The sequence below is a fragment of the Chryseobacterium sp. MYb264 genome (assembly GCF_035974275.1).
GTDB lineage: Bacteria > Bacteroidota > Bacteroidia > Flavobacteriales > Weeksellaceae > Chryseobacterium.
The window spans coordinates 403,701-461,371 of record NZ_CP142422.1; the positions used below are offsets into that span (position 1 = coordinate 403,701).

Sequence of the window (57,671 nt, forward strand, 5' to 3'; positions counted from 1 at the left end):
CTGATCAATGAATTTCTTGATGAATTGGAAAGAAAAGGTAAAAATCTGAAATCCGTGAATGCCATTCTGATTGTTTCAAAATGGGATAAATCAGGAAGAATGGATGTGGAAAGTCCGGAAGAACTGGATGGCTTTGTATCTGAGCGGTTACCCATGACCGCGCAACGGATTGATACGTATGGATTAAGCAAAACCTATTATACCATCGGAAGTGTGCAGAATGCGGTGGGACAGGAGAAGGTCAGTTTATTGAATCTTTCGACTGCTGAAGTTTTGTCGAAATGGCTTTACCGAAGCATCGTAGGCTATGATCTGGATTATGAAGGAACTTTTTGGGAACGTTTAAAATTTAGTTTTACCAGTTGATGAGCAGTTCATATTTTTTTTGTGCGTTTGGAACTTTTGGAAATCCAAACGGCTTCAGGCAATCTTTGCTGGGAGGAAATGCAGAGTTATCAAAACAGATCAAAACATTTGATCTCAAAACAGATGCGATCAAATTATTTCCCAAAACAAAATTATACGGAATCCGAAAGGAATCTGCGGCGGGACAGAACATTATTTCATATTCCCTGTATACTTTTGCGAAAGAGCAACACTCTGAAAGGGGAGGAACCTTCATCGGATCGAGTTTAATCTTTCTGAATACCTCGGCCAATGAAAATCTTATTATTAGTGTCCTGAATGAGTTTCATCAAAATCTGGAAGAAAAAAATGTTCAGGATGATACCTTTACGGTAAATCATTCCAAAGATTTTTTGGCCTCCAAACCCAAGGATTTTGATAAGATCAGGCTCAATGAAAAGCCTTTGGAAGATCTTAATTTTTCAGGAGGTACAGGAAATTATCTTGTTGTCTATTGCAAAACAGAACCTGCCCAACTGCAGGAGCTTTTTAAGAGGACAACAGGACTTCTGAATGGATATGATATGGTTTATTTTACGGATGCTAAAGAGATTGCAGAGTTCGTTAATCAGAAAGGGATTTTTAAAATCGTTGAAATTCAGGGCTTGAATCACGAAATAAAAAGAATGGAGGATGAACAAAAGAGTTTACTTGAAAAGACCATTCATTCCTATGAAAATGAAAAGGGTAAATTAAACGAAGAAAAGAAATTATTGATCGGCGAGCTTGAAAATAAAATTCACCAAAATGAAAAAAAGCATTCAGAGAATGCTTTTAAAATAGAAGAATCCAAGGAAAAAGTTAAGGCCGTTACCAAGACTTTTGAAGAATATGAACTGACACTCGATGAAACCATCCGTCGTCTGAAGTCAGGAGAGAAAATGGATCCCGTAAAGCAGTCTCATCACGAAAATAAAAAACGGTTCACCGAAAAAATCAATCAAAATAAAGGCATTGAAAGTCTATCCTCTTTATCCTCTTCACCCTCGGTCTTCAGACAAAGATCTCCATCCCTGGTCGTGGGGTCGTCTTCTGATGAGGAATTTTCCGGGTTTAGCCAACGTTCTCGCAAAAGTAAAGAAGCCTCACCGGTCTTCATCATCATGTCTTTGATATTAGGACTGTGTGTAATCGGTATGTTGGTGTTTTATTTTATGTTCTCTAAAGAAGGTAAGTCTCTGATATCTTCTTCTGCTGAAGAAAATAATGCCGGAGCTCCTGTTGAGGACTTTAACAAGCTGAAAGTTATGGAGCCGCAAGCTGAAGAGTTCACAGAAATGACCCCGCTTACATCCGATTCCGAATGATATTCTGAGGGAAAATGATGCCGACTTAACGAGGAGAAAACTGAATAATGAAATATCTATCGACAGTGTTATGAAGCTTATTTATAATGAAAACCCTTCGACAGTCTGGCATTTTTATAAGCATCAAAAAAGAATTATTCCGAATATTTATTTAATCAAAATCGTGATAATTTTGAAATTTGAAATGAAAAAGATACGGTATTGGTTAATACAAAGCTTTCTATTCCCAATTATAATCAGTAACCGGAGTACGGAGTGAGAAATGGACTGGAGGCAGGAAGTTGATGATATGATACCGTTTTCTTTTTGAATTTACCTTAATAAACCCTGAACGGGGTAAATAATGTAAAGGAAATTTCAAAGATAAAACGGTAGTATCATTGTATTGTGCTGATAGCGTCAAAAAAGAGCGGGATACTGTCTTTTGGCATAACCAGCCTCCAGCCTCTATCTTTCTTCACCTATTGATAATGAACCTAGATGACAAACCACATTTCAAAGCAACTTCCTTCCTCCAGATTTTGATAATTAAGATATCCTTTGTGAGCTTCCATAATACTTTTTGAAAGCGTTAAACCAATTCCGGAACCGCTATTTCGGGTGGTAAAAAAAGGAAGAAATATTTTATCCTTTATTTCATCGGTTATTCCGCAACCATTGTCGGAAATACTCAGTATCAAACGATTGTTTTTTAATTGAATATCAGTTCTGATTATTTTTTCCTCTTTTCCGTTCACTGCATAAATAGCGTTAAGGAAAAGATTTATAAGGCAACGTTCAATCATTTTCTGATCTGCATACACAAATTGTTCTTCTAAATCAGCAATAACCGTAATGGTATTTTTATCAAATTCCTGTTTAAGAAAAGCAATGGCGGTCTCCGTTATTTTTTTTAGAGAAACATTGGCCATTAAGGGCTTGGGAAGCTCTGCAACCTGTCGGTAGTTGTCTACAAAATTCAGAAGTTGCCTCGATTTTGAATTTATGATGGCCAGACTTTCCTTCATTTCCTGCTGATCCTCTTTATCCACCACCTCCTGATTGCTGATATATTCCAAATTCTGAATCAGGCTGTTGACGGGAGTCAGGGTATTGAGTAATTCATGGGAAATTACTTTCATCAGGTTGTTCCACGCCAATTTTTCCTTTTGCTCGATGATTTTTTGAACCGATTCTAATGTAATAATATAAAAGCTATCCTGAACATTTTGAACCTGTTTCGTTCTTAAGGAGAAAGACTGTTTGGCATTATGACGAATAGAAATATCAAAAAACTCCTGAGAACTTTCATACTGAGTCTGCTCTATAATATTAAAAAATTCAGGAATTTTATTCGCGTACAAATTCCATGAATTGTATTTCGGAACCTGTAAAATATTTAGAAATACAGGGTTTACATAGAATACTTCCCAATCAGATTCTTTTTTAGATAAGATCATTAATCCAATATCCAGCCTGTCTAAAATACTTTCATAAAGCAGTTTATAGGAAGATAATGAGAAATGTTCATTTTTGCTTTGATAATAGAGCCTTACGCTGCTATCCGTTAATTCTGTCCCATCTTCTGAGGGAAATAATGAAAAATCTTTCCTTACAATAGAAAGTATAATTTTCTCCGCTGCTGCAGTCTGACTCAATAGTGAAGCGTTGACGAGAGAGAGCAGCACAACGATAACCAAGGCAAACAGGATCACATTGATCCATTTTCCTTCAAGAAAAAAATGATAACAAAACATTCCGCTCACAATGGAAAGCACAATATAAATCAGTCGGATATAATTTTTTTTATTCATTTCACTTCAAAGTTTAAGCTCGGCTATAAACCGAATTTTTCCATTCTTCGATACAGAGCAGCCCTCGAAAGTCCCAGATCTTCAGCGGCTAAAGAAATGTTTCCTCGATGCTTTTTCAACGCTTTCTTAATTAAAACTTCCTCCATTTCTTCAATATTTAAATTTATGATTGTACTTTCCTGTTCTTCAGGTTGTGGCATAAGTAATTGAAGATAAGTTTGATTTGATAGGATCACACTTCTTTCTAAACAATGGTCAAGCTCACGGATATTTCCCGGCCATGGATATTTTTTTAGCAGGGTTAATAAGTTTTCGTCTAATTTTAAATCAGGTTTATGGTATTTTTGTCTGTACCGGTCTAAAAAATACTGAGAAAGGAGATCAATATCTTCCGTTCTCTCTCTTAACGCAGGAATCTGAATTTCAACCGTATTGATCCTGTAATATAAATCCTGTCGAAAACGGTTTTCTCCCACTGCTTTCTTTAAATTTTCATTGGTCGCAAAAATAAACCGTACATCCAGTTGCCGCTCTTTCGTTTCTCCGATTCTCGAAAGCTTTTTATTCTGAATTAAGCTTAAAAGTTTAGTCTGAAGCTGAAGGGGAAGGTTTCCTATTTCATCCAGAAATACCGTTCCGTTCTGTGCATTTTCAATTTTTCCGGCATAATCCTGATGAGCATCGGTGAATGCCCCTTTTTTATATCCAAACAGCTCGGCTTCGAAAAGATTTTCCGAAATACTTCCTAAATCAATATGTACAAAAGGCTCATTTTTTCTTTCCGATTGCTCGTGAATAGATTCTGCCATCACATATTTTCCGGTGCCGTTTTCACCCAAAAGAAGCACATTGGCATCCGTAGGAGAGACTTTTTGAAGTCGCTCCAGGACTTCCTTCATTTTCGCAGATTGTGTTTCCAGCTTATACTGATTGGTTTTTTGATGAATATTTTCCCACTGACTCAGCTTTTTATTTTTTCGAGAAATGTCAACCGCCAAATTAACAGAAGCGTATAATTTTTCGTTATTCCAAGGTTTTAAGATAAAATCTGAAGCTCCGTTTTTTAAAGCTTCTACGGCTAGTTCTACCTCGCCATAAGCGGTCATCAAAATGATAGGAAGCTGTGGTTCAATGGTTTTTATTTCATTCATCCAATACAGTCCGTCTTGTCCGTTTTCGAATCCTTTCCGGAAATTCATATCCAGAACAACGGCATCGATCTGGTTTTCAGAAAGAAATTTGAGAATTTTTGAGGGCTGACTGAGACAGCTGATCTGAGAGAAGAATTTTTTTAACCAGACTCTGGCGGAAAATAAAATATCTTCATCATCATCCACTATTAAAATATGGGCTTCCTTTTTACGCATTCGTTATTTTTATTTATAATTAAATTAAACTCAATCAAAAATTAAGGCTAAAATGTCCGTTTTCGTACAGAAAGTGTCCGGAAATGAACAGTTTTAAAATAAATTAAAATGCCTTAATTCAGATTTTCAACTACTTACAGCTTAATATTTCTTTGGTCTTGGTATTGTGTAATTAATTGTAAGCAAACGAGTTATCTTTAATATGGATACGAAAATAGTAAAAAAGAAATCTAAATTAAAATTTGTTTTAGGAGGAACTGTTCTTGTGGCAGGATTATCTCTTTTCAGTATATATTTTGCTCAGCAGAAAAAAACGTACAATGTTTCGGTGGAAGATATTCAGACTGATGAAGTTACGCAAGGGAAGTTTGAAGATATGCTGATGGTGACAGCACAAACGCAGTCATTACATTCTTCGCTGGTCAATGTTCTGGAGGGCGGAGCCATCAAAGAACTTTTTGCGGAAGACGGACAAATACTAACAAAGGGACAGCCTATCGCACAGGTTTATAATCCGAATACAGAATTTAATTATTTGAATCAGGAAACCGGTATTATGCAGCAAATCAGCCAGATGAGAAACTCTCTTTTGGAATTGAAAAATCAGGAATTTGCCCAGGATAAAGAATTGTTACAGACTCAGAATGATTATAATACTGCTTTACAAACCTTTAATCTGCAAAAACGCCTTTATGAAGCCGAAATAGGTAAAAAGACAGATTATGATATAAGCCTCCAAAATCTTAATTATCAAAAGCAAAGAAAATTAATTGTTGAAAATGGTGCTGCCAACGAAAAAAAATCCAGAGCTTCTCAGGTGTCAGCGATCAATTCTTCTATTGCTCAAATGGAAAAAAGCAGAGATATACTGCGTTCCAATAAAAATAATTTCCTGATTATGGCACCTGCTTCGGGAAGACTTTCTTCTTTTAATGTTTCGATTGGCGAAAATCTTACAACCGGACAAAGCATAGGAAAAATTGATTTGATGAATGGATACAAACTGGTTGCAAAAGTAGATGAGTATTATATTAATAAGCTTCAAAACGGAATTAAAGGCAGTTTGGAAAATAACGGAAAACAGTATGATGTGATTGTGACCAAGATTCTTCCGGAAGTGAAAGACGGACAGTTTTCGGTAGAACTGAACTTCACCGATGCAAAAGCTGACAATCTGAAAATAGGGATGACCTTCGGCGTAAAGCTGAAACTATCGGCTGATACTCAGAGTCTGATGGTTTCTAAAGGAAATTTTTATAAAGATACGGGAGGAAAGTGGATCTTTGTGGTAAAAGGAAACAAAGCAGAAAAAAGAACAGTCGCGCTCGGAAGGGAAAACCCGCTGTCATATGAGGTGGTCTCCGGATTGAAAGCGGGAGAAACAGTGATTACGTCAGATTATTCCGAATTGAAGAAATACGAAATTCTGGATATTAAAAATTAAATAAATCCATAAAAACTCAGAGTATATGATCAAGTATACGAGCCTATTGATTCTGATTCTATTCTTAATGGCGGCGGATATGAAATCGCAGTCGGCACGAGTGGACGTGGAATTCAGTCCCAATATTGCGACGTATTCTATTGTTGAATATCTCGTGGCACGGCATCAGGGAAAGCTTTTTTATATCGACGGCAAAACGGATATAGGCTATCTCCCGCTGGCTGACTGGGCAAATAGGGAGATGGAAAAATATGATAACTCAGGGATTATAAAAGATATGCAGGATTACCTGAAGGTGGCCGGTCAGCAGCAGGATCTCTCTTATCAGACCTTATTGAAGCATCATGTTTTTCCTGACGAAGGCTATGCTTTCGCAATTGAGGAAAGCGATGTTGCTAAAAGGCTTGCCGTAGAAAAGTTTGCCGAGCAGTTAAGGCTGTTTTATATCGAAAGAAACTTGGGGACATTCTTCAGAGATCATCGTGAATTTATAGAAGGAGCAAAAAAGGAGGTCAGAAAAAATATACCTGATGATTATATGATGAAGATGGAGACCTATTATGGTGAAAGATTTCTTGCTTATAAATTTTATATTAATCCTTTTGATGTATTGCCATACAGCGAAGTCTTCTGGCACGGCAACGGCCCGATGTTTAAGTCTGAAAAAGGAAAGATCGCGAATATGATCAGCAGTGCCTATATCCCGTTGAAAAAGAAAAAAAACTCTGATAATTACAGAGAATTTGGGTTCAATCATCCTCAGACGATCCATTTCCTGATCACTCACGAGTTTGGACATTCATTTGTGAATCAGTATTTGGGGGAGTATGAGAGTAAAATAAATAAAACCGACAACCTGATGGCCGAAGCATTGATTGGGAAGATGGATGGACAAGGGTATTCTTACTGGCCTTCCTGTGTGGGAGAGCATATCGTAAGAACAGGTGAAATACGGATCGCTCTTGCAGACGGAAACAAAAAACTGGCCGAGCATATAAGAGAACAGTATGTTAAAGATCTTTCTTTTGTTCTTATTCCTGAATTTGAAGATAAAATAATGGGCTATGAACATAACAGAGAAAAATACAAGACCTTTAAAGATTTTGTTCCTCAATTACTTACAGTGCTGGATGAGACATGTGTTGAAAAAGTACGTGAAAAGCTTAAATTGCCCAACGAAAAATATGACATTACAGTAATGCTTACCGTGCCAGAAAATAGTAGTGATGTTTATATCACAGGCAATCAGTCGGACATCGGAAACTGGGATCCGCAGAAAGTAAAACTCGAGAAAACCGGTAAAACCATGAGGCAGATTACTTTTAAGACATTTCCGGACCTGCGGTTTAAGATTACCGGAGGGAGCTGGCAGACGGAAGCGATAATAGAAGGGGTTGAGGTAGGTAAGGATGTCGTTTTAAATATTCATGAAAATAAAATCTTACACTACCATCTCCAATCGGAGAAATAGTAATAATAAACTAAAAACCGGCAGAGCGTGCAGAAATTACGATTATTAAAAGCCATTATTGTCATTCTTTTTATTTCAGGAAGAGCAAATGGACAGAGCTTTCATTTTAAGTGGGAAAAAGATTCCATCAACGGGAAACTGATTGAAAAAATTGCAATGAGCGTCCCCTTTACGATTGAGAAAAAAACATATCTCTTTCAGTTTGATCTGGGAGCTAATACCACTTTAATATATGACCGCTGTTTTCAGAGCAGTGAATTCATCAAACATAAGAAAACAGACGGAAAGATGGAAGCCGCAGGACATTCTGTTTTTACTGTGGAGGATCAGAATTTCAGTATCGGAAAATTTCATGTAAAAAATTATAAACTTCACGGTCTTTTGAACTTTGATCAGGAAGAAGTTTGCGGCGTGCTAGGGGCGGATGTATTTCAGAATAAATACTTAATTATTGACTTTCCCAATAGGAAAGCGATGGTAAGTGAAGAGCTGAAGTCGGCAGGGGAAATTGATTTTGTAGACATGAAAATTATTAATAACAAACCCGTTATACCGGTGAAGATAGATGGTAAACTCTATCATTTTCAATATGATAACGGAGCAAGCATCTTCCCGGTGGTTTCTTATCGTAAAAATTTTCAGACTCTCATTGATACATCGGTAATGAAGGAAAGTTTTAATATCAGGAATTTTAATAATCCTTTAATCGTAAAAGCGATAGAGGCTCATAAGAAAATTATCATCGGAAAGTCAGTATTTACAACAAAAGAGCTATGGTTTACAGATGATGATTATTTTTCTTTGGAGCAACAGGGTATTGACGGGATTATTGGAAATGTATTTTTCCTGGATAAAACTATTGTCATTGACTTTAAAAATAAAAAATTCGGAATTAAATAGCCTGACAATCAAAATGATGATTTCAAAAATAGACTTATAAATTATTTCAGAAACTTAATATAAAATAAAAATGATCAATATTCAAAATCTTTCGAAAATCTATAAAACAGAAGACGTACAGACCAATGCCTTACACAATGTGAGCCTTCATATAAAAAAAGGTGAATTTGTCGCCATCATGGGACCGTCAGGATGCGGAAAATCCACTTTCCTTAATATTTTGGGATTGCTGGATGATGCTTCCGCAGGCTCTTACAAATTTGCTGATGTAGAAACCCTCAATGTGGGTGAAAAGAAAAAATCGGTGATCAGAAAACAAAATATAGGATTTATATTTCAGAATTTTAACCTGATCGATGAGTTAACGGTCTATGAAAATATAGAATTACCACTAATCTATAACGGAATTTCTTCTTCCGAAAGGAAAAAAAGGGTGGAGGAAATCATGGAACAAATTAACATCAGCCATCGTGCAAAACATTATCCACAACAACTTTCGGGCGGTCAGCAACAGAGAGCAGCTGTAGCAAGAGCTTTGGTCACGAAACCAAAATTAATTCTGGCCGATGAACCTACAGGAAATCTTGACAGTTCCAACGGAAATGAAGTGATGAACCTTCTGGCAGAGCTTCACAGGGAGGGAGCCACAATTGTGATGGTGACCCACTCTTCTTATGATGCCGGTTTTGCTTCCAGAATTGTGAATATGAAAGACGGGGAGATTTTTAATGAAGAGCATGCTACGCATAGAAGAGATGTCTTTGAAAAAGCCGAAATACAGGAGTTTCAAAGCGGAAAAAATTATTAACTAAATTATCGTAAAAACTAATAACCCTGAAAACTCATCTTGTTAAAATATAACCTAAAAACGGGTTAACGGTAAGTTTCATACCTCATACTATTAGAATTATGCTGAATAACTGGCTTAAAATAGCTTTCATTAATTATAAAAAGAACTGGCTTTCCACGGTCATCAATCTGTTCGGTCTTACGATTGGACTTACCGGATTTATGCTGATCCTTATGCATTGGAACGACGAAGAATCCTACGAAAGCTGGAATCCCAAAAAGGATGATATTTATTTTTTTCAGACCCAAAATACGAAAGATAAATCTTATGGGTCGTCTATTTCGTATCCTTTAGCGATTAATGCGAAGGAAAGAATTCCCGAAATAGAAGATTTTGCTTTGCTGACCAATACGGGGATCTCTTTTAAAATGACCACAGAAGTGAAAACAGCCTTTCAGAAAAACGGTTTTTATGTAACAGATCATTTTTTTGAGCTTTTCCCTTTCAGATTAGTTTCAGGAAGCTATAAAAATGCACTTAAAAATGAATCTGATCTTGCAATATCCAGCGAGGCTGCCAAAAATCTTTTCGGAAGAACCAATGTTGCGGGGGAGTCTGTAAAATTTGATAATAAAAATTTTGTCATCACGGCTGTCTACGAATTGCCTAAAGGGAATAGCGATATTAAGCCCGACTTTGTCATCCAACCCGCACAGCAGATTAAAAATGATAAAGAGCAATGGGGAAATTTCAATTACGCCTGTTTTTTTAAATTGAAAAAAGGGGCCGATCCGGATGCTTTCCCTCCTAAATTTTTTGAGATTCTGATGATGAGAGCTAATAGGGATGCTAAAAATGCAGGAATGACCCCAACGGAGTTTATAGATGCTTATGGACCGCAAAGTGCTTTGTTAACACCACTTGATCAAATGAAACTGCATGCAAAATCGACTTGGTTTGGCGGTCCGGATCTTAAAACCATTGTCATATTATTCGCTCTTTCTGTACTTATTGTCGTTTTATCAGCCATTAATTTCATTAACCTGAAAACAGCACAGGCCTCTCAGAGAGCTAAGGAAATAGGGGTCAGAAAAGCGATTGGTAGCACTAGGACCAATTTGGTTTTTCAGTTTTTGCTGGAGACATTTTTAATTTGTATCGCTGCCTATGTTTTGTCTTTAGCTTTAACAGAATTGTTGTTACCAGTTTTCAATAAGTTTTTTGATAAAGAAATTGTGATGAATGACGGGCATATTTACTTCTATTCATTCGCAATGGTTATTGTGGTTACCCTTGTTTCCGGGTTGATTCCGGCTTTATATTTATCAAATTTCAAAGCCATAGAAACATTGAAAGGAAATTTTTCAAGAAGCAGACACGGAATCTGGCTGAGAAACGGGATTTTAACCTTGCAACTTATTATTTCATCCTTTTTCATCATTGGTGGATTAATCATTAATTCCCAGGTGAAATATATGATGAACAAAGATCTTGGTTTTAATGGCAATCAGATTTTCCAAATCACTTTTAATGATCCGGGCAAAAAGCCCTGGATGAAATATGAAAGAGTAAAGGCGGAAATATCCAAAATACAGGGCGTTGAAAGTGTGAGTTATGGAGAGGCTTACCCGGGAACCAGTAATTTCAGCAGTTCTAATTTTGATTATATGAAGCAAAGCCTGAACGCACAACATGGAACGATGGATTATGATTATCTTCAGTTTATTGGCGTTAAGCTGCTTAAAGGGCGGTGGCTGGATCCGAATTTAGCATCCGATACCATTAATACTCTATTGGTAAATGAAGCTCTGGTTAGGAAATTTGGCTGGAAAGATGAGGAAGCTATAGGACGGGAAGTAAGACCCGGATTTGATATTAAATCCTATAAAATAATAGGGGTCGTAAAAGATTTCAATATCAGAAGCTTAAAAAGTGAAGTTGAGCCCGTTATGTTTTTCCATTATAAAGAAACAGAGTGGAAACGATACACGATGAACAATATTCTGATAAAATTAAAGGCAGATGATATCAACGCCACGCTAAAAAGGCTCAAAAATTATTGGATGAAAGAGGTAGAACCGGGTTATCCTTACGAGTCAGTTTTTATTGATAAAAATTTTGCAAAAACCTTTGAAACGTATCAAAAGCAAAAAACGTTGTTCACGATCTTAAATGCCATGGTATTAATGGTTGCCTTACTGGGATTATTCGCATTGTCTTCTTTAATGATCGAACAAAAACTGAAAGATGTGGCGATCAGAAAAACATTGGGAGCTTCTGACGGAATATTAGTTTTAGGATTAACAAAACAATTCCTTTGGATTACATTTATCGCTGTTCTCATCAGCATGCCAATCAGTTATTATCTGATAAATGAATGGCTGAAAGATTTTGCCTACAGAATTGATATGCCAATTTGGCCATTCATGGTAAGTTTATTTGTTTTACTTGTCTTGACATTTGTCGTTGTGAGCGTTAAAGCTTACCAGGCAACAAAGGTAAAACTGATTAAATATTTGAAGTATGAGTAATGAGTTGATGGTTGATTGTTTTTAGTTGATAGAGATATTAACCAAAAACCAACAACCAACAACCAAAAACCAACAACCAAAACCTATGTTAAAAAACTGGTTTAAAATAGCATTGATCAATTACAGAAAAAACTGGCTTTCCACCATTATCAATGTATTGGGATTGAGTGTGGGGCTGTGCATTTTTCTTCTGGTACTGATCCATTGGATGGATGAGCGGTCATACGAAAGTCAAAACCCGCATAAAGACCTTATTTATCTTGTTGAAAATAAAAACTCTTTCGGGTTTATTTCTACCTCCAGTTATCCCGCATTATCGGTTTCAAAAGAAAAGTTCAGTGAAATTGAAGATTTTTCGATTGCCAACTCTTGGGATTTTTATAAAATGAGACTTATTGCTGGAGATCGCTCGGTGTATGCAAGTGCAACCTGGGCAACAGATTCTTATTTTGACTTTTTTCAGATGGAAAGAATGGCCGGAAATCTTAAAAATGCCATTAGTGATCAAAGTAAAATAGCCATCTCGGAAGAAACTGCCAAAGCGCTTTTTGGTGATGAATATAAAGACTGTGTCGGAAAGGTTATTAAAACAGATGGGCAGAACGATAAGCAGTATGTGGTTTCTGCCGTCTATAGATTTCCATCATCCCACACGGTATTTACTCCAGGATTTGTACTCAGAAATAAGGATGTCGACCGGAAGGATCTGCAGTGGACAAATTACAGCTATGTGGGTTATTTTAAATTAAAACCCGGGACCGATGTGAAAGACCTTGAGAAAAAATTGTCGGCTCAGCTCAATGAACAGGAAAAAATATTGATGGTGAAATGGAATGGGAAATATGATGAGAAAGACAGAACCGAGGTTTTTCTTACACCTATCAGCTCTATGAAATTAGAGGCTAAAGGCTTAGGGATCCAAAAAGCAGATAAAAGGTCTATTCTTATTTTATTAGGACTTTCGGGTTTGATTTTACTGCTTTCAGCGATTAATTTAATTAACCTGAAAACAGCTCAGTCATCTCAAAGAGCAAAAGAAGTGGGCGTAAGAAAGGCCATCGGTAGTTCGGCAGGCCAGATCATTATCCAGTTTTTACTGGAAAACCTGATGATCTGTTTTATTTCCTATTTAATTGCATTTGCTTTATTGGAGCTGCTTTTGCCGTCTTACAACAAGTTTTTGAATAAGGAAATGAAAATGAATGATCCGCAGATTTTTCTTTACTCAGGTATTTTACTTATGATATTCGCTTTTATTTCAGGAATTATTCCGGCATGGTATTTATCTCACTTTAAACCTGTTCATACCTTAAAGGGAAATTTTTCCCGAAGCAGAAACGGAATCTGGCTGCGAAACTCCATTTTAACTTTGCAATTAGCCGTTTCTTCGTTCTTCATCATCTGTTCACTGATCATTTATTTTCAGGTGAATTATATGATGAATAAAGATCTTGGTTTTAAAGGGGATCAGGTTGTTCAGATCGATTTTAAAAAGACGGATTGGGAGAATGACTATACCTATAAGAAATACATGAGATTAAAAGCCGAAATTTCTAAAATTCACGGTGTGGAAGCCGTTACAGGATCCATCAATACGATGGGAAATGGTATTGCGAATGCTGCCTCGGTAAAAGATGTGCAGGATACTACAAAATCGGTTAGTGGAACGGCATTAGGTGGTATAGACTATAACTATTTCAGATTTTACAGGATGAAGTTCGTTTCGGGGAGAGATCTCGATGTTCGGAAAGCTTCAGATACGATGTTCGGAGCGGTTGCAAATGAGGCGTTCATCAGGAAAATGGGCTGGAACAAAAAGGAAGCATTGGGCAAAGAAGTGTATCCGGGTTGGGATTCTCATAAAAAATATAAAATTTTAGGCGTTCTCAAAGATTTTAATATGAATGGGGTAGAAGGACCCGTGGAGCCTATATTATTCTTTAATTATGACCGCAGCTGGGCTAAAAATAATATGCAGAATATTCAGATCAGGCTGTCTAAAGAAGATATTGAGCATACCGTTGAAAGAATTAAAGAATTCTGGACCACGAAGGCCGAGCCGGGTTATCCTTTTGACTATGAATTTGTAGATAAAAAATTCGCCAGAACCTTCGAGAAATTCCAGAAACAGCGCACTTTATTTTCTATTCTGAACATCATTGTGTTAATGGTTGCCTTGTTGGGGCTTTTTGCATTATCATCACTGCTTATCGATCAGAAATTAAAAGACGTGGCGATTAAAAAAACGCTGGGCGCTGATGAAAAGACAATCGTCTGGGATTTAACGAAAAAGTTCTTGGTCATTTGTATATTGGCCGTCGTGATAAGCTTTCCGTTTGGATATTACGCAATGAACGAATGGCTGAAAGATTTCGCTTACCGAATTGAAATGCCTTGGTGGCCTTATTTTCTAAGCCTGATTTTGTTATTACTATTAACCTTTTCAGTTGTCAGCATCAAAGCCTATAAAGCCACAAAACTGAACCTTGTCAAACACCTGAAATACGAATAAATGATTTTTTTCATTCTTCATCTGTTTTTAACCATTCTTCAATCTTATTTTTTACGATGAAAAACTTTCTTTTCATACTGATCATGGGAATTTATCCTGCACAGCAATCCTGGAATCTCCAACAGTGCCTGGATTATGCTTCCACCAATCACCCTCTCATCAAGCAGGCAACGGTGAATATTAAAAAAAACGAACACCAGATCTCAGCTTCAAAAGGAATGCTATTGCCCTCTGTGGACGCTGCAGTAAACCACAGTTACAGCTTCGGTTCATCGATCAATCAGTCTAATAACCAGCGGGAAGCGTTGAATACGCAATATGATCAGTTCATTGCGCAGGCGAATTTGGAGCTTTTCAATTGGCGAAATTATCTCAATATTTCTTTTTCAAAGCTAAATAAAGAAACCAATAATTTCAGACTGAAGCAGGCACAAAATGAAGTAAAACTCAATGTTGTTCGAACCTTTTTTGTCTATCAGAACAGTAAAAGCTGGCTGGATGTGCTGGAAACCCAAATTTCAGGAATCGAGGAGCAGATCAAAAGAACGGAAAAAGAAGTGGAGATTGGAAGTCGCTCAAAAAGTGATGTTTATGATATCAGAGCTAACTTAGGAACTTTACAGGAGCAATGGGTTTCTGCTAAAAATCAAAGGGATACTGCGAAAATTAATCTTCTGAACGCATTGGCGCTTACTGAGGAATCTGTTGATTTTGTGATGGATAATGGTGATGTTTTATCTTTAAATAATTTTGACAATTCTGATTTTACAAAGAGTTTATTAGAAAAAAATCCTGCTTATCAAACAGTTATGGCAGAGATTAATGCGCAGGAAAAATCGGTGAATGTGGCGAGGGCGGCTTATTTACCCACACTCAATGCAAGTTATAGTTGGTCAACTTTTTATAACAGATCGTTAGGGAAAAATGACGTTGCCATCAATTTCTCAGATCAGTTTACGCAAAATAAAAATCAGTCTTTATTTTTTGGATTGAATATTCCGATATTTAACAAGTTTCAGGTTAAAAACAATGTAGAAATTGCCAAATTGAATGTTATTTATTCAAATTATGATAAAGAATTAGTGATTAATAATCTCACGCAAAGTATTAATTTCATTAAAGCTCAGTTTTTAAATGCTCAGGAAAAATATCAGCTGTTGGAAGCTAATTTTGAGAATCAAAAACTGTCTTTTCAAAAATCTGAAGAAAAATACAAAGAAGGATTGATGGATGCCTATACTTTTTTTGTTGTTCGAAATAACTGGCTTCAGGCGAATTACAATCTCATCAACAGTAAAAATGAGGTGATTCAGCAAACAGAGCTCTTGAAAATTTTAGAATTAGGGTTGAATTGAAGTAAAAAGTAAGAAGTAAGAAGTAAAAAGTAAAAGAGTAAAGTGAGGGAATTCATCATTATCACTAGATCTTTTCATTTTAAATCAAAAAAAATCGATCAGCAATTTGTAACCATTACCCATATTTCACCGAAAATATGTATTAGAATATGATTTAATTGAATTTTAAATAATTGATTATCAGTACGGTGTTTTTTAATGATAAACGTCATATTATTTATTTTCAATTTGATGTAACAAATATTCGTTTCAGGGTGTCTTATGTATGAAAAACTTCTCATTGAATGAAAACCAAATTAACTTCGATTGCCTTATTAGCAGGCGCTGTTGCTTTTGCACAGACTAAAAGTGACACCATAAAATCGCAGGAAAAAGAAATTGAAGCCGTGACCGTGACTGTGCGGAAACCAACCGTAGAATCTAAAGTCGACAGAACGGTTTTTAACGTGGCCAACAGCTCTATTCTTGCCGGAAATACCACCTGGGATGTATTACGAATGACTCCGCTGGTGAGCATTGACAATAATGACGCAATAAAGGCGGAAGGAGAATCTGTTACCGTGTATATTAATGACAGAAAATCTGTTTTCACAGGCAAGGAGCTGAAGGAATATCTGAAAACGATTCCGGCGGATAATCTGATGAAGGTGGAGGTGATCACAAGCCCGTCTTCAAGATATGAAGCTACAGGATCTGTCATCAATATCGTGTTGAAAAAGCGCGATGATGAAGGACTGAAAGGGAGTGTTACGCTGAATAACCGACAGAATACCAAAAATTCACAATACACCAATTTAAACCTAAATTATCATAAAAAAAGCTTTACCCAAACTTTAATTGGAAGCTATAGCGATAATGTGAATGTTCAGAGAAATTCAAGTGCCTACGCTACTTATGCGAATAATTCTCTGTTGGAAATGAACTCAAGAAGCGAAGGAAGATACAAAAGTCCTTCGGTATCATCCACTTCAGAATACGCTTTGAATGATAAAAATACGGTAGGCCTCATCCTTGAATATTATCAGAGTAATTCCCGTTCTTTTTCGGAGGCAGACGGCGCAAATTATCGTAATAATGAAAAGATAAGCAGCATTCAGCAAAACCAGACAGCAACAGGGCTGAATCGTAATTTAGGAACTAATCTTTTCTATAAATATTACGATAAAGAAAAAAACAGGATTTTGGATGTTAACTTAGGTACGAACTATTACGGAGAGGCTGGTGACAGTTATTTTTTAAGAAATATCAGCGGTAATCTGCCTTCTGTGAACGAAATTGGCGTACTTTCTGACATTGAAAACCGAAATTATTATATTAAAATAGATTATACCCAGCCTTTAGGCAAATCGGGGGGCACCTTTGAGGTAGGAGGTAAAATGAATTTTAATAATAATGTAATTCCAAACAGCTTATATGGAAACCAGCTACAGGGACTGAGCCCTAGGGATGCCTTCCATTATGAGGACAATATCAATTCCATCTACGCAAATTATAGTAAAACGTTCTTCAAAAAACTGGAAACCAGAATAGGTTTACGTTATGAAACCACAGACTACAAAATGCGTCAGGAGGTTTCGGGAGCTTCAAGAAAGGATTCATATGGAACTTTCTTACCTAATTTATTGGTGAAATATTCCTTTTCAGATAAATATGATTTAAGTTTAACCTATAACCGTAACATCTGGAGACCGTGGTATTCTGAATTTAACCCATTCATGATTCCCAATGATGATGGAATCTATAGTCGCGGAAATATGGAGTTAAATCCAAATCCTAGTGATAGATTATACATGAAATTCGGGATTTTAAAGAAATATTTTATCTCTGCAAGATATTCGTTTACCGATCAGGATTACTGGACAGATTATATTCCGGGAACCATTATCGATGCCAACGGAAACCCGCAGCAGGTAACGATTACCCAGGAATCTAACTTTAATGGTAAAGTGCATAAATATTACCTGTATGCTAATACCAACCAAACCTTCTTCAAGAATAAATTTACGGTGAACGTGGGATTGGGATGGTATTATATCGATAACAGCGATTTTAATGCTAAAAACCAGATTAATAATAACTTCTACATCAGTTATCTGAGTGGAACAGCGAATCTTTCTTACACAAATCTTTTTAACAAAAACATTAATTTAAGTGCCTGGGTGGAAGTAGGAAATCAAAGCAACGGAAATTCTTATACCAACAAGCCAAACGTATTTCATAATTTTTCGGCAACAAAAATATTCCCGAAAACACAGATGGAGGTCAGCTTACAATTAATGAATATCTTTAAAAGGCCTAATTACGACGCAACCAGCTATAACCAATCCGGATTTACCAGAAGTTCTTCAAAATGGGATTGGTACGGAGCTTCCATTTCATTTGTAAAACGATTTGGAAACCAGAAAGTAAAAGAAAATACCAAAACCGATGTTGAGAAAAGCGGCGGTGGCGGAAAGTAAATTTTTTTAATGTTAAATTTAGAAACGGGCAGTGGAATGATTTCATTGTCCGTTTTTTTACCACAAAAGTCACAAAAGACTTGGACACTTTAAGTTTATCTATTTTTCACATAGAAGAACACCTAAGTTTTTTTAATTGATAATTTTCGGTGGTTGGTGAAAGCGATTTGTTTGGTTTGCTTTTGTCGGTCTTCAGTGTAAAGCTTTTAAATTCCTTTTGCATCTTTTGCGGTAAAAAAACAAACCAACCGTAATTTACATACAACCTTCTTGGTTTTGCATACATCAACTTCATGATTTCTGCTCAATTTTGTATCAATAAAAATAAAAAGTATGAGCGTAGAGCAAATTAAATTAGGAAGTCAGGGATTAGTAATTCCGAAATTAGGATTAGGATGCATGGGTATGACCGGTTTTCAGGACGGAAATATGTATGGAGAAGCCGATGAAAATGAAGCCATTGCCACTATTCATCGTTCGTTTGAATTGGGAGGAAATTTTTTAGATACTGCCGATCTTTACGGTCCGTTAAAAAATGAGCAACTTATTGCAAAAGCAGTCGTAAACAACAGACATCAGTATACGATTGCGACAAAATTCGGTTGGGAAATTGATGATAATGATACGATAACCTGGGCGATCAACGGTAAGAAAGATTATGTAAAAAAAGCAGTTGAAAGATCGCTTAAAAATTTAAAAACAGACTATATCGATCTGTATTATATGCACCGTTTAGACAAAAATACGCCGATTGAGGAAACGGTAGGTGCGATGAGCGATTTGGTAAAAGAAGGTAAAATAAAGTATATCGGTCTTTCTGAGGTATCTTCGGAAACGGTAAAAAGAGCGCACGCGGTGCATCCGATTACAGCAGTTCAGAGCGAATATTCTTTGTTTGAAAGAACAGTGGAAGAAAAAGGTGTTTTAGAAACATTAGAAGAATTGGGAGTTGGTTTTGTAGCATATTCACCGCTGGGAAGAGGGTTTTTATCCGGACAGATTCGTTCGATAAACGATTTACCTGAAAATGATTTCAGAAGAGCAATTCCACGTTTTCAGGAGCAGTATTTCCACAAGAATATCGAATTGGTAGAAGCGGTGGAAAATATGGCAAAAGAAAAAAATGTCACTTCTTCACAATTGGCGCTGGCCTGGATTATGAGCAAAGGAATTGTGCCGATTCCCGGAACAAAACGCAGAAAATATGTAGAACAGAATATTGCATCTGCCGACATTCAACTTTCTGAAAATGAACTTCAAAAACTGGAAAGTATCGTACCATTGGGAACAGATACGGGAGCACCTTATGACGAGTTCAGCATGGGGCTTTTAGATTATTAAAATTATATTTGCATGATGAATACCATTGCGTCTATTTCAGCTTTTCACCGCCTTTTATCACTTCCTCAGCCGAAGCATCCGCTGGTGAGCGTGATTAATTTATCCGAAAGTATTTTCATTGAAGATAACGTTTGGAATGGCTTTACCAATAGATTTTATTGTGTCGCTTTAAAACGTGAAGCCACCGGAAAAATAAGGTATGGGCAGCAGCATTATGATTATGATAAAGGGGTTTTAAGCTTTACCGCGCCCAATCAGATTCAGTATGTAGATGTAAAAACAATAGATTGTGACGGAAAAGGATATTTGTTGATTTTTCATGAAGATTTTCTGTTGAAACATCCTTTGGCGCAAACTATTTCTGGCTTCGGATTCTTCTCGTATGCCGTGAATGAAGCTCTGCATTTATCTGAAGATGAAGAAAATGACTTGCTTGAAATTTTATATAAAATTGATAAAGAATGTCAGCATATCGATCATCATACGCAGGAAATTATTCTTTCTCAAATTGATTTATTGTTAAATTATTCCAACCGGTTTTATGAAAGACAGTTTATCACCAGAAAAAACGGAAATCATCAGTTATTGGCGAAATTTGAGCAATATTTAAATGAATATTTTGATCAGGAACAGTCTGCTCAGAAAGGATTGTTAACCGTGCATCAAATTGCCGAAGCTATGAATTTGTCACCTAATTACTTAAGTGATCTTTTGAAAATTCATACAGGGCAGAATACGCAGCAGCATATTCACGAAAAACTGATTGCCAAAGCCAAAGAAAAGCTTTCTGCCACTCAGTTATCGGTAAGTGAAATAGCCTATATTTTAGGATTTGAACATTCGCAGTCGTTCAGTACATTATTTAAAAAGAAAACGAATATGGCGCCCATGGAATTCAGGGCTAAATTTAAGTTTAATTGATAGGAAAGGAAGATAGGAGAGGGAAGTTGGAGGTTTTTGATGGTTAGAAAATAATAAAAATGATCAACTTCCAGCCTCCCTCTTCCCGGCTTCCTACTTTTTACTGTTTACGGATTCTATATAATCTTCCGCCATCAGTCACTGCGTAGAGCGCGTCATCAAGCCCCTGCGTAATATCTCTGAATCTTTGATTCTCTGCTTCCAAAAGCTTCTCTTCACCCACAACTTTATTATTTTCAATCACCAATCTGGCAATATGCATTCCGCTTAATGAGGCTAAGAAAAGGTTGTTTTGCCATTCCGGAATGGTGTTGCCTTTATAGAATGTAATTCCGCTCGGTGAAATCACGGGATCCCAATAATAGACCGGTTGCTCTAATCCTGCTTTCTGCTGAATACCATCTCCGATAGTTTCTCCCGAATATTCAATGCCATATGTAATCGTTGGCCAGCCATAGTTTTTTCCGGCCTCTACTCTGTTAATTTCATCACCGCCTCTGGGGCCGTGTTCACTTTGCCAAAGGTCTCCCGTGATCGGATGAATAGCCATTCCCTGTGGGTTTCTGTGTCCGATGCTATACAATTCAGGTAAAGCTCCCGAGCCTGTAAATGTAGGATTTCCCGGAGCGGGCTGACCGCTTGTGGTAATTCTTACAATTTTTCCTACAGCGGCTGTTACCGATTGGGCTAATGGTCGAGTCGATAAATCGGAACGTTCGCCTGTGCTTACAAAAAGATTTCCGCTGCCATCGAACAAAATACGGCCTCCGTAATGCAGGTTCCCAACATTTGCAGATGGCGTAGCTCTGTAAATAACGGTTGGGCTCTCTATAGTGGCTTCATCATTGGAAAGTCTTCCTTTTGCCACTGAGGTTATATTTCCCCCTGCCACATTTTCTGAAAATACCCAGTATACCATTCTGTTGGATGCAAACTGAGGGTCTACGCACAATCCCAGTAATCCGCCCTGACCTCCTGAATTTACGGCAGGAAGTCCTGTGATAGGGTTGCTTACCGTTCCCGTAGAACTTACAATACGCATGGTTCCTGTTTTTTGGGTAATCAGTAATCTGCCATCCGGTAAGCTGGTAATGCCCCATGGTGAAGTGAGAGCCGATGTTACCACTTCACTCACATAATGAGTCGTAGTCCTCACTCCGTTCGCCCGGGTCTGCCCGGCGAAGGCCGGCGGATAATTGGTATTTCCCGGATTTGTTTCTACTGGGGGAAGGGGAGAGCCGGGCTGCTCTTCATTATTATCATTGCAACTTGCAAAAAGTAATGATGAAGCAATCATTACGTAATAAGCTTTCATTTTCATAATTAAATATTTTGGTGATTTTGATCATTAAAAACATTTTTTTTGCAACAAAATACTTGCCGTAATTCACTTTTGTGTGTTTTTTAATGAAATTAATTCAATCGATTACATTTATTTTATGAGAAAATTTAATTGAAATAAAAAACAAACCCTTAATAATCAATATCAAGGGTTATAATTAGTCGCTCCTTAAAAAGCTGTTTTTTGACTTTGAAAATTATATTTGCCTAAAAAGATTCGGAGAACAAGTTCGAGCCAAAGAAGAATTTGTTGTTTGATTTGATTCAATCTCATCTTCAAATTGTATCCAATCCCTGCTAATAATGCATTATTAATATCTCCAGCCACTCCTTTCAGGAAGTTTAATCCTAAGGAGTGGTTTCTTTTTAAATGAGAGATACAAGGTTCTATGGCTGCTCTTGCCCGGAATCTTAATCTGGCTACTTGTTGCCCATATTTTGTTTTTTCTTTTTTTGCGGGAAGCAAAATTGCTGTTCCTTCCACTTCTTTGATTCCTTTAAATCCTCTGTCTGTAGTGGCTTTCGTAGGTCTTGTTCCGCCAACGGATTTTCTTACCCTCTCACTCTGTGCCAATGATTCTTCAAGAGTTTTACTATCGTGAGGATTGCCAGAAAATCTCTTTACCGAGCTGATGATCCCTGTTTTCCGACCTCTTACTACTGCTACTTTTGTCCCAAACTCGTATGCTTTTCCCGATTTTCCTTTCGCAATACACGCAACTTGTGGCTCGTGAAGACTGTAAATTTTATCTTTCGTGGTACGTTCTTGGGTGAGTGCTTTAAGGTAAATTTTAAAAACGTCTTCGTAGCCTTTCAAAACATCTTTAGGAAGTTTTCTTTCCAATTCCCGAAGAACTCTTTTACCAATCGTCCTGAGCTTTTTCCTCGCCATTTTTGCCTTCTTCTGTCTTCTGGGATGATGTCCAAAAAAAGCGTCCCGCAATAATTGTTTGCTCACTCTTCTGTAGCTTTGTCTTTGTACAACGCTCTCTTTTTCTGCTATTTTTCTACAATTGTCGATTACTTTTTTTGCTAATTTGGCATCGGTAGGAAAGGTAATGTTCTTCTCCTGAACCGTCGTATCTACCTGAACTTCATCTTCTGTTTTGGCTTTGGGATGGAGAGAAACGCTTTGTCCCAAAAGAAATTCCAAACCCTTATCTCCAATTCTTTTTCTGAAGTGTACAAAATTGCTCGGATCGAAAGGCTGCTCTGTCTGGAAAAAGGTTTCTCCGGTAAAATATTGCCAATACGCATTCTCAATCCATCTCTCTATTACACTTTCATCACTTTCTTTAAACATTTCCTTGAGCAAAAGCATTCCTGCTATTTTACGGATAGCAATAGAAGGTCTTCCGTTTTCTGAAAATAATTTCTCAAACTCTGACTCCATTTTATCCCAGGAAATCTCCCCAGCTAATTTTACCACCGGATGCTCCATATTAATAAGCTCCGTAAGCCTGGTCTTGAATAAATTCTGCTGTAAATCCTCTCTTATTTTGCCTAACATTTTGCCACTTTTTATATCCTAAAAATACAATTTATTGCAATTTTTTACAACGATTTTTTACGAAATATAAGTGCATAAAACTGATAATCAAAATATTACTTGGTTTTTAAGGAATGACTAATTATAAAATAAACTTATTTCAAAAATTCAGATGCTTTGGCCACAAATGCGCTATGATTTTGGAAAAAGGACGCATGACCGGAATCCGGAAAAATAAGTAATTCAGAATGCTCTAGATTATCGTGCATATTATATGCATTTTGAACTGAAACCGGAAGATCATTTTCACCATGAACAATGAGAACAGGACTTTTTATTTCTTTAATTTCTTCGAGAGATGTACTGCTTGGCTGAGCCCAATCTAAAACTGCTGTTAATTGTGAAAGAGAAGTCGCATCATTTAACACTAGATCTCGATCATTAGTACGAAGTTGTATCCTGTTATACGCCGCCTTTCCTGCCACAATGCTTTCTGTAGAATTTGTAAAGCTAAATTTTAAGAAAGCTTCTTCTGGGCCTAATCCTGCTGATCCTGCTATAATATTTGGTAAATTTGCCAATCCTAGTGCTCCTTTTGGGCCGGTTCCTGTTAAAATAACTTTATTGATTAAAGAAGGTTTCGTTAAAACTACTCTTTGTGCGATAAATCCTCCCATTGAAAAGCCCATAATATTGATTTTATTCAGTTGTAAAGCCTCCACAAAATCTATTGCATCATTCGCCATAGATTGAATATTATTCGGTGTTATACCTTTAGAAGCGGCAACACCTTTATTATCGAAAATGATAACTTTGTACTTCTTCGCCAATCCATCGGTAATTGCCGGGTCCCAATCATCCATAGAACCTCCCAAACCTGGTAAAAGTACCAAAGGTATTCCGGCATCATTTCCCAAAATACGATATGCGAACGGAGTACCTTTTACATCAATAAATCTGGTCTTAGCATTTTGATGATTTTCAGCCTGTATCTCCTGAACTGTTATTTCATTTTCCTCTCTGCAAGACATGGATAGTGTAGTGAAAAGTGTAAGACATAATGCACTGGTAACGGAGATTTTTCTAATTGTTTTCATTGTTGTTTATTTTTGTTTGATTATGATGCAAACTTAAAACGGAAAGAAAAGTAAAACATTTAGAAAGACGCTAAAGTAGACAATTTTAAAACTAAGCTAGACGTACAAGAAGTTAAAATAATTAATGAAATGTAATTTTAACTCAAAAAAAAGCAATGATGGCATAAATATTATTGTATTTATATAAAGCACCAAAGATGGAGCGTATCAAAGAAAATAAAGAATTAATCACCAGATACTTTACGTTAAGTGTAAAACATCATTTCGGAGTTAATATGGATTTGAACGGGGAATATACTTTTGCTGAGAATCTGGTTTCAAAAAAAATGATTATTGCAGCTACTTTTACAGAAAAAGTTAAGTCGAACCCCGAAATAAAAATGTTTTTATCATCATTAATCCATGAGCTGAACAATGAGAAATGCAGTATTGATTTTGTAAAAGAAAGACTCGATCATCTTAGAGAATCGGATTCTCAGGAAATGGAAAGGATCGTGTAAAAGTAAAATCCCCACAACAATTGCAGGGATTTTTCTATTTGTAATGAAACGTAGGTTTATACTTTTTCCTGCAGATATTTTGCAACCATATCTTCCAAATCTTCAAGATTGAAAGGTTTTGCCACATAATCATCTGCCTGGGCCTGTTGTGCCAAAGCCACGATATCGTTATTTGCTGTTACATAAATCACCGGAATGTTTTTGAATTCCTCGTGATTCTTCAAAAGCCTCGTTGCTTCTACGCCACCGATTTTCGGAATCCAGTTGTCCATCAGAATAACATCCGGCTGGTATTGAGCCACTTTTTCCAAAATATCATGTGAAGTTTCTGAAATTTCGACCTGATAACCATTCTCTTCAAAAATGATGGTGATCACTTCCAGAATTGTTGTATCATCATCAAAAATCAAAATTTTCTTTTTACTCATTTTAGGTATATTTAACTTCGTTAGGTTTCTTTATTTTTTATAATTGATTGATAAAATTCGCCAGATTTCCTGGTTTAATGATCAAATCATAATCAATCTCATCTATCGCATGTTTCGGCATATAATCTACTTCTGCCGTTTCAGGATCCTGGATCCATACTTTGCCGCTGTTTTTTTTAATATAGCTTAAACCTTCCACACCATCGGCATTGGCACCGGAAAGCAAAACCCCGATCATATTTTCACCATAAATCTCTCCTGCAGATTTAAAAGTGACATCAATCGACGGTCTTGAATAATTCATCTTCTCGGAACTATCCAGCGACATCGTTTTTTTATCTTCAAATAACAAATGATAATCCGCAGGCGTGATATATAATTTATTATTCTGAATCTCCGTTTTATCTTCTATTTCAATAACTTCCATCGCCGAAAATTGCTGAAGCAAGGTCTGTAAAATATTGGTAGAATGCGCCTTGCGATGCACGACCAATACGATCGGGAAATGAAGATTTTCATCTAAATTTTTTATCATTTCCAGGATCACCTGCAGGCTTCCTGCCGAACCTCCGATGATGATTAATTCTATATTTGTGTTTTTTGTTTCCATGGGTAATCATTCTTAGCTATGATCTACTTTCTTCCAGATTTTCTGATCATCTATTTGATTGTAATTTTTATCTAATTTAGAAAATCTTAGTGTTTCTTTCGCTCCTAAAGCTAAAAAACCTAAATTTTCTAAACTATTATCAAATAAATTGAAAACTCTTTCCTGCAAATCACGATCAAAATAGATCAACACATTTCGACAGATAATCAACTGAAAACTGTTGAAAGAACTGTCTGAAACCAGATTATGAGTCGATAAAATTAACTTTTCCTGCAAAGCTTTATCGAATCGTACGCTATCGTAATTCGCTGTATAATAATCTGAAAAATCTTTTTTCCCTCCCGATGCCATATAGTTTTCAGAATACAGTTTCATTTGCTGCAAAGGGAAAACTCCGGCTCTCGCGGTTTCCAAAACAGAAGGGTTCAAATCTGTACCATAGATCAAAGATTTATGATAAAGATTGGCTTCTTTCAGCAAAATCGCCATCGAATAAGCTTCTTCACCGGTAGAACAGCCAGCCACCCAAATTCTAATCAAAGGATAGGTTCCCAACTGCGGTAAAACTTTTTCTCTTAATGCTTTAAAAAAGTGCGGATCACGGAACATTTCTGTCACATTAACCGTAATTTCTTCTATAAACCGTTTTAAATATTCAGGATCATTAAGTATGGTGTATCTTAATTCTGCAAAGCTGGTGAATCTGTCTATCAGACAGATACGGTTTACCCTGCGCTTGAAAGAAGCACGGCTGTATTCGGAAAAATCGTAGCCATACATTTCATAAACATCTTTAATCAAGTATTCTACTTCCTCGTCTTTTACGATACTTGGTTCCAGCATTTACAGTAATTTTTCGATAGCAGTTATCAATATATCCACATCTATCGGTTTTGAAACATAGTCCTGCGCGCCTGCATCCAGACATTTCTGGCGGTCTTCCGGCATTGCCTGAGCGGTAACCGCAATCACAGGAATCTGACTGATAGATGGAGTTTCACTCATAATTTTAATCGCCTGATAGCCGTCCATTTCCGGCATCATCATATCCATCAGCACGACCGTAAAATCATTATTATTTTTCAATACCTCAATGGCTTCCTGAGCCATCGTACAGCTTTCAATCTGAAATCCGCGTGCTTTTAATGTTAATTTTAACGCAAATATATTTCGTGGATCATCGTCCACAATTAAAATTTTCTTATTCATCAGAACTTTTGCTGTTTAACTTTCATATAACCAAACCCTAAGCAGAGACAACAACTGATCGATATCCACAGGTTTTGAGATATAATCTGAAGCACCCGCCGTGATGCATTTTTCACGCTCACCAATCATCGATTTTGCAGTAATAGCAATGATCGGAAGTCTTGTATATTTTGGCATTTTTCTAATTTCCTTAATAGATTCATAGCCATCCATTTCCGGCATCATCATATCCATCAAAATGACGTCTATATCAGGATTTTCTTTTAATTGTTGAAGCGCATGTTTTCCGTCCATGGCCACCACAACTTCAACTTTATATTTTTCTAAAGCTTTTGTTAAAGAGAAAATATTACGAACATCATCATCAGTAATTAAGATTTTTTTACCGCTTAAAACTTCCGTTAATGAACCTAATACTTTATTTCTCACATTCTCAATCGAGCTGTTTTTTTCTTCAACCAAATGTAAAAACAAACCAACTTCATCTAAAATTCTCTGATAAGAATGTGCCGTCTTAACAACAATAGAGTCAGCGTATTGCTTGATTTTCAATTCTTCAGATTTCGATAAATTATGCTCTGTAAAAATGATGATCGGAAGATTTTCCAGTCCTTCATTACTCTTTATAGATTCAATGATTTGATACTCGTTTCCTTTTGAAGCTCCAATGTCCAAAATTACGCAATCTACATGATCTGTCGTTAATGCTTTTACACTGTCTTCAACATTATTTTCTACCGATAAAGAAATATTAAAATTGCTCAGAAAGTAGGAAAGGGCGCTCGCATGTTTCGCATTTTCTTCTACAATTAATACTTTTTGTGGTCCTTTTTTCAAGGCTTCTTCAATTTTTCTGAAAACATCAGTCATTTGATCCAAAGCCACAGGTTTGTTGATGAAATCAATCGCTCCTTTCATCAGACTTTCCTTCTTAACGTGCAAAACAGACATCATGTGAACCGGAATATGCTTGGTTTCAGGATTAGATTTTAATTCATCCATCACTTGCCAACCGTCTTTCACAGGTAGTTGAACATCAAGCAAAATCGCATGCGGGCGATACTGTAAAGCCGCAGAAAGCCCGTGATCGCCTCTTACTTCCACCACCGCTTTATAGTTCTGTAAATGAGCGTATTTCAGTAAGGCTTTAGCGAAATTGGTATCGTCTTCAATAATCAGAATAACTTTATCGTCTTTCTTGATATTATTTCGGTCATCTTCCACATTTTCAGGAATTTCAAGCATATTGATCGGTTCTGAAACTTCTACTTCCTGATCTCCCAGCATATGTTGGATTTCTTCCACATCTTCGCGAATGGTTTTTACCAAATCTTTATCTGTTTCAATTGCTTCAATTTCAGAAACTGCTTTGATCGGAATGATTAAACTGAATTCACTTCCTTCATTTACTTTACTTGTAAGGATGAGTTCTCCGCCTAATAATCTTGCAATTTCGCGGCTTATCGATAATCCTAAACCGGTTCCTCCGAATTTTCTTCTCGTTGAACCATCAGCCTGTTGGAAAGCTTCAAAAATAATTTTCTGTTTGTCTTCTGCAATTCCGATTCCTGTATCTTTTACCGAAAAAATGATGAAATCATTCTTTTTAGCATCTTTTTTAATATGTAAATTAATGCTTCCTTTTGTGGTAAATTTCAACGCATTCGACAATAAGTTTCTCAATACCTGATCTACTCTTAAACGGTCGGTCTCAATTACTTTTTTAACGTCTTCTTCAATGTTGATATTGAATTGAAGCTTTTTCTCCTGAAACACCGGATTGAATAAATTTTTCAAGTCTTTCACTACTTCATCAATCGCAACATTCTGATATTCCAAAGTCATTTTACCAGATTCGATTTTAGCCAAATCTAAAATTTCATCAATTAATGTCAATAAACTACTTCCCGAACTTTGGATGACTTTTGCTGATTCAATCTGATCTTCATTTAAATTTTCATCAGGATTTTCTGCCATCAATCTTGAAAGAAGAAGGATAGAATTTAAAGGTGTTCGCAATTCATGAGACATATTTGCCAGGAATTCCGACTTATATTTGGTGCTTAACGCTAATTCTTCTACTTTTTTCTGAATCTCATTATTACGCTCAGCAATCATATGATTTCTTTCTTCCAGTAATCTCGAACGCTCTTCAAGCTCTGAATTTGCCTGCATTAATTCTTCCTGCTGAACTTTCAATTCTTCCTCAGAAGCCTGCAACTTTTGAGTTTGCGCCTCTAATTCAGTATTTAAATTCTCCAATTCCGAATGCTGAACCTGAAGTTCTTCAGATTGAGCCTGAGTTTCTTCTAACAATTGCTGCTCTTTTTCACGACCTTTTGCTGCGCTCAACGCACTACCGATATTTCTGCTGCATTCAACAAAATAATCAATTCTGTCATCTTCGAAATTCGAGGTAGAACCTAGCTCCAATACACCGATAATATGCCCATCTGCAAAAACAGGAAGAAGCAAAATACCGTAAATTTTTATAATACTGCTGGCAAAAGTCACAACAAAATCATCCTCATGAAGATTGTTGTATACCTGAGTTTTTTCATTAATAAATGCCTGACCAACCATACCTTCTCCCGGTTCGAAAGAACGTTTCATATTTCCTTCCAGACCAAAAGCTGTTGTTAATCTTAAAATGCCTTCATCATAAAGGTATAAAGCTCCGTTAATGCAGGTTCCGTAAGCAATTAATTGTTCAAGAGATTTTTCAGAAACTTCTTTTACTGATTTATTTCCGACTAAAGATTCATTTAAAATAGCAAGACCTTTTTGGCGCCAATCGCTTTTATTGATGGTATCAAAAGATTTCTTTAACGAGTCGGTCATATTGTTTAAAGACTCAACCAGATCGCCAAGATCATCCTGAGAATTGTCAACTGCTTTTTGGCTGTAATCACCATTCGCAACACGATTGGCAATTTGCTGAATGGCGCTTACGCGTCTTGACATTTCAAGATCTTTTGCCTTCAGCGCTTTCTCTAATTTATCACGACGAATAAGGTCGGCACGTAGTTTAACATAGAAAAATGCCGTAACAACCACTGCTGCAATCGCCGAAAAAAGAATAAATAAAACAGTTGTATTTGATGATCTGTTTAATTCTTTCGTTTTGATAGCAAGCTGGCTTTCTTCATATTGCGAAAAATCTTTCACGATTTGCCGGCATCTGTCCATATACGACTTGCTTTCAACGATTTGCTGCTGCGTCATCATTTGTCCTTTTCGACGGTTTTGTACGAAAAGTTTCATGTTAGACAAATTAGCATCTACATTTTTTTCAAGCAAATCCAACAGTTTTTGTTGGTGCGGATCTGAAACATCCAGGCTTTTTACATATTCAAATGTTTTTGAATATTCGGCAAGGCTTCGGTTGTAAGGCTCCAAAAAGCTCTCTCTTCCCGTAAGCTGATAGCCTCGGTTTCCGGTTTCGGCATCTAAAAGAGCAACCAAAACGTCTTTCACGGCAGTTACCGCACGTCTGCTTTTGCCGACACTTTCACGATGGCTCATCTGATTTTGAATGCTCAAATAGGAAGCTAATGAACTCGCAATAAGAATCAGCAAAGATAATCCGACTCCAAATTGAAGATTTCGTATGATTTTTTTCGGCATGAAAATTAATTTAATGGTAATGTGAAATAGAATGTTGAACCTTCGTCAACAATACTGGAAACCCCGATGTGGCCGTGGTGCTGCTTGATGATCTCAGAGCAGATGAAAAGTCCGATTCCCATTCCCTGAAACTGTACGGAAGACTCTTCAACACGGTAAAATTTATTGAAAACGGCTTCCTGTTTAAAATCCGGAATTCCGATTCCGAAGTCGGTAACATTTACTTTTACTTCCTGTTCTTCTTCGTCCACAAAAGTGGTTACGATAACTTGATTGTTCTGAGGAGAATATTTGATGGCATTCGTAAGGAAATTAATGAGAACCTGCTCAATTCTGATCTCATCAAAAGGAATCAAAATATCAGGAATAATGCCGTCTCGCTTTATTTTTACTTTATTTTCATCATGCGTCTGCAAAATGGTTTCAATAGCATTGCTGATGACGTTTTCAAGGCTCGCTGGCTTTTTGTTGATCTTCAGTTTTCCATTTTCAATTTTAGAAACATCCAAAAGGTCGGTAATCAAAGTATTAAGCTTTTCAATCTGATCATGAACTTTAACCATAAATCCTGCTTCAGCACTTTCTTTTTCCAGTTTTAGTTTTCTGTCTAAAAGCTGAACGTAAGCTTTAATACTCGTTAAAGGAGTTTTAAGCTCATGGCTAGCAATGCTCAGAAATTCATCTTTTTCCTTTTCCACTTTTTTCTGATCGTCAATATCAGTAAAAGTTCCAACCCAGTTTTTAATACTGTTTTCTTCGTGCACCGGAGTTACTCTCAAAAGATGATAACGGTAATCTCCCGATTCTATATTTTTGATCCTGATTTCCAGTTCCAGAGATTTCCCCTTTTTCTTACAACGCTCAAATTCTTCTTTGATGTCGAGGTCGTCGGGATGGGTTTCCGGAAATTGCTGTTCTGAAGTTGAATAATCAAACCATTTACAATTAACAAAATCTACAATGCCTTCTTCGTTTAGGGTAAAAGCAATTTGTGGCAGGGATTCTAACATCAGATGGAAATGATCGATCTGAGATTTCATAATTCCCTGAGATTCTCGTCTTCCTTTCACCTCAAGTTCCAGACTTTGCTGGTTTTTTTTCATCGCCAGGCTTTGTTCCTGAAGATTATAGAATGTTTTTACCTTCAACATAAGGATTTCCGGATCGACAGGTTTGGTAACATAGTCTTTTCCTCCTGAGGCATATCCTTTAGTAATAAATCTCTTCTCGGTATTAACGGCCGATAAAAATATAATCGGGACTTCTTTCGTTTTGCTATATCCTGCAAGGGTTTCCGCGACCTCAAATCCGTCCATATCCGGCATCTGAACATCCAGAATAATTAAGGCATAATTGTTTTTTAAAGCTTTTCCTAAGGCTTCTTCGCCCGAATCTGCTGTGTCAACTTGAAAATCTTTAGATTCCAGTAATTTTTTTAATGAATAAAGGTTGCTATGGTTATCGTCAACGATTAAAATCATGAGTAGGTTGTCAAATATTATTTAGGTGTACTTATTGTTCAAAAATACTCACAATTATCGGATAAATAGTTATTTTTTCCTCTAATTGTCGCGAGATACCACATTCATAAACTTTTATTTGGATTTTTAAAGAATTTTTTACGTTAAAAATTTTTCATTTAATTTAAAAATATATTTTATACAGGTATTCAATTGTTTAGATATAAAACATCAATAAATATCAAAAAAAATATTAAAAAAATTATCAAATATCCCTATTCACGGCATAATCTTTGAATAGGGAGTAGCAACACTTTTTTCACTTAAACATATATTTTTAAATTAAAACCTCCCATTTATGCGGAGGTTTATTTTATTATTTATACCTTTGCAGTGATTCTCATGTTTAATTTGAGTTTTCATGGTTATTAGTTTTTATCCCCGTCGCAAGTCGGGGATTTTGTTTTTTATAACCTGAAGGTTTTAATAGATTGATTTATAGGTTTTTTGACATTAAAATTTAAAATCGCTCAGTTGATAAAACTCCGATTGATCATAAATTTCCGTTATTTTTCCCTTTTTTAAAATTGCAATCTTGTCACACGTATTGAAAAGTGTTTCTATGATGTGAGAACTGATGATAACCGTCTTTTTATTTTCTTTAAGCTCTTTAATGATTTCATATAATATGTGAACACCTTCAAAATCAACACCGTTGAACGGTTCGTCTAAAATATTGATAGGCTGATCGAGCAATAAAAGACCAATAAGAGCCAATTTCTTTTTCATCCCACTGGAATAATATTGCGCAAACTTATTCAACGGAAGCTGAAATTTTTCCGTTAATTCATTCTTTATTGTTGAATTTTTTCCTGTGAAGTAATCAAGATATTCTTTGCCTGTGATGTAAGGGTAAAAATAGTTGTCGGTTTCAAGGTAGGAAATATCATCTCGTTTTATTTTTCTTCCTTTCCATAAAACTTCGCCGTTGTATTTTACGTTTTGGTAAAGAGATTCAAATAAAGTCGTTTTTCCGGCGCCGTTTTGCCCCAATAATCCTAAAACAGAGCCTTCTTCAATAGTTAAACTGAGTTGCTCTAGTACTTTCTTATCTTTAAAGTTGACTGAAATGTTCCTGATCTCCAACATATTTTGAAATGTTTTCCTGTGCTTGTTTAAAATTTTGTCTGATAATGATGAGTGCCGGAATGACGGTTATGCTGTAAAATGAGTATTCCAAATGCACGATGATGCTGAATGAATTGGTTTTGTCTTTGTAATCATAAAGCTTATATTTTCTTGATACAATCAGTAAAAAATATAAATTAACAAAAAGCATATAGAAAAGAATATATCCGCTTTCGGCATAATTGAATATTAAATATCCTATGTAAACGGGTAATAGTAAGATATTAAAAAGTACCGCATTTTTTCTCAATTTTTGATTAAAACTATTTTTCCTGAAGAAAGTGATCAGCATTTCCTTGTTTTCATTGTGTTCATAGATGTGAGAAAGATAATCGGTTAAAAATACCGCGCCCAAAAACAAAGATAGGGTGTGATATGCCGAGCAAAGCAGAATAAGATAACCGACAATAAAAAGCCAGCTGTATTGCCTTACAAAGCTTTTCCATTCAAAGAAATAATCAGGGATAAAATTCCATTGTAAGCCAATATCAAAATTGACTTTCGGATTCCAACAAATCAATGGTATTAAGCCGATAGCAGCGATAAGTCCATAAAGATCCACTTTATAATTAATATTGCTCAGTAAGCATAAAGAGTAAATAATCAGCAATTCAATGAAAATAATCAACGGCCATTTTTTTGAAAATACTTTTTGAATAAAAGGAATGTCTTTTCTTGAAATATGAAAAACAAATGCTAAAGCCAAAGGCAAAATAGGATAAAGTACCTCGTAAGGAAGCTTTACAAAAATAATGGCAATCAGAATAAAGACAATAGGAATACTTTTTTTAGGATTTTGATTGCAAATTCTGAAGGTTTGAGCGGTTCTGAATTTTAAATGATAAAATAGTCTATTCAATGGTTATTCTATACTTTTAAATTATCTTACATAAGATGAATGCTCGATAAACAGGATTAGTTTGAGCCCAAAAATAAGTAAATTGATATAAATACCAATGATTTTACGTCAATTTATTGTTCTGCTGAACCACTATTTTTTCAGCGTACTCGGAATCATTCCGTATTTTCTTTTAAAGGCGGCAGAAAAATGGCGCGGATTTTTATAACCTACCATATCAGAAACCTCACTCACATTCATGTTTCCATTCATAAGCATTTTCTTTGCCTGAGCCATTTTAGCATCGTTCCAAAAATTAAAGACAGTGGTTCCGAAAAGCTCTTTGAATCCTTTTTTTAGCGTAAACTCATTGGTTCCCACCTGATGCGCCAGTTCTATGAGAGAATGGTTTTTATCTAAATTATTCGTGATAAATTCTCTGACAGCATATATTTTTTCTTCATCTTTTTTTATCAGAGATGATTTTGAGTTTTCCTGATAAAAAAGCTGTTCGAGCTGTAACAGAAGGAGTTCACTTATTTTAGCTTCCAGATATATTTTCTTAAAGATTCCCTTGCGGTTACAATACATAATGTCGTTCAGAAGCTGGTACATTTCCAGGCTTATACGGCTGTGATCGGGATTGATGAGACAGGAATGCTGTCTTTCAATCGCCATTCTGAATGTATTGAAGAGATTAGAGTCTTCAGGAAGAAACTTTTTGAAGAAATCCGGAGCCAGGTTTATTTCCAGAAAGTTCATGTCGTGGGCATCAAATTCCATTTTACCGCGCATTTCATGGGCATAAATGATGTTATGCTGGTAGCTGTCGAATTGTACCTTCTTCTGAAAATTTTCTGAAGTGGCAGTCGTTTTACCTTTGAGAGCAAAATGCAGCTCTACCGTATCATAGTCGCTTTCGAAATAAAGGCACAGGTTATCCGAAAGAAAAACATCTCCAAAGCCAATATGAACATTTTCAAAGCAAATTTCATGGTAAAAACCTTTGCCATAAGGATGTTGCAGCGTAGTAGTACACTCCTGAATATCACCGTCACGGATGAAATAGGTGTTCGGATATTGCTTTTCCAGAAGGATGTCCTGAATATTGTTATCGTACAATCTTAATGTCATTGCTTTATATTTTACCGGTAAGGTTTTCCTTTTCGCGGACTTTTTACTCCTTTTCGCGTACCCTTCGTACCATAGGAACTTACTAGATTTGCACAAAGGTAATGATTATTTAGAATCGTTCTTAATAACTGAATTTAATTTTAATGAAAGACCCGAAAAAAAAGAAAAACGGAATCTATAGGCTGCTGGAAATCGCAGGAAGAAAGAAAATATTGTTATTTTTTTCAGGATTACTGGCTGTGGCTCATGCTTTTTTAAGTCTGGTGCCTTATGTTCTGGTGTTCTATATTATCCGCGAACTGACTCAGAAGAATGTCAATTTTCCTTTGGCTAAAACGTATATTATCTACGCCATGATCGCAGCAGTGGCGAGTATGCTGCTGTTTTTTATATCAGGAATCTTATCACATATTGCAGCGTATAATATCCTGTTTGAGTTGCGGAGGTTTATTGTTGATAAGGTTGGAAAGCTGCCGATGGGATATCTTAATAACAGAAATTCGGGAGCGTTAAAGAAAATATTATCCGATGATGTGGAGAGAATTGAAAACTTCATCGCCCATCAGATTCCGGATTTTGTAAAAGGAGTGGCTCTGCCGGTGGTAACGATTATCTTCCTTTTTTCTCAGGATTGGCGTCTGGCGTTGATCAGCTTTGTGCCTTTGGTTGTTCTTGGAATTTGGCTACCTATTATGTTCGGAAGCAAAAAAAATACGGCTCTTATGAAGAGCTATCATCAGTCTTTGGAAGATATGAATGCGGGAATTGTAGAATATGTGAGAGCGATGCCTGTGATGAAGATTTTCGGACAGTCTGCGGAAACATTTGATAAATACGGAAATACGGTAAAGCGTTTCAATGGCTTTGTGGGAGAATGGGTAAAAACAAGTACTCCAGCATTTGCCGTGTTCATGAGTTTTATAAGCAATGCCATGCTGCCAGTTCTCGCACTCGGATTGTATCTCTATTTTCAGAATGGAGTCACTTTAGCGACATTGCTTCTGTTTCTTATTCTTGGAACAGGATATATTAAACCTTTGTTTGCCCTGAGCAATATGGGAATGCAGATTTCTGTGATCAACCGTGGAGTAGGACAAATCGATGAACTGCTGTATCAGAATGATCTGGAACAGAGAACTGAACTTCAGAAACCTGAAAATCTGGGAATTAATTTTAATAATGTAAGCTTCGCTTATGATGGAGAACATCATGTACTGGAAGATATTTATTTTGAGGTTAAAGAAAAGTCCATTACCGCTTTGGTCGGACCTTCGGGAGCAGGAAAAAGTACGGTGGGACAGCTCTTAGCCAGATTTTGGGATGCAACGGAAGGGAGCATTACAGTCGGAGGAATTGATATCAGAAATTATCCGCCGGATCAATTGATGGAGATGGTTTCCTTTGTTTTTCAGGACAGTTTTATGTTTCAGCAAACGATGTTTGAAAATATCCAGATGGGAATGGATAAAACCCGTGAAGAGATAGAAAATGCGGCAAAAGCAGCACAGATTCATGAGTTAATCATCGGTCTCCCCAATGGTTATGATACTCTTTTTGGTCACTCTGGTGTTCATTTAAGTGGAGGAGAGCAGCAGCGTTTTCAGCTGGCCAGAGCCATTCTTAAAAATGCACCGATCCTGATTCTTGATGAAGCCACTGCTTTTGCAGATCCGGAAAATGAATATAAGATTCAACAGGCTTTCAGTAAGTTAATTAAAAATAAAACAGTTTTTGTGATTGCTCATCGGCTGAGCACGATTACCGATGCAGATCAGATTCTTGTTTTTGATAAAGGAAAATTGGTGAACAAAGGGAAGCATGATACTTTGCTTAATGAAAGCGAGCTGTATCAAAGAATGTGGCAGGCCCACACAAGAGCGAAGGAGTTTGTCATGTAGAAGATTAGATAAAAAATAATAGTTAGAGGAATGAAAAATTTTAAAACAATTCAGGTTGAATTATCGGTGAGTAGAAAAAAATACATTACACCTCATTATATCAGAGTATTTCTTACAGGAGAACAGGTTTCTATGCTGGAAAATACAACGGTTGGAGTTAACAATAAAATATTAATACCGCCGAAAGGGTTAAATAAAATCTATTTTCCTGAATTTGATTATGAAAAAATGCAGTGGATTCCACAGCCTGATGAAATTCGTCCTATCGTAAGAACTTACACACATCGAGGAATTGATTTGGAAAAGAATGAAGTCTGGATCGATTTTGTGGCACATGGAGATGAAGGTCCTGCCTCTGCATGGGCGATCAATGCTGAAAAAGGCGATGTTTTAGGGATTTTAATGAAAGACGGAAAAACAGAGCTTTACGGAAAGGCAGACCATTATTTATTGATTGGAGATGCAACGGCTATTCCTGTGATTTCTGCGATTCTTGAAGACTTACCTTCAACGGCAAAAGGAACCTGTATCCTTGAAGTTGACAGTAAAATTGACGAGCAGAATCTTGAAACTCTAGCAGATATTGAATTTATCTGGCTTCACAATGAGCATCCTCAAGAGGGAAGTCAGCTTGTAGATACGGTGAAAAAACTGAACTTACCCGAAAGTTCACGTTCAGGCTATGTAGCTGCAGAATTTTCTTCTGTAAAAGAGATCCGAAGATATTTACGAAAAGAAAAACACTGGAAACAAGAGGAATTGTACGCTTATTCTTATTGGAAATCCGGTGTGGCAGAAGATAAATCGGCGATGGAAAGGCATGAAGAAAATGCAGAAGTTGAAGCCAAATAATCTACAGCTGAGCCATGTTCTGTATCAGGTGAAAGATCTTCATTCTTCTGTAAAAAAGCTTCAGGATGCGGGTTTCATTGTGCAATACGGAACAGAAAAATCAAAAGCTTACAATGCTTTGATTTGGTTTGAAAAAGGAGTTTTTGTAGAAATTTATCAAAATTCCGGACTTCCTTTCTATGTAAAATGGATGATGAAAATTTTTGGATATCAGCCGGTTTTAAACCGATTAGAGAAATGGAAGAATGTTGGGGAAGGCTGGTGTGAATGGTCTTTAGAGTCTGTTGCCAATGATTTAAATACTGAAAAACAGTTTTTTATGAATGAAAATATCAAGTTTAAATTTCATAAAGCAACACGAAAAGATATTCATAAGCAAAAATTGAAATGGGAGCTTCTGATGCCGAATAATATTGATTTTCCTTTTTTAATGTCTGCGTATGTTCCGAATCCGCGGCCAAAAGAAATTAATCATCCCAACGGAATAAAAGGCGTAAAAAATATTATTGTCGGAACAGAAAAATTAGACATTAACTTATTAAATAGATTATTGCCAGACCAAACAGGTTTGAAATTGGTTGAAGGAGATAATTTGCAAACAGTTGAATTCTATGATTCTGAACTGAAGATCGAAAATGTTTTAAAAGATCTCAGTTTTTAGCATCAGGAATTAATTAAAAATTAAATAGAAAAATATGAAATATTCAAATAAGATAAATTGGTCATTCGCAGCAGGGATTATCGTTTCGATATGTTGGCTGATTGGCGATATTTTCGTTGCCGGTTTTGATCCCAATCCTGCCGATTACCCAATTTTTTCAAAAACATATGCCGATCAGGTAGATGTTACTTTTGCTACATTAATGTTGGAAGGTTCAACGGCCAGATTGATGTTTGGTACATTGATAGGGGCTTTGACAGGTCCTTTATTACTTCCCGCAACATGGTTGGTTTACCAGTTTTTTAAAGACAGAACAAAAGGGTATGCAGTTGCTATCTATTGGATTTTGCTTGTCGGGGCAGTTTTATCTCCTTTAGGGCACGCCGGTTTCTTTTATGTCGGCGAAATTTATAAAGCAGTTTATCATACTGATGCAACTTCACATCCATATCTTTTGAAAACAGGAAGAGGTTTTATGAAAATGCTGAATATTGCGTGGGGAGCTGCCATTGGTGTGTTGGCGATTGGTTGGGTTTCTTTTGCAGTTTGTATTGTTTTAAATAAAACTTTACTTCCTAGATGGATGGCGATCCTTACTCCTTTTGCGCTAACATTGCTTATTATCCCTTTGAAAAACATATTACCTTTACCTTATTCAGGATGGGTAGGCGGAGCAATTTTTAATATTGCTTATCTGATATTTTTCAGTTCTTTATTATTTCTGTTCAGAAAAAGGCTTTTGAAAAGAGAAGAATCATTAAACTAAATAAAAATGATCAGAAACTTAAAATATGTAACCTCTTTCAACCCAAAAGGAACTCGAAAAGTAGCTGTTCTGGAAATTATTCACAGTCTTTTTATTGCTTCCCCTTCAGGAATTTTATTGGTGGTTGTTTGGGAGCTATTTTCAGAAAATCCAGATAGAACAAGAGTCTGGACGGTAGTCGGTGTAATGTTTACCATGCTGATTATACAATTCTTTATTGCTTCCAAAACGATGCTTGCCTCTCATCTTTGGGTTTACGATCTGTCGACACAACTGAGAATTAAACTGGGAAATCATATTCAGAAATTTTCTTTAGGCTTTTTTAAAAAGAAAGATCCGGGAGAGATTGCTTCGGTGGTTTTGCAGGATGTTGCAAGTTTCGAAGGAATTTTCGGGCACAGTGTCGGCAATATTGCTGCTGCCGCATTCGGAACGGTTTTGCTGTCTGTTTTCCTGTTTATTTATGATTGGAGGCTTGCTTTATGTCTGTTGCTCGCCCTTCCTTTAATTTATCCATTTTTAAGGATTGCTAATTATTTCATAAGCCGTTTAGGAAGAAAACAAATTGAAGCCAGAAATACTGTTGGAGCAAAATTTTTAGAATATGTTCAGGGAATCAGGCATTTAAAATCCTATGGATTGACAGGTGAAAAACACAAAGGTCTGGAAGAATCCTTTGAAGACCTGAGAAGAAAATGTATCCGTATGGAAGCCGTTCCGGGACCTTTCATTGTTACAGCATCGATTGTTTTTGAAATCGGGTTTATTGTGATGGTTGCGCTCGGGTTGTATTACCTTTCTCATCAGTCGATCACCATTCCGGTACTCATTACGTTTTTGATTATGGGTTATAATTTGTATACGCCATTGAAAGTGGTGATGGTTGATTATCTAACACTGAGATACATGAATGAAAGCCTGAACCGGATTATTGATGTGCTTGAAGAGCCTACCATGGAAACTGAAAAAGATGAAATACCTGAAAGTTTTGACATTGCTTTTAATCAGGTAAGCTTTGGATATCAGGATAAACTCACAGTTCAGAATCTGGATTTTACAATTCCGGAAAAGTCCATGTTGGCTTTGGTTGGACATTCCGGTTCGGGAAAAACAACGATTGCTTCGCTCATCGCAAGATTCTGGGATGTAAGTTCGGGAAGCATCACTTTCGGTAACACGGATATCCGCAATATTAATCAGGGTCAATTTTATAAATTCATCAGTGAGGTCTTTCAGGAGGTATATCTGTTTGATGATACGCTTTTTAATAATGTTAAAATTGGTCATCCTGAAGCTTCAGCAGAACAAATTTATAATGCCATGGAACTGGCACAGTGTCTTGAATTCATCAATGATTTGCCGGAAGGAGTTCACACCAAAGTAGGAGAAGGAGGAAGTAAACTTTCGGGAGGCCAAAAGCAGAGAATAAGCATTGCCAGAGCGCTTTTGAAGGATGCTCCTATTGTTTTGCTGGATGAAGCGACAGCCAGTTTAGATCCTGAAAATGAAATTTATATTCAAAAGGCTATTCAGGAATTGGTGAGATCAAAAACAGTGGTGGTCATCGCCCACAAATTATCTACCATTCAGAATGCAGATCAGATTCTGGTTTTGAATGAAGGTCAAATTGCAGAAAAAGGAAAACACCATGAATTACTTGAACACAACGGGATCTACCGTAAAATGTGGGATATTCAGCAACGATCAAGTGGCTGGAAGGTAAATTAATTTTTTTTTAATCTTTTATTTAGAGTCAGCTGTCTCAATGATGACTCGTGGTGAGCAGGAATATAATGTTCCTGCTTTCTTCGTATCCTATTTGAATGAGATAAGCTTTAAGTCTGTTTAAACTAATTTTAAATTTAACCGCAAAAGAGACAAAAGGCTTTATTGTATTTGTTTAAAGGAATTCAAAAGTCTGCAAAAAGAAAAGATCTTTGATTTTATTTACTTACGTATTTTTTTGAGTTTCACTACTACACTTAAAATAACTAAAGTGTAAAAATATTTTGCTTCTTTTGTGGTAAAAAATTTAAACAAGTTTCTTATTAAAAATTATTTTACCAGAACCCAGATCAGAGCGGCAATACCGGCATACACTGTAACTGTAATGATATCAGCAATAGGCTGTGAAAAACGTTTTTCAGCAATTCTTTCCGAATTGATCTGATTTTTATGAAACTTAAGAATTTTTTTAGGATTGTGAACGGGATGCGCCACCAGACTGTCGCTTTCCCAACGGTCAACAATAACTTTATACGTTTTACCGTCAACATCAATTCTGACATTTTTATTAGCCGAAAGCTTCTCCTGAATATTCACTGCAACGGGCGCAGGGGCAAGCTGGGGATTCACCTTTTGAGCTTGGGCTTCTGCTTGTGTACCTTTCGTCGGCATAGGCATATTGGAAGCCTGATCAGCATTCCTTTTAACGTCCTGATTCTTGTCATTAGCAGGATCTGGTTGCTTTTTAACCTGATAGGTATAACAGCTTACAAGGAAAAATGATATGATGATGAGATAAAAATTCTTTTGCATTGACCAAATTTAAGAATTAAATAGAATATTCAGTATTTTCTCGGCATAAAGCATGAAATTATTTTTCAGAAAATGCCAGCCTTCATCCAATAAAGTAGTTTAAGCTATTTAAAGAGTATTCATTTTCTCATATTAATGCTCTCATGGTCATTTTTTTCCTGTCTTTAACTTGATTGCCCCATCTTTAAATGCGAAATTAAAAATCACCTCATAAAATAAAAAAAGTTCAGCTTATTTTCATTCTTCGGGTTCAGGATTATTTTATCTCAGCGATTCGGATATGAGGTTGTAAAAGTTTGGGATTAACCGTTTAAACCTTAAATTTCAGTGTTTTGTAAGTTAAATATAAAACATCCAAAAGAATTATTCATTATATTTAATATTCTATTACCAAAAAAATATTAAACGATGAACTTATTCTTTTTAGTACCTGTTTTTGGGGTGATTGCTCTGCTCTACACATTATTTCAAAGTAATTGGGTAAATAAGCAGAATGCCGGAAATGAAAAAATGAAACTGATCAGCGGGTATATTGCTGACGGAGCCATGGCCTTTCTCAAGGCCGAATACAAGGTTTTGATGTACTTTGTCATCTGTGTAGGAATTCTTCTGGCCGTGATGGGTATGAGCAATGAACATTCCCATTGGAGCATCGGGATTGCTTTCGGAGTCGGAGCACTGTTTTCTGCACTGGCCGGATTTATCGGAATGAAAATCGCCACCAAAGCTAATGTAAGAACGGCTGAAGCCGCGAGAACATCTTTGTCCAAGGCACTTAAGGTATCTTTTACAGGAGGCTCCGTGATGGGGATGGGGGTAGCCGGCCTTGCAGTTCTCGGTTTGGGAGCTTTATTTTTAATTGTTAAACAGATTTTTGCTCCGGATGCGAGCGTAAATTCTCTTGAAATGGAGAGAACCATTGAAATTCTTACAGGATTTTCCCTGGGGGCAGAGTCTATCGCTCTTTTTGCAAGAGTAGGAGGTGGCATATATACCAAAGCTGCCGATGTAGGTGCCGATCTCGTAGGGAAAGTAGAAGCCGGAATTCCTGAGGACGATCCCCGGAATCCAGCAACCATTGCAGATAATGTAGGGGATAATGTAGGCGATGTTGCCGGAATGGGGGCAGACCTTTTTGGCTCTTATGTTGCGACAGTTTTAGCCACAATGGTATTGGGACGGGAAACGGTTTCCGTGGATTCATTCGGTGGCTTTGCTCCTATTCTTTTACCAATGATGATCGCCGGAACCGGAATTGTTTTTTCTATAGCAGGAACTCTCCTGGTTAGAATTAATGATAACGATGATACTTCAGCATCAAGCGTTCAGAATGCCTTGAATCTCGGAAACTGGGGAAGTATTGTCATCACGGCCATTGCATCGTATTTTCTTGTTAATTATATTTTACCCGAATCCATGATCCTGAGAGGGCATGAGTTTACGAAAATGGGCGTTTTCGGTGCAATTATGGTCGGCCTCGTGGTCGGCACTTTAATGAGTATCATTACCGAATATTATACCGCGATGGGTAAAAGACCTGTCTCAAGTATCGTCAGACAGTCATCTACAGGCCATGCCACCAATATTATCGGAGGGCTGTCAGTAGGAATGGAGTCTACTTTACTTCCCATCATTGTGCTGGCAGGCGGAATCTATGGTTCATATCTTTGTGCTGAATTATACGGAGTGGCGATTGCTGCGGCGGGAATGATGGCAACCACGGCCATGCAGCTTGCTATTGATGCTTTCGGTCCCATTGCTGACAATGCAGGAGGTATTGCTGAAATGAGCGAGCTGCCAAAGGAAGTTCGTGAAAAAACTGATATTCTGGACGCGGTGGGAAACACAACGGCTGCTACGGGAAAAGGTTTTGCAATTGCTTCTGCCGCTTTAACAGCTCTGGCGTTATTTGCTGCGTTTGTAGGCATTGCAGGAATTGACGGTATTGATATTTACAGGGCAGATGTCTTAGCCGGACTTTTTGTTGGCGGAATGATTCCCTTTATCTTTTCTTCACTTGCGATCAAGGCAGTAGGAAAGGCAGCCATGGCCATGGTGGAGGAAGTTCGCAGGCAGTTTCGTGAAATCCCCGGAATCCTCGAAGGAAAAGCGCAGCCGGAATATGAAAAATGTGTCGCCATTTCTACGGATGCCTCTATCAGAAAAATGATGCTCCCGGGAGCTATTGCTATTGTTTCTCCTTTGCTGGTTGGGTTTATTTTCGGACCGGAAGTGCTGGGGGGATTTTTAGCCGGTGCAACCGTATGCGGCGTATTGATGGGGATGTTCCAGAACAATGCCGGGGGCGCCTGGGATAATGCCAAAAAATCTTTTGAAAAAGGGGTAGACATCAACGGAGAGACTTACTACAAGGGTTCAGAACCACATAAGGCATCGGTAACAGGTGATACCGTGGGAGATCCGTTTAAAGATACATCAGGACCTTCAATGAATATTCTTATAAAATTAATGTCCATTGTTTCCCTGGTCATAGCCCCCACATTAGCGATCTTACATAAGGATAAAATTAATGCCGACAGAATGGCCAAAATTGAAAGCCTGACAAGAAATACTGAAATGTCCGTGAACCTAAAAAGCGGGAAAGCAGGAATCGCGACATCACATATCCCGAGAGAGTCTGCTAAAGGTCACCTTAATGAAAATGGAGATTTTATGTATGACACCGGAAAAGAAGAGAAAATAAAGTTAAATAACGGAAAAACTCTGGTATTGGGAAACTCTGGTCAGCTGTATGCATTATATCTCATGGTGAAGAAAAAAGATCGGTCTCTGTTGGAGCCTGATCGTTGGTTTACCATCGAAAATCTTTATTTTGAACGAGGTTACGGCGATCTGGAGACGGGGGCAGTGGTGCAGCTGGTCAATCTTGCAGAAATGATGACAGCCTATCCCGAAATGAAAATCAAATTGGGCGGTTATACCGATGATACAGGAAATGAAGCGAGCAACCAGTCTTTATCTAATTTGAGGGTTCAAACCGCAAAATTAAAACTTCTGGAACTTGGAATCTCCGGTGACAGAATTGAAGCAGAAGGGTATGGCTCAAAACATCCGATATGTCCTGCCAACGATACAGAGGAGTGCAGGGCGAGAAACAGGCGGATTGATATAAGGGTGCTGGCTCTTTAATCGGATTCAAAACATAAAATCGGGACTTTAATGTAATGATAAATTTCCTGAAGAGAGACCAGAGAATGTCTTTGAGATCTTCCTTCTGCCGGAATCAGATTGCATAAAATATATAAAAGCGTAAAGGCACCTCAGTAGGGTGCCTTTATGCTTTATACAAAATTTTTTAAAGGCTGTTATTGTAAAACCTCTTTCAGAAAAAGAAGGGTATGATTCCAGGCTCTTTTTGCCATCACTGCATTATAATCCGGTGATTTGGGATCGGTAAACGTATGTTTTGAATGAGCATACGTAATGATCTGCCAATCTGCATTTCCATCGTTCATTTCCTTGATCAGATTATTGTAATCTTCAGGCGACACACTTTTGTCATCTGCCGGATTTTCAACCAAAATCTTTGTAGCAATTGGTCCGTTTGCTCTCGACTGATCTTTCCCAATGCTTCCGTGAATCGAAACAACACCCACCACAGGCAGGCTTCCTCGCGCAGATTCCAAAGCACCTGTTCCTCCGAAGCAATAGCCGATTACTGCAATTTTATCAGCAACGGCACCGTTTTTCTTCAATTGATCGAGCGCCAGCGTAATTCTCTTTTGGTAAGCTTCGTAATTTTTTTTGTAGAATCCTGAGTTTTTCGCCGCAGTATCCATATTGGTTGGGATATTCCCCTCACCATAAATATCGGCAATAAAAGCTACATAACCTTGTTTTTCCAGTTCTAAAGCCGCATTTTTTGCTTCATCATCAATTCCTTTCCAAGCTGGTAAAATCAAAACTCCCGGAAGTTTTTTTCCTGCATTCGAAGTTACCAAACCATTCAGTTTTTGTGAACCATCCTGATAAGAAACCGTTTTAAGATTTTGACTAAAAATAGTTCCCGAACTCATTAAAAATGCCGCGAATAATATTGAACGTATCATAATTTTAAATTAAATTTTTTCTTTAAAGCTATTTCCCGCTTTTCATTGCAATCTTTTTTTTCAAAAAAGGATTTTCATTGCAATCGGGGCTAGGGATTTTGTCAGATTTTCAATATTTTACATGAATTCAATAGCCTGTCTGTCAGCTGGTAGGGAACTAATCTCGAGTCTTATTAAGAGTATTGTTTAGATTGTTTAGAATGACAAAAGCATATTAGAAAGTGTAATAATTAAAAATCCTTCATCTAAATTAATAAAATAACTCAGAAAAAGGATTAATAAATTGTTATTAAGTGACTAAAAACTACAAAATAGCACCAGCATATTGATATTCTGATATTTCATTGATTGCTTTATTCAGAGCAAGTTCCTGCAATCCCGGAATAGCTGTTCCTTCCGCACGAAAAACAGTAACATCTGTAATCCCGATAAACGAAAGAAAATGTTTCACATAGGGAATGGCAAAATCGTAAGACTGATTGATTCCGGAACTGAAAACTCCCGCTGTGCTCGCTGCAATAAAGGCTTTTTTATTATTTAGAAGACCTTCCGAACCATTCTCTGTATATCGAAAAGTAACTTTGGCTCGGGCAATATGATCAAAGTAAGCTTTCAGGCTAGAAGTTATTCCGAAATTATACATGGGAACTCCAATAACTATATAATCAGCATCCTGTATTTGGACAACTGCTTCATCTGATTTTTTAATTATTTGATTTAATTCAGGAGTTCTATGTTCAGGTGGTGTAAAGAAAGAATTGATGTGTTCCTGGGTTAAATGTGGAAAGTTTTCATTCGAAAGATCAAGAATTTCGACGATAATATCATCGTCATTTTCTCTGATTTTTTCGATAACAGCATTTCCTAATATATTGGTAAACGATTCGTTGCCTCTTGTGCTTGAAATAATATACAATACTTTTTTTGACATTTTTATTTATTTTAAAATTTTATGATACAAATTTATATTACATTTGATATAGAATAAATAGCAATATACTTTTGTATAGTAGTATACCGAATGATAGTATTTAATAAATCAAATAGTTATGGGAAAGATTTCTGAGCTTGAAAATTGGAAAGAATGTTCGTCAACGTATATATTAGCCGTAAATGATACGATTAACGTAATTAATGGAAAATGGAAAGCCGCCATTATTTCATCCTTGTTTTTTGGAAAGAAACGCTTTGGAGAAATAGAAAAAGATATTCCTAAAATCACACCCAGAATGCTTTCTAAAGAGCTGAGAGATTAGGAAGCCAACGGAATTATAACAAGATCAGTCTATAATACAATTCCGGTTACGGTAGAATATGAACTAACCGCTTCTGGATACGAATTCAGAAAAGTATTGGATGTAATGCTCGATTGGGGGTTACAACATCGCGAAAATATAATTGGAAAGGATAAAAGCTGATTTATTTTTTATAAAACTGATACTGCTCATTTTCATAATACGCATTAATATGCTGTAAACCATTCGTCAGAATAATTTCTTTTGCACCGATTATTGAGTTATATCTTGCTGTTTGCTCAAAAGTTTTCTCCGTTAATTTAATCTGCGGAGCCTTACATTCAATTAAAATAATAGGTTCTGTTTTTTCAGTAACTAAAAGGTCAATCCTCTTCGTTAAACCGTTGAGAACGATCTTTTTTTCAGTAATTAAAGCCGAAGTAGAGTAGGATTTTACCGTCAGATAATAATGCACCCAATGTTGGCGCACCCATTCTTCGGGAGTGAGCAAAAGGTAAGTTTTACGAACCAAGTCATAAATAAAAAACTTATCTTTGTCTTTCTTGAATTTAAAATCAAAAGTTTCCTGAAAATTCAGTTTTGGAAGTTCCATTTATAAGATGAAAGAATTAGATTTAATCCTCAAAAATATTAAAAATAAAGAAGTTTTACCTATTTATTTTTTCCACGGAGAAGAACCTCACTTTATAGATCTTGCGGTAAAAGCCCTTGAACATGACTTTTTAACCGAAGACGAAAAAGCTTTTAACCAAACAGTAGTTTACGGAAAAGACACAACGTATCAGGAAATTCTTTCTTTGGCGCGACAGTTTCCGATGATGGGCGATAAGCAGGTAATCATTGTAAAAGAAGCTCAGGATTTAAAGCTAAATGAACCCGAAACTAAAGCCTTGGAAACGTATGTTGAAAATCCGGTTCCGTCGACGGTTTTGGTTTTCGCACACAAACACAAGAAATTAGACAGCCGAAAAAAGGTTGCGAAATCTTTAGATAAAATCAATGCCTTATTTTTAAGCGAATCGATAAAGGAAAATAATCTTCCAAAATGGATTTCCGACGAATGTATTTCACTTGGGATAAAAACAGCCCCCAACATTTCTCATTTACTGGCAGAATATCTTGGAAATGACCTTTCAAGAATCGCAAATGAGTTGAATAAATTAAAAATCATCCTGAAACCGGGAGAGGTTTTAGACGGAAAAATTATCGAAGACCATATCGGTATCAGCAAAGAATACAACGTTTTCGAATTACAGAAAGCTTTAGGAACAAAAAATGCCAACGCGGCATTTAAAATTGCTCATTTTATGGGTAAAAATCCTAAAAACAATCCTTTTGTAATGATGTTGGCGAGTTTGTATAATTATTTTTCCAATGTTATTATCTATCATACGATGGCGGGGCAGCCTCAGCCGACTATTGCCTCTCAAATGGGTGTTCACCCTTATTTTCTTAAAGATTACGCGGAATCCGCAAGATTATATCCTTTAAAACATGCCACAAGAGTGATCTCTATTTTAAGAGAATTTGATATGAAAGGAAAAGGATTAGGTGCTGTCAACATGAGCGAAGCGGAACTGATTAAAGAATTGGTTTACAAAATCATCAATGTCGATAAAATTAAGATGAAAGTGTGATTTAGTTGATGGTTTATAGTTGTTAGTTGATGGAGTTAAAAGCTATCAACCAAAAACAATCAACTATCAACCATTGAAATTCGACATATTAGATATTGACAACTATCATTAAAATAAGTTTAAATAAATATTAAAAATTACGAACTTAGCAGACGTAAATTTTAAATCTTTTGAAAAGCAAATTATGGAGCAAAACATTTTAGATTGTGTGATCGTTGGATCTGGGCCTTCTGGTTTTACAGCAGCTATTTATGCGGCAAGAGCAGACTTGAAACCTGAATTGTATACAGGTTTGGAGCCGGGCGGGCAATTAACAACAACTACGGAAGTAGATAACTTCCCTGGATATCCGGCGGGAATTACAGGTCCTGAAATGATGATGGATTTGCAGAAGCAAGCAGAAAGATTCGACACCAAAGTGCATTATGAAATGATCACCAAGGTTGAGTTTTCTACGGAAGTGGGAGGGGTTCACAAATTGTACGCAGGAAACAAAGAAATTTTCGCTAAAACAGTGATTATTTCTACGGGAGCTACGGCAAAGTATTTAGGTCTTGATGACGAAAAAAAATACAATGGAGGAGGAGTTTCTGCATGTGCAACGTGCGACGGTTTCTTCTACAGAGGAAAAGATGTTGTGGTGGTTGGAGCTGGTGATACAGCAGCAGAAGAGGCTACTTACCTTGCAAAATTGGTGAACAAAGTAACGATGTTAGTGAGAAAAGACGAATTCCGCGCATCTAAGGCAATGATTCACAGAGTTCAGAATACACCAAACATCGAAGTAAAGTTTCACCATGAATTAATTGGTATCGAAGGTGAAAATAATTTGGTAGAAAGAGCGGTTGTTATCAATAACCAGACTCAGGAAAAATCCACTGTTGATGTCCACGGAATATTTATCGCCATCGGTCACAAACCAAATACAGATATTTTCAAAGGTCAGATCGATCTGGATGAAAACGGATATATAGATACCGAAAAAGGATCTTCAAGAACAAATCTTCCGGGAGTTTTTGCAGCGGGCGACGTTCAGGATCACATCTACAGACAAGCGATTACAGCAGCCGGAAGCGGATGTATGGCTGCAATGGATGCTGAAAAATACCTGGCAGAATTACATTAAAATAGTGAGAAAACATTTTTTACATATGAAGCGCATCTGTTGGGATGCGCTTTTTCTTTCGTGTAATGGATACTATGATAACAGGATTATCATGAATGCACTTTCCATCTTTTACGAATACAATACATAATAAAGGAACTTTCCCAAACTTTTACCTGCCAGGAAAACGAAAGCAGTAGACACAGAAATTGTTGTAAAAGCATATAATAATTGAGTCTGCTTACTTGATAATGCTTCCATCAACAGGACATCGGCAAATTGGTTCAGGAAATTTTTCATATTTTTTTGTTTTTGAATTTCTTAAAAATACAATGAATATTATCAATATTCCCCTTTTTGAAAAAATAATTTCTCTGATTTCTAGTTGATTATTAATTTTTGTTGAAATTTTCATGTCAAATATTTTGGAGATAATTAAAAACGTCCTATATTTGCACCACTGAAAACAACGATACTGTCGGAGTTTAAGGAGAGTTGGCAGAGTGGTCGATTGCGGCAGTCTTGAAAACTGTTGACTGTAACAGGTCCGGGGGTTCGAATCCCTCACTCTCCGCAGAGAAAGCTTACTAAAAATTAGTAAGCTTTTTTTTATTTATACCGTAATTTATATTTTAAAAAATGCCTAAGTTTGATGAGATAAGGTTTTTTAATGATGATGAAGTAAATAATGCTTTGCTAAGTATTATCAAGCATCCGATGATGAAAGCACTGATGCATTTTACTTTTCCAGATTATAATGAAGAACTTTGGAATGATAAGTTTAAAAATATCAATTCAATCAGTGATTTTCAGCATGAATGTATTGCGAACACAATTCGTCAGATTTTAAAACAGAGTTCTGATGGGTTAACGACCTCGGGATTTGATGAATTGAGTAAGAATAAGGCTTACCTGTTCATTTCAAATCACAGAGATATTGTTCTGGATACCTCGCTTCTTAATTTGGTTTTACTGGATGGCGGATTTATCATGACGGCTTCGGCAATCGGTGATAATCTTGTTAAAAAGAAATTTCTGCATATTTTAGCAAAACTGAACCGTAATTTTTTAGTTCAAAGAGGATTATCCATCCGTGAGCAGCTGGAAAGTTCAAAAGTAATGTCTCAATATATTTACAGTTTATTGAAAAACGACAATCGTTCGGTATGGATTGCCCAACGTGAGGGCCGTACAAAAGACGGAAATGATGTTACTCAGCAGGGAGTTCTGAAAATGTTGGCGATGGCTTCTGAAAATCAATCATTAACCGATTTCTTTAAAAACCTTAAAATTGTTCCGTTATCGATTTCTTATGAATATGATCCTACGGACGTTCTGAAAATGCCTCAATTGATGGCAAAATCAAGAAATGAGGTATATGTAAAAAGTCAGGACGAAGATTTTACCAATATTTTAAGCGGAATTTTAGGGCAGAAAAAACGAATTCACCTTCATGCAGGACAAGTACTTGATATTGAATTTGATGAAATTGCTCAAACTATCGATAATAAGAACAAGCAGCTACAGGCAATCGCACAGATTATTGATGATTCTATTATCAAGAATTATAAGTTGTGGCCAACCAATTTTATTGCGTACGATCTTTTACATTCAACAAACAAATATTCAGAGCATTACACAGAAAATGAGAAGATGGTGTTTGAACGAAGAATGGATATGCGTATCGGTTGTGCAGATCAGACTTTGAGAGAAAGTTTTTTGGCCATGTATGCAACTCCTGTGGTTAATAAATTCAAGCATCCGTAGATTATTTCAATATCACATCCATGTTTTTTTATAGAAATGGGATGATGATTCTACGATTATTGATGAGGGATCATGAAGGTTAAGTGGTAAAAATCTGTGGGAAATAAAAAATTCCTGCATTCGTGGCGATAATGTTCACCCCTCCATTTTATCATAGATAAAATCCTTGCGCCTTAAAAACATAAAGCATTAAAAAGGATCTTTGCGGCCTTGCGAAAAACCAACAGAAACAGAGGTATCTGAAAAAATCTGCGGGAAATAAAAAATTCGTGCATTTGTAGCTAAAATTTAACCACAAATCGAAGATTATCTCCTTTCAGTCGATGAATGATATTTCGACGTAGTCAAAAGTCACAAAAGTTTTTTAACACTTTAGTTATTTAAGATTAATGTTAAACTGCATAGAAGTACATCTAAGTCTTTGAAAATCTTTTATTTTCCACTGAAATGTTCTAAATCTGGCGATCTGCGGGAAATAAAATTCGTGCATTCGTGGCCACAATATGCAGCCCTCAATTTTATCTTTGATAAAATCCTTGCGCCTTAAAAACATAAAGTATTAAAAAATATCTTTGCGACTTTGTGAAAAACCAACAGAAACAACAGCATCTGTGAAAACCTTTACGATCTGCGGGAAATAAAAAATTCGTGCATTTGTAGCTAATTTTAAAACAGAAACTAAAATCAACGTTCCTGATAATACAAATTTTTAAACAACTGAATTCATCCCCAAGTTTTATCCCTAATCAAAAAAAACAGCATTATCAAATCCTGATAATGCTGTTTTTGGTAGAGTGTGGTAACGATTAACCTTTTGCCTTTTCATCCGTAAAAAAACGGAAACCTTCGTTACGTTCTATTAATTGTAAAGGATAGAGCTTCGGATTGTATTCACCGTTAAGCACTTCGTTCAATGCGTGTTTTTTGGATTCACCAAAAGCAATGACCAGGATATTTTCAGCTTTGTTAATAATAGGCGCTGTTAACGTAATCCTGAACATTTCCTGAGGCTTTAGATAATAAGCGTCTACCCATTTTTGTTTTTCATCCAAAACAGCCTCTCCAGGAAAGAGTGAGGCAGTATGCCCGTCATCTCCCATTCCCAGCAGGATGAAATCAAAAATACCGTTGTCACCAAGAATAGCTCGGATTTGTGCTTCATACTCTTCAGCGTATTTCTGAGGTTCCACGCCATCTTTATACATCGGGAATATATGACTTTTATTAACAGGAACTTTGTCTAACAATGTTTCGATCGTCATTTTGGCGTTACTCTTGTCATCATTTAAAGCTACCCAGCGTTCATCTACCCAAAAAAAATACACGTTAGCCCAATCAATTTGGGAAGCATATGCCTCAGTGGCTAAAAGCTTGAAGATGTTTTTGGGCGAAGAGCCTCCGCTCAGAGCGACCGAAAAGTGCCCCTGCTTTTTAATTGCTTTTTGCGAGAGATCTACGAATAGATCTGCTGATTTTTTATAGAGTGTATCTAAGTCATCAAATACAGTAATACTCATTTTTCTTTAATTTATTTTGTTTAAACCCATTTATGTCCCTGTCTTTCAACAAGGGTAAAGCTGTCTTCGGGACCCCAGCTTCCGGCTTCATAATTTGGAAAAGAAGTATCTTTTGTGCTTTCCCAGGCTTCCTGTATGGTTTTTACAACGTCCCATGCTTCTTCTACCTGATCAGAACGCATGAATAAAGTAAGATCTCCCAAAAGAGCATCCAATAAAAGGGTTTCATAGGCTTCAGGAGTATTTTCCTGGCATGCAAAATAATCAAAAATCATTTCGACAGGCTTGAGATCCAGTGAAAGCCCCGGCATTTTAGTCATAAACTGAAGTCTGATATCCATAAGGGGTTGTATGTTTATGATAAGCCTGTTAGCGGATAGTAGCTGTGAACTTTCCGAGAAAGTGGAATGGGGAAGGGGTTTGAACTGGATGGTAATATACGAGTGTTTTTCGTGCATTTTTTTCCCTGTCCGAACATAGAAAGGAACATCCTGCCATCGCTCGTTATCCAGATAGAATTTTACTGCGGCAAAAGTTTCCGTATTTGAATCGGCAGCAATTCCTTCTTCCTGACGATATCCTTTGACTTTAACTTTATTGACAGTTCCTTTTCCATACTGACCTCTTACAGCATAATGATCTACTTTGTCGGGAGAAATTCTCCGGATAGATTTCAGTACGTCCACTTTCCGATCCCTGATTTCTCCGGATTCCAATGACGCGGGTGGCTCCATGGCTACCATGCAAAGGATTTGCAAGAGATGGTTTTGGATCATGTCTCTGAGTGCTCCCGTCTGTTCATAAAAGCTCCCTCTTGTTTCAACGCCTACTTCCTCTGCAACGGTGATCTGAACAGATTCTATATGCTCGCGATCCCACAGAGGTTCAAAAATGGAGTTTCCAAATCTGAAGGCAAGGATATTTTGTACCGTTTCTTTTCCTAAGTAATGGTCAATCCTGTAGATCTGCTCTTCCTCAAAAGTCTCAGCCAGTAAGCTGTTCAGTTCAATGGCCGACTGCTTATTATGGCCGAATGGTTTTTCGATAATAATACGGTCTTTCTGAGGATCAGAGGCTAGTGCCGTATTTTTAATATGGTTAGAAATTGTGGAGACAAAGTTCGGACCGATGGATAGATAAAACAAGCGGTTTCCTCTGGTTCCGTAGACGGTGTCAAATTTTTCCAGTTTCTCACTTAGGCTTTTGTAAGAGTCTTCCTCATCCAACTGGTGCTGAAAATAGGTGATATGAGCCTGAAAACCTGCCCATTCCTCTGAAGTTACTTTTTTTCTGGAGAAACTTTCAAGATTCTCTCTGATATAGTTTTTAAAATACTCATCGCTGTTATCCGCCCTTCCAAGGGCTATAATGTTGAAGCCTTTTGGCATTCTGCCATCGATATATAAATTATAAAACGCCGGAAAAAGTTTTCTTTTTGCCAGATCTCCTGTTGCCCCAAAAATAATAATCGTGGTTGGCTTCAAGACTATATTATCGCTCATTTTTCCGAATTTTAATGATTTAGGTTTTGCCACGAGGTGTGAAAAACACCTTCTCGGTCATTTCTCTGATAGGTATGTGCACCGAAATAATCACGCTGTGCCTGTAGTAAGTTGACAGGAAGAGATTCCGTTGTGTAGGCTTCAAAGTACCCCAATGCGGTCTGCATTCCCAGATTGGCGATGCCGTGAGAAGCGGCAAATGCTGCTGTTTTTCTCAGTGATTTGATTTTTGATTTTACGATCTCTGAAATTTCTTGATCAAGGAGAATATTGGATAAATGAGGGTCTTGGATATACGCTGAATAGAATTTCTCTAAAAGAACAGAGCGGATGATACATCCTCCTCTCCAGATTTTTACAACATCTTTTAAAGGAATATCAAAATCGTATTCTTCAGACGCCTTAACAAGTAATGCAAGACCTTGTGCATAGCTGATCAGGGTTGCCAGATACAATGCATCACCTACTTCCTTGATAAAAGCTTCCGTGTTTTCAGGTGTAGAGATTTCTTCTTTTCCATACAGCTCTGAAGCTTTTACACGTTCTTCCTTGTAAGCAGATAAAATTCTTGAAGTTACCGCAATGTCTATAGTCGGAATAGAAACACCAATTTCCATCGCCTGCTCGGAAGTCCATTTTCCGGTACCCTTCGCGCCTGCTTTATCTAAAATCCTGTCTACCAGATACCCTTCTGTAAGATCATCTTTTTGCTGAAAAATATCTCGGGTAATTTCGATTAGGAATGAGTTCATTTCTCCGTTATTCCATTCTTTGAATACCTCATAAAGCTGATCGTTATTTAGATTGGCTGCTTTTTTAAGAAGATCATATGCTTCAGTAATGAGCTGCATAATCGCGTATTCAATACCATTATGAACCATTTTAACATAATTTCCGGCAGAGCTTTTCCCCATATAGGCGGTACATGCTTCTCCGTCAACTTTTGCAGCAATAGATTCCAGCATTGGCTTAAGAAGGTTGAATGCTTCCTGGTCTCCACCAGGCATAATACTCGGGCCTCTTCTTGCTCCGCTTTCACCTCCGGAAACTCCCATTCCCATAAAGTGCAGGTTTTTTGAAGCCAGATCAGCAATACGTCTTTCGGTATCTTTAAAATAAGAATTTCCTGCGTCGATTACGATATCTCCCTCGCTTAAAAGAGGGGTAAGGTTCTCAAGAACGGAATCCACAGGTTTTCCGGCAGGAACCATTAAAATAATCTTTCTCGGTGTCTCCAGGACTGATACAAAATTTTCTAAAGAACCTGTGCCCTGTACTTTCATTTCCGGAGCAGCTTCGTCTCCAAGTTCTTTTACTTTTCCCTCATCAAGATCAAATCCTGCGACTGAAAAACCATGGTCGGCAATGTTGTAAAGAAGATTTCTTCCCATTACGCCCAGACCTACCATTCCGTAATTATATCTTTCCATTTTACTTACTTTTATATGAATTCTATTATACGGAGTATAAAATTACGCAAATGAAAATTAGTAAAAAAATAAATGGTGAAAAAAAATCATGCTTCTCTGCATATCCGGTTCATTTTTAATAAAATAGCTTCAAATAATATTTGTAATAAAATTCAGAATTATTGATCATCCGGGTGTGAAATTCAGAAAACAGGATCAGAAAGAGAAATGCTGTACTGCTTATGATAAGGTGGTTATCTGGACCAGTTTTCTTACAGGGATGATGGCCACCCAATATCAGTCTCTGCTATACTTTTTTAATGGGCTTATTAATGATGAAAGCACTGTTAATGTGATAAAAAAAGGAGCCTAAGAGGTTGTTTTTCTATGAATTGATTAACGGAAGAGCATTAATCATATAACAATCTGTAAATTTACCGTGATATTTGGCATAATAAGTCTTATATTTACCAAAATTTTAAGTAAATGAATTATAAGCTCGAGCTCAACACGCAGGAGCCTAACTCTAAGATAGTTTTTAACAATATTTTGTTCGATGCTTTCAAAGTGAACGTGATTGAGAGATACACGGGAGATATGAGAAAGAATCCTATTTTGTGTGAAGTTTTGTTTAAGGTAAGAACTCTAGGTGATGATCTTATTGAAAAAAGGGATGGTAATGTAAGGGTAAAAATTAAAGGGGACGACTTTGAAGTCTATCAGAGATTAGCTAAGACTTTTAAATCCTATGAGTTTAAAAATAAACTGATGAACAGAAAGGATGTGGAGCAGGAATATGTTCACTTCATTCTGAGTCTGGTAATTGCCAATTATCAGTTGAATTAAAATTAAACGGATCTTTTCTGAATACAATAAAAATAGACTGCCTCCTGGAGGCAGTCTTTTACATATCCTGTACATTCTTTATCTTGCCATACTTCTGATCAGAGGATTGACAATGGATTGACATCCGTTAATGTTTACGGGGATATACTGAGTTTCTCCGGCCATACAGTTGCCTCTGTAGACCTCGGTCTTTAAATATAAATTATTTACCGTACTGTACTGTTTGTACATTTTGGTCAACTTAAAATTGATAAAGTCTTGCACAGCACTTCCTGTGGCAGTCTGTATCGCAGACCCCGGGATATCTTTCCACGCGGTGATATTTCCGGC

At 36.8% G+C, this 57,671-nt stretch carries 47 protein-coding genes, 1 tRNA gene and 1 pseudogene (2 of these 49 cut by a window edge); 26 read left to right on the plus strand and 23 right to left on the minus strand.

Features of this window, described 5'->3' with window-relative positions; translation table 11 throughout:
* Positions 1-366, plus strand: partial view of a hypothetical protein gene (locus VUJ46_RS01740; RefSeq protein ID WP_326983296.1) — the end only. The gene continues 567 nt to the left of window position 1, outside the view; only the last 366 of its 933 coding nucleotides appear in the window; its start codon lies beyond the left edge, outside the window; it ends in the stop codon at positions 364-366.
* A complete protein-coding gene (locus VUJ46_RS01745) occupies positions 366-1,712 on the plus strand; it encodes a hypothetical protein (protein ID WP_326983297.1) in 1,347 nt (448 codons plus the stop codon). The genes VUJ46_RS01740 and VUJ46_RS01745 overlap by 1 nt, the downstream gene beginning before the upstream one ends.
* A 476-nt stretch (positions 1,713-2,188) precedes the next feature.
* On the opposite strand, the gene VUJ46_RS01750 is transcribed toward VUJ46_RS01745, so the two are convergent.
* Together VUJ46_RS01750 and VUJ46_RS01755 are read right to left on the minus strand one after the other, a co-directional pair.
* Positions 2,189-3,505: a sensor histidine kinase gene (locus VUJ46_RS01750; RefSeq protein ID WP_326983298.1), complete on the minus strand. Its 1,317-nt coding sequence runs from the start codon at positions 3,503-3,505 to the stop codon at positions 2,189-2,191.
* Between the two features lie 23 nt (positions 3,506-3,528).
* Positions 3,529-4,872 (minus strand): sigma-54-dependent transcriptional regulator, encoded by a 1,344-nt coding sequence (locus VUJ46_RS01755; protein ID WP_326983299.1) that lies wholly within the window; start codon positions 4,870-4,872, stop codon positions 3,529-3,531.
* Between the two features lie 202 nt (positions 4,873-5,074).
* Here VUJ46_RS01755 and VUJ46_RS01760 point away from each other — a divergent pair, with 202 nt between their 5' ends.
* From VUJ46_RS01760 to VUJ46_RS01805, 10 genes are all read left to right on the plus strand, one after another.
* Positions 5,075-6,316 carry an efflux RND transporter periplasmic adaptor subunit gene (locus VUJ46_RS01760; protein ID WP_326983300.1) on the plus strand — a complete coding sequence of 414 codons (1,242 nt, stop codon included), beginning with the start codon at positions 5,075-5,077 and terminating at the stop codon, positions 6,314-6,316.
* 25 nt (positions 6,317-6,341) lie between these two features.
* Positions 6,342-7,787: a DUF4932 domain-containing protein gene (locus tag VUJ46_RS01765; protein WP_326983301.1), complete on the plus strand. Its 1,446-nt coding sequence runs from the start codon at positions 6,342-6,344 to the stop codon at positions 7,785-7,787.
* Between the two features lie 27 nt (positions 7,788-7,814).
* Positions 7,815-8,687, plus strand: a complete 873-nt coding sequence (locus VUJ46_RS01770) for a hypothetical protein (RefSeq protein WP_326983302.1) — start codon at positions 7,815-7,817, stop codon at positions 8,685-8,687.
* 70 nt (positions 8,688-8,757) lie between these two features.
* Positions 8,758-9,495: an ABC transporter ATP-binding protein gene (locus VUJ46_RS01775; protein ID WP_326983303.1), complete on the plus strand. Its 738-nt coding sequence runs from the start codon at positions 8,758-8,760 to the stop codon at positions 9,493-9,495.
* A 101-nt stretch (positions 9,496-9,596) separates the two neighbouring features.
* A complete protein-coding gene (locus VUJ46_RS01780) occupies positions 9,597-12,008 on the plus strand; it encodes an ABC transporter permease (RefSeq protein WP_326983304.1) in 2,412 nt (803 codons plus the stop codon).
* Positions 12,009-12,093: 85 nt separating this feature from the next.
* On the plus strand, positions 12,094-14,520 hold the full coding sequence (locus VUJ46_RS01785) for an ABC transporter permease (RefSeq protein WP_326983305.1): 2,427 nt from the start codon (positions 12,094-12,096) through the stop codon (positions 14,518-14,520).
* A 56-nt stretch (positions 14,521-14,576) separates the two neighbouring features.
* Positions 14,577-15,875 carry a TolC family protein gene (locus VUJ46_RS01790; RefSeq protein WP_326983306.1) on the plus strand — a complete coding sequence of 433 codons (1,299 nt, stop codon included), beginning with the start codon at positions 14,577-14,579 and terminating at the stop codon, positions 15,873-15,875.
* Between the two features lie 284 nt (positions 15,876-16,159).
* A complete protein-coding gene (locus VUJ46_RS01795; protein ID WP_326983307.1) occupies positions 16,160-18,334 on the plus strand; it encodes an outer membrane beta-barrel protein in 2,175 nt (724 codons plus the stop codon).
* Positions 18,335-18,667: 333 nt separating this feature from the next.
* Positions 18,668-19,675 (plus strand): aldo/keto reductase, encoded by a 1,008-nt coding sequence (locus tag VUJ46_RS01800; RefSeq protein ID WP_326983308.1) that lies wholly within the window; start codon positions 18,668-18,670, stop codon positions 19,673-19,675.
* A gap of 15 nt (positions 19,676-19,690) precedes the next feature.
* Entirely contained in the window at positions 19,691-20,596 is a 906-nt protein-coding gene (locus VUJ46_RS01805) for a helix-turn-helix domain-containing protein (protein WP_326985064.1), read from the plus strand.
* A gap of 100 nt (positions 20,597-20,696) precedes the next feature.
* Here the strand turns inward: VUJ46_RS01805 and VUJ46_RS01810 are convergent, their stop codons facing one another.
* The 3 genes from VUJ46_RS01810 to VUJ46_RS01820 all read right to left on the minus strand — a co-directional run bounded on the left by VUJ46_RS01810 (position 20,697) and on the right by VUJ46_RS01820 (position 24,523).
* The gene (locus VUJ46_RS01810; RefSeq protein WP_326983309.1) at positions 20,697-21,917 is read right to left on the minus strand and encodes a PQQ-dependent sugar dehydrogenase; all 1,221 of its coding nucleotides are present in this window, start codon (positions 21,915-21,917) and stop codon (positions 20,697-20,699) included.
* A gap of 189 nt (positions 21,918-22,106) precedes the next feature.
* Positions 22,107-23,447, minus strand: a complete 1,341-nt coding sequence (locus tag VUJ46_RS01815) for an IS5 family transposase (RefSeq protein WP_326981209.1) — start codon at positions 23,445-23,447, stop codon at positions 22,107-22,109.
* Between the two features lie 134 nt (positions 23,448-23,581).
* Entirely contained in the window at positions 23,582-24,523 is a 942-nt protein-coding gene (locus tag VUJ46_RS01820; RefSeq protein ID WP_326983310.1) for an alpha/beta fold hydrolase, read from the minus strand.
* A 197-nt stretch (positions 24,524-24,720) separates the two neighbouring features.
* Here VUJ46_RS01820 and VUJ46_RS01825 point away from each other — a divergent pair, with 197 nt between their 5' ends.
* Entirely contained in the window at positions 24,721-25,023 is a 303-nt protein-coding gene (locus VUJ46_RS01825) for a hypothetical protein (RefSeq protein WP_326983311.1), read from the plus strand.
* 56 nt (positions 25,024-25,079) lie between these two features.
* Here VUJ46_RS01825 and VUJ46_RS01830 read toward each other — a convergent pair whose 3' ends face one another.
* From VUJ46_RS01830 to VUJ46_RS01870, 9 genes are all read right to left on the minus strand, one after another.
* A complete protein-coding gene (locus VUJ46_RS01830; protein ID WP_326983312.1) occupies positions 25,080-25,451 on the minus strand; it encodes a response regulator in 372 nt (123 codons plus the stop codon).
* Positions 25,452-25,488: 37 nt separating this feature from the next.
* The gene (locus VUJ46_RS01835; RefSeq protein ID WP_326983313.1) at positions 25,489-26,061 is read right to left on the minus strand and encodes a chemotaxis protein CheB; all 573 of its coding nucleotides are present in this window, start codon (positions 26,059-26,061) and stop codon (positions 25,489-25,491) included.
* Between the two features lie 12 nt (positions 26,062-26,073).
* A complete protein-coding gene (locus VUJ46_RS01840) occupies positions 26,074-26,904 on the minus strand; it encodes a CheR family methyltransferase (protein ID WP_326983314.1) in 831 nt (276 codons plus the stop codon).
* Positions 26,905-27,270 carry a response regulator gene (locus tag VUJ46_RS01845; RefSeq protein ID WP_326983315.1) on the minus strand — a complete coding sequence of 122 codons (366 nt, stop codon included), beginning with the start codon at positions 27,268-27,270 and terminating at the stop codon, positions 26,905-26,907.
* A 15-nt stretch (positions 27,271-27,285) separates the two neighbouring features.
* On the minus strand, positions 27,286-30,897 hold the full coding sequence (locus VUJ46_RS01850; RefSeq protein ID WP_326983316.1) for a response regulator: 3,612 nt from the start codon (positions 30,895-30,897) through the stop codon (positions 27,286-27,288).
* Positions 30,898-30,902: 5 nt separating this feature from the next.
* Positions 30,903-32,378 carry a hybrid sensor histidine kinase/response regulator gene (locus VUJ46_RS01855; RefSeq protein ID WP_326983317.1) on the minus strand — a complete coding sequence of 492 codons (1,476 nt, stop codon included), beginning with the start codon at positions 32,376-32,378 and terminating at the stop codon, positions 30,903-30,905.
* Positions 32,379-32,870: 492 nt separating this feature from the next.
* A complete protein-coding gene (locus VUJ46_RS01860; protein ID WP_326983318.1) occupies positions 32,871-33,506 on the minus strand; it encodes an ATP-binding cassette domain-containing protein in 636 nt (211 codons plus the stop codon).
* Positions 33,472-34,404, minus strand: a complete 933-nt coding sequence (locus VUJ46_RS01865; protein ID WP_326983319.1) for a hypothetical protein — start codon at positions 34,402-34,404, stop codon at positions 33,472-33,474. The genes VUJ46_RS01860 and VUJ46_RS01865 overlap by 35 nt, the downstream gene beginning before the upstream one ends.
* Positions 34,405-34,536: 132 nt before the next feature.
* Positions 34,537-35,517: a helix-turn-helix domain-containing protein gene (locus VUJ46_RS01870; RefSeq protein ID WP_326983320.1), complete on the minus strand. Its 981-nt coding sequence runs from the start codon at positions 35,515-35,517 to the stop codon at positions 34,537-34,539.
* Positions 35,518-35,690: 173 nt separating this feature from the next.
* Between VUJ46_RS01870 and VUJ46_RS01875 the strand changes: the two genes are divergently transcribed.
* The 5 genes from VUJ46_RS01875 to VUJ46_RS01895 are packed head-to-tail and all read left to right on the plus strand — an operon-like array spanning position 35,691 to position 41,422.
* On the plus strand, positions 35,691-37,415 hold the full coding sequence (locus tag VUJ46_RS01875) for an ABC transporter ATP-binding protein (protein WP_326985065.1): 1,725 nt from the start codon (positions 35,691-35,693) through the stop codon (positions 37,413-37,415).
* A gap of 30 nt (positions 37,416-37,445) precedes the next feature.
* Positions 37,446-38,267 (plus strand): siderophore-interacting protein, encoded by an 822-nt coding sequence (locus tag VUJ46_RS01880; RefSeq protein ID WP_326983321.1) that lies wholly within the window; start codon positions 37,446-37,448, stop codon positions 38,265-38,267.
* Positions 38,245-38,928, plus strand: a complete 684-nt coding sequence (locus VUJ46_RS01885) for a VOC family protein (protein WP_326983322.1) — start codon at positions 38,245-38,247, stop codon at positions 38,926-38,928. Before VUJ46_RS01880 ends, VUJ46_RS01885 begins: the two co-directional genes overlap by 23 nt.
* Positions 38,929-38,962: 34 nt before the next feature.
* Positions 38,963-39,694: a DUF6796 family protein gene (locus VUJ46_RS01890; RefSeq protein WP_326983323.1), complete on the plus strand. Its 732-nt coding sequence runs from the start codon at positions 38,963-38,965 to the stop codon at positions 39,692-39,694.
* A gap of 6 nt (positions 39,695-39,700) precedes the next feature.
* Complete coding sequence (locus tag VUJ46_RS01895) at positions 39,701-41,422, plus strand: ABC transporter ATP-binding protein (RefSeq protein ID WP_326983324.1); 1,722 nt, start codon at positions 39,701-39,703, stop codon at positions 41,420-41,422.
* Positions 41,423-41,749: 327 nt separating this feature from the next.
* On the opposite strand, the gene VUJ46_RS01900 is transcribed toward VUJ46_RS01895, so the two are convergent.
* Positions 41,750-42,232, minus strand: coding sequence for a hypothetical protein (locus tag VUJ46_RS01900; protein WP_326983325.1), 483 nt, complete (start codon positions 42,230-42,232; stop codon positions 41,750-41,752).
* 408 nt (positions 42,233-42,640) lie between these two features.
* Between VUJ46_RS01900 and VUJ46_RS01905 the strand changes: the two genes are divergently transcribed.
* Positions 42,641-45,382, plus strand: a complete 2,742-nt coding sequence (locus VUJ46_RS01905) for a sodium-translocating pyrophosphatase (RefSeq protein WP_326983326.1) — start codon at positions 42,641-42,643, stop codon at positions 45,380-45,382.
* A gap of 176 nt (positions 45,383-45,558) precedes the next feature.
* Here VUJ46_RS01905 and VUJ46_RS01910 read toward each other — a convergent pair whose 3' ends face one another.
* Both VUJ46_RS01910 and VUJ46_RS01915 read right to left on the minus strand, forming a co-directional pair.
* The gene (locus VUJ46_RS01910; RefSeq protein ID WP_326983327.1) at positions 45,559-46,302 is read right to left on the minus strand and encodes a dienelactone hydrolase family protein; all 744 of its coding nucleotides are present in this window, start codon (positions 46,300-46,302) and stop codon (positions 45,559-45,561) included.
* Between the two features lie 304 nt (positions 46,303-46,606).
* The gene (locus VUJ46_RS01915; protein WP_326983328.1) at positions 46,607-47,233 is read right to left on the minus strand and encodes an FMN-dependent NADH-azoreductase; all 627 of its coding nucleotides are present in this window, start codon (positions 47,231-47,233) and stop codon (positions 46,607-46,609) included.
* A gap of 118 nt (positions 47,234-47,351) precedes the next feature.
* Here VUJ46_RS01915 and VUJ46_RS01920 point away from each other — a divergent pair.
* A pseudogene (locus VUJ46_RS01920) lies at positions 47,352-47,720 on the plus strand (winged helix-turn-helix transcriptional regulator).
* 1 nt (position 47,721) lies between these two features.
* Here VUJ46_RS01920 and VUJ46_RS01925 read toward each other — a convergent pair.
* Positions 47,722-48,150, minus strand: coding sequence for a type I restriction enzyme HsdR N-terminal domain-containing protein (locus VUJ46_RS01925; RefSeq protein ID WP_326983329.1), 429 nt, complete (start codon positions 48,148-48,150; stop codon positions 47,722-47,724).
* Between the two features lie 7 nt (positions 48,151-48,157).
* Between VUJ46_RS01925 and holA the strand changes: the two genes are divergently transcribed.
* Both holA and trxB read left to right on the plus strand, forming a co-directional pair.
* Positions 48,158-49,195, plus strand: coding sequence for a DNA polymerase III subunit delta (gene holA, locus VUJ46_RS01930; protein ID WP_326983330.1), 1,038 nt, complete (start codon positions 48,158-48,160; stop codon positions 49,193-49,195).
* A 184-nt stretch (positions 49,196-49,379) separates the two neighbouring features.
* Positions 49,380-50,321 (plus strand): thioredoxin-disulfide reductase, encoded by a 942-nt coding sequence (trxB, locus tag VUJ46_RS01935; RefSeq protein WP_326983331.1) that lies wholly within the window; start codon positions 49,380-49,382, stop codon positions 50,319-50,321.
* Positions 50,322-50,432: 111 nt separating this feature from the next.
* Here trxB and VUJ46_RS01940 read toward each other — a convergent pair whose 3' ends face one another.
* Entirely contained in the window at positions 50,433-50,600 is a 168-nt protein-coding gene (locus VUJ46_RS01940) for a hypothetical protein (RefSeq protein ID WP_326983332.1), read from the minus strand.
* A gap of 189 nt (positions 50,601-50,789) precedes the next feature.
* Between VUJ46_RS01940 and VUJ46_RS01945 the strand changes: the two genes are divergently transcribed.
* A tRNA-Ser gene (locus VUJ46_RS01945) sits at positions 50,790-50,874 on the plus strand.
* 65 nt (positions 50,875-50,939) lie between these two features.
* The gene (locus tag VUJ46_RS01950) at positions 50,940-52,067 is read left to right on the plus strand and encodes a 1-acyl-sn-glycerol-3-phosphate acyltransferase (RefSeq protein ID WP_326983333.1); all 1,128 of its coding nucleotides are present in this window, start codon (positions 50,940-50,942) and stop codon (positions 52,065-52,067) included.
* 806 nt (positions 52,068-52,873) lie between these two features.
* On the opposite strand, the gene pgl is transcribed toward VUJ46_RS01950, so the two are convergent.
* Genes pgl through gndA form a run of 3 tightly spaced genes read right to left on the minus strand, consistent with a single transcriptional unit; the run spans position 52,874 to position 56,516 of the window.
* Positions 52,874-53,584: a 6-phosphogluconolactonase gene (gene pgl / locus VUJ46_RS01955; RefSeq protein WP_326983334.1), complete on the minus strand. Its 711-nt coding sequence runs from the start codon at positions 53,582-53,584 to the stop codon at positions 52,874-52,876.
* 20 nt (positions 53,585-53,604) lie between these two features.
* Positions 53,605-55,086: a glucose-6-phosphate dehydrogenase gene (gene zwf / locus VUJ46_RS01960; RefSeq protein WP_326983335.1), complete on the minus strand. Its 1,482-nt coding sequence runs from the start codon at positions 55,084-55,086 to the stop codon at positions 53,605-53,607.
* A gap of 11 nt (positions 55,087-55,097) precedes the next feature.
* Positions 55,098-56,516 (minus strand): NADP-dependent phosphogluconate dehydrogenase, encoded by a 1,419-nt coding sequence (gndA, locus tag VUJ46_RS01965; RefSeq protein WP_326983336.1) that lies wholly within the window; start codon positions 56,514-56,516, stop codon positions 55,098-55,100.
* Positions 56,517-56,691: 175 nt separating this feature from the next.
* Here gndA and VUJ46_RS01970 point away from each other — a divergent pair, with 175 nt between their 5' ends.
* Positions 56,692-56,868 (plus strand): hypothetical protein, encoded by a 177-nt coding sequence (locus tag VUJ46_RS01970; RefSeq protein ID WP_326983337.1) that lies wholly within the window; start codon positions 56,692-56,694, stop codon positions 56,866-56,868.
* Between the two features lie 113 nt (positions 56,869-56,981).
* A complete protein-coding gene (locus VUJ46_RS01975) occupies positions 56,982-57,341 on the plus strand; it encodes a prevent-host-death protein (protein WP_326983338.1) in 360 nt (119 codons plus the stop codon).
* A 78-nt stretch (positions 57,342-57,419) separates the two neighbouring features.
* Here the strand turns inward: VUJ46_RS01975 and VUJ46_RS01980 are convergent, their stop codons facing one another.
* Positions 57,420-57,671: the final stretch of a hypothetical protein gene (locus VUJ46_RS01980; protein ID WP_326983339.1), read on the minus strand. Its footprint extends 2,946 nt past the window's final position; the window shows 252 of its 3,198 coding nt (coding positions 2,947-3,198); its start codon lies off the right edge, out of view — the gene reads right to left on this strand; the stop codon is at positions 57,420-57,422.

What these genes read in the sequence shown, in the direction of transcription:
- VUJ46_RS01780 (WP_326983304.1), top strand. Translation starts at nt 9,597, where the DNA reads ATGCTGAATAACTGGCTTAAAATAGCTTTCATTAATTATAAAAAGAAC.
- VUJ46_RS01750 (WP_326983298.1), bottom strand. Translation starts at nt 3,505, where the DNA reads ATGAATAAAAAAAATTATATCCGACTGATTTATATTGTGCTTTCCATT.
- VUJ46_RS01800 (WP_326983308.1), top strand. Translation starts at nt 18,668, where the DNA reads ATGAGCGTAGAGCAAATTAAATTAGGAAGTCAGGGATTAGTAATTCCG.
- VUJ46_RS01975 (WP_326983338.1), top strand. Translation starts at nt 56,982, where the DNA reads ATGAATTATAAGCTCGAGCTCAACACGCAGGAGCCTAACTCTAAGATA.
- VUJ46_RS01860 (WP_326983318.1), bottom strand. Translation starts at nt 33,506, where the DNA reads ATGTTGGAGATCAGGAACATTTCAGTCAACTTTAAAGATAAGAAAGTA.
- VUJ46_RS01810 (WP_326983309.1), bottom strand. Translation starts at nt 21,917, where the DNA reads ATGAAAATGAAAGCTTATTACGTAATGATTGCTTCATCATTACTTTTT.
- VUJ46_RS01885 (WP_326983322.1), top strand. Translation starts at nt 38,245, where the DNA reads ATGCAGAAGTTGAAGCCAAATAATCTACAGCTGAGCCATGTTCTGTAT.
- VUJ46_RS01940 (WP_326983332.1), bottom strand. Translation starts at nt 50,600, where the DNA reads ATGAAAAATTTCCTGAACCAATTTGCCGATGTCCTGTTGATGGAAGCA.
- VUJ46_RS01845 (WP_326983315.1), bottom strand. Translation starts at nt 27,270, where the DNA reads ATGAATAAGAAAATTTTAATTGTGGACGATGATCCACGAAATATATTT.
- VUJ46_RS01925 (WP_326983329.1), bottom strand. Translation starts at nt 48,150, where the DNA reads ATGGAACTTCCAAAACTGAATTTTCAGGAAACTTTTGATTTTAAATTC.
- holA (WP_326983330.1), top strand. Translation starts at nt 48,158, where the DNA reads ATGAAAGAATTAGATTTAATCCTCAAAAATATTAAAAATAAAGAAGTT.
- VUJ46_RS01825 (WP_326983311.1), top strand. Translation starts at nt 24,721, where the DNA reads ATGGAGCGTATCAAAGAAAATAAAGAATTAATCACCAGATACTTTACG.
- VUJ46_RS01835 (WP_326983313.1), bottom strand. Translation starts at nt 26,061, where the DNA reads ATGGAAACAAAAAACACAAATATAGAATTAATCATCATCGGAGGTTCG.
- VUJ46_RS01755 (WP_326983299.1), bottom strand. Translation starts at nt 4,872, where the DNA reads ATGCGTAAAAAGGAAGCCCATATTTTAATAGTGGATGATGATGAAGAT.
- VUJ46_RS01815 (WP_326981209.1), bottom strand. Translation starts at nt 23,447, where the DNA reads ATGTTAGGCAAAATAAGAGAGGATTTACAGCAGAATTTATTCAAGACC.
- gndA (WP_326983336.1), bottom strand. Translation starts at nt 56,516, where the DNA reads ATGGAAAGATATAATTACGGAATGGTAGGTCTGGGCGTAATGGGAAGA.
- VUJ46_RS01830 (WP_326983312.1), bottom strand. Translation starts at nt 25,451, where the DNA reads ATGAGTAAAAAGAAAATTTTGATTTTTGATGATGATACAACAATTCTG.
- trxB (WP_326983331.1), top strand. Translation starts at nt 49,380, where the DNA reads ATGGAGCAAAACATTTTAGATTGTGTGATCGTTGGATCTGGGCCTTCT.
- VUJ46_RS01820 (WP_326983310.1), bottom strand. Translation starts at nt 24,523, where the DNA reads ATGAAAACAATTAGAAAAATCTCCGTTACCAGTGCATTATGTCTTACA.
- VUJ46_RS01905 (WP_326983326.1), top strand. Translation starts at nt 42,641, where the DNA reads ATGAACTTATTCTTTTTAGTACCTGTTTTTGGGGTGATTGCTCTGCTC.
- VUJ46_RS01775 (WP_326983303.1), top strand. Translation starts at nt 8,758, where the DNA reads ATGATCAATATTCAAAATCTTTCGAAAATCTATAAAACAGAAGACGTA.
- VUJ46_RS01785 (WP_326983305.1), top strand. Translation starts at nt 12,094, where the DNA reads ATGTTAAAAAACTGGTTTAAAATAGCATTGATCAATTACAGAAAAAAC.
- VUJ46_RS01915 (WP_326983328.1), bottom strand. Translation starts at nt 47,233, where the DNA reads ATGTCAAAAAAAGTATTGTATATTATTTCAAGCACAAGAGGCAACGAA.
- VUJ46_RS01900 (WP_326983325.1), bottom strand. Translation starts at nt 42,232, where the DNA reads ATGCAAAAGAATTTTTATCTCATCATCATATCATTTTTCCTTGTAAGC.
- VUJ46_RS01795 (WP_326983307.1), top strand. Translation starts at nt 16,160, where the DNA reads ATGAAAACCAAATTAACTTCGATTGCCTTATTAGCAGGCGCTGTTGCT.
- VUJ46_RS01870 (WP_326983320.1), bottom strand. Translation starts at nt 35,517, where the DNA reads ATGACATTAAGATTGTACGATAACAATATTCAGGACATCCTTCTGGAA.
- VUJ46_RS01855 (WP_326983317.1), bottom strand. Translation starts at nt 32,378, where the DNA reads ATGATTTTAATCGTTGACGATAACCATAGCAACCTTTATTCATTAAAA.
- VUJ46_RS01760 (WP_326983300.1), top strand. Translation starts at nt 5,075, where the DNA reads ATGGATACGAAAATAGTAAAAAAGAAATCTAAATTAAAATTTGTTTTA.
- VUJ46_RS01745 (WP_326983297.1), top strand. Translation starts at nt 366, where the DNA reads ATGAGCAGTTCATATTTTTTTTGTGCGTTTGGAACTTTTGGAAATCCA.
- pgl (WP_326983334.1), bottom strand. Translation starts at nt 53,584, where the DNA reads ATGAGTATTACTGTATTTGATGACTTAGATACACTCTATAAAAAATCA.
- VUJ46_RS01895 (WP_326983324.1), top strand. Translation starts at nt 39,701, where the DNA reads ATGATCAGAAACTTAAAATATGTAACCTCTTTCAACCCAAAAGGAACT.
- VUJ46_RS01880 (WP_326983321.1), top strand. Translation starts at nt 37,446, where the DNA reads ATGAAAAATTTTAAAACAATTCAGGTTGAATTATCGGTGAGTAGAAAA.
- VUJ46_RS01805 (WP_326985064.1), top strand. Translation starts at nt 19,691, where the DNA reads ATGAATACCATTGCGTCTATTTCAGCTTTTCACCGCCTTTTATCACTT.
- VUJ46_RS01850 (WP_326983316.1), bottom strand. Translation starts at nt 30,897, where the DNA reads ATGCCGAAAAAAATCATACGAAATCTTCAATTTGGAGTCGGATTATCT.
- VUJ46_RS01910 (WP_326983327.1), bottom strand. Translation starts at nt 46,302, where the DNA reads ATGATACGTTCAATATTATTCGCGGCATTTTTAATGAGTTCGGGAACT.
- VUJ46_RS01890 (WP_326983323.1), top strand. Translation starts at nt 38,963, where the DNA reads ATGAAATATTCAAATAAGATAAATTGGTCATTCGCAGCAGGGATTATC.
- VUJ46_RS01950 (WP_326983333.1), top strand. Translation starts at nt 50,940, where the DNA reads ATGCCTAAGTTTGATGAGATAAGGTTTTTTAATGATGATGAAGTAAAT.
- VUJ46_RS01765 (WP_326983301.1), top strand. Translation starts at nt 6,342, where the DNA reads ATGATCAAGTATACGAGCCTATTGATTCTGATTCTATTCTTAATGGCG.
- zwf (WP_326983335.1), bottom strand. Translation starts at nt 55,086, where the DNA reads ATGAGCGATAATATAGTCTTGAAGCCAACCACGATTATTATTTTTGGG.
- VUJ46_RS01840 (WP_326983314.1), bottom strand. Translation starts at nt 26,904, where the DNA reads ATGCTGGAACCAAGTATCGTAAAAGACGAGGAAGTAGAATACTTGATT.
- VUJ46_RS01790 (WP_326983306.1), top strand. Translation starts at nt 14,577, where the DNA reads ATGAAAAACTTTCTTTTCATACTGATCATGGGAATTTATCCTGCACAG.